At 63.1% G+C, this 57671-nt stretch carries 52 protein-coding genes and 2 pseudogenes (2 of these 54 running past the window's edge); 39 read left to right on the forward strand and 15 right to left on the reverse strand.

Annotated elements, in window-relative coordinates:
- The 7 genes in view from JET14_RS22090 to JET14_RS22120 are tightly spaced (at most 57 nt apart) and all read left to right on the forward strand, a layout consistent with a single transcriptional unit that may run on beyond the window.
- On the forward strand, nt 1-1099 hold the 3' portion of the coding sequence (locus JET14_RS22090) for an ABC transporter permease (protein ID WP_246750688.1). Its footprint begins 275 nt before the window's first position; only the last 1099 of its 1374 coding nucleotides appear in the window; its start codon lies off the left edge, out of view; it ends in the stop codon at nt 1097-1099.
- A gap of 49 nt (nt 1100-1148) precedes the next feature.
- Nucleotides 1149-1850: a bacteriorhodopsin gene (locus tag JET14_RS22095; RefSeq protein ID WP_200338505.1), complete on the forward strand. Its 702-nt coding sequence runs from the start codon at nt 1149-1151 to the stop codon at nt 1848-1850.
- A gap of 57 nt (nt 1851-1907) precedes the next feature.
- Nucleotides 1908-3647 carry a flotillin family protein gene (locus tag JET14_RS22100; protein WP_200338507.1) on the forward strand — a complete coding sequence of 580 codons (1740 nt, stop codon included), beginning with the start codon at nt 1908-1910 and terminating at the stop codon, nt 3645-3647.
- Between the two features lie 27 nt (nt 3648-3674).
- Nucleotides 3675-4100 (forward strand): hypothetical protein, encoded by a 426-nt coding sequence (locus JET14_RS22105; protein ID WP_200338509.1) that lies wholly within the window; start codon nt 3675-3677, stop codon nt 4098-4100.
- Nucleotides 4097-6046, forward strand: a complete 1950-nt coding sequence (locus JET14_RS22110; protein ID WP_200338511.1) for a hypothetical protein — start codon at nt 4097-4099, stop codon at nt 6044-6046. The genes JET14_RS22105 and JET14_RS22110 overlap by 4 nt, the downstream gene beginning before the upstream one ends.
- A 21-nt stretch (nt 6047-6067) precedes the next feature.
- A complete protein-coding gene (locus JET14_RS22115; protein ID WP_200338513.1) occupies nt 6068-7225 on the forward strand; it encodes an iron-containing alcohol dehydrogenase in 1158 nt (385 codons plus the stop codon).
- Nucleotides 7226-7249: 24 nt separating this feature from the next.
- Nucleotides 7250-8704 carry an NAD-dependent succinate-semialdehyde dehydrogenase gene (locus JET14_RS22120; RefSeq protein WP_200338515.1) on the forward strand — a complete coding sequence of 485 codons (1455 nt, stop codon included), beginning with the start codon at nt 7250-7252 and terminating at the stop codon, nt 8702-8704.
- Nucleotides 8705-9126: 422 nt separating this feature from the next.
- On the opposite strand, the gene JET14_RS22125 is transcribed toward JET14_RS22120, so the two are convergent.
- The 5 genes from JET14_RS22125 to JET14_RS22145 all read right to left on the reverse strand — a co-directional run bounded on the left by JET14_RS22125 (nt 9127) and on the right by JET14_RS22145 (nt 15407).
- Complete coding sequence (locus tag JET14_RS22125) at nt 9127-9552, reverse strand: RidA family protein (RefSeq protein WP_200338307.1); 426 nt, start codon at nt 9550-9552, stop codon at nt 9127-9129.
- 105 nt (nt 9553-9657) lie between these two features.
- Nucleotides 9658-11274, reverse strand: a complete 1617-nt coding sequence (locus JET14_RS22130; RefSeq protein WP_200338308.1) for a hydantoinase B/oxoprolinase family protein — start codon at nt 11272-11274, stop codon at nt 9658-9660.
- Nucleotides 11275-11277: 3 nt separating this feature from the next.
- Nucleotides 11278-13326, reverse strand: a complete 2049-nt coding sequence (locus JET14_RS22135) for a hydantoinase/oxoprolinase family protein (protein WP_200338309.1) — start codon at nt 13324-13326, stop codon at nt 11278-11280.
- A gap of 37 nt (nt 13327-13363) precedes the next feature.
- Nucleotides 13364-14680: an NAD(P)/FAD-dependent oxidoreductase gene (locus tag JET14_RS22140; RefSeq protein WP_200338310.1), complete on the reverse strand. Its 1317-nt coding sequence runs from the start codon at nt 14678-14680 to the stop codon at nt 13364-13366.
- 10 nt (nt 14681-14690) lie between these two features.
- The gene (locus JET14_RS22145) at nt 14691-15407 is read right to left on the reverse strand and encodes an SDR family NAD(P)-dependent oxidoreductase (RefSeq protein ID WP_200338311.1); all 717 of its coding nucleotides are present in this window, start codon (nt 15405-15407) and stop codon (nt 14691-14693) included.
- Between the two features lie 303 nt (nt 15408-15710).
- On the opposite strand from JET14_RS22145, the gene JET14_RS22150 reads away from it, so the two are divergent.
- From JET14_RS22150 to JET14_RS22175, 6 genes are all read left to right on the forward strand, one after another.
- Nucleotides 15711-16727 (forward strand): TRAP transporter substrate-binding protein, encoded by a 1017-nt coding sequence (locus JET14_RS22150; protein ID WP_200338312.1) that lies wholly within the window; start codon nt 15711-15713, stop codon nt 16725-16727.
- A gap of 111 nt (nt 16728-16838) precedes the next feature.
- The gene (locus tag JET14_RS22155) at nt 16839-17405 is read left to right on the forward strand and encodes a TRAP transporter small permease (RefSeq protein ID WP_200338313.1); all 567 of its coding nucleotides are present in this window, start codon (nt 16839-16841) and stop codon (nt 17403-17405) included.
- Nucleotides 17406-17421: 16 nt separating this feature from the next.
- The gene (locus JET14_RS22160; protein WP_200338314.1) at nt 17422-18726 is read left to right on the forward strand and encodes a TRAP transporter large permease; all 1305 of its coding nucleotides are present in this window, start codon (nt 17422-17424) and stop codon (nt 18724-18726) included.
- A gap of 47 nt (nt 18727-18773) precedes the next feature.
- Nucleotides 18774-19577, forward strand: coding sequence for a DeoR/GlpR family DNA-binding transcription regulator (locus JET14_RS22165; RefSeq protein WP_200338315.1), 804 nt, complete (start codon nt 18774-18776; stop codon nt 19575-19577).
- 207 nt (nt 19578-19784) lie between these two features.
- Nucleotides 19785-20891 (forward strand): mannitol dehydrogenase family protein, encoded by a 1107-nt coding sequence (locus JET14_RS22170; protein ID WP_200338316.1) that lies wholly within the window; start codon nt 19785-19787, stop codon nt 20889-20891.
- On the forward strand, nt 20888-21850 hold the full coding sequence (locus JET14_RS22175; RefSeq protein WP_200338317.1) for an aldo/keto reductase: 963 nt from the start codon (nt 20888-20890) through the stop codon (nt 21848-21850). The genes JET14_RS22170 and JET14_RS22175 overlap by 4 nt, the downstream gene beginning before the upstream one ends.
- Here JET14_RS22175 and JET14_RS22180 read toward each other — a convergent pair.
- Nucleotides 21842-22744, reverse strand: a complete 903-nt coding sequence (locus JET14_RS22180) for a GntR family transcriptional regulator (RefSeq protein ID WP_200338318.1) — start codon at nt 22742-22744, stop codon at nt 21842-21844. The genes JET14_RS22175 and JET14_RS22180 overlap by 9 nt on opposite strands.
- Before the next feature lie 153 nt (nt 22745-22897).
- Between JET14_RS22180 and JET14_RS22185 the strand changes: the two genes are divergently transcribed.
- The 4 genes from JET14_RS22185 to JET14_RS22200 all read left to right on the forward strand — a co-directional run bounded on the left by JET14_RS22185 (nt 22898) and on the right by JET14_RS22200 (nt 26737).
- Nucleotides 22898-23908 carry an ABC transporter permease gene (locus tag JET14_RS22185; protein ID WP_200338534.1) on the forward strand — a complete coding sequence of 337 codons (1011 nt, stop codon included), beginning with the start codon at nt 22898-22900 and terminating at the stop codon, nt 23906-23908.
- A 41-nt stretch (nt 23909-23949) separates the two neighbouring features.
- Nucleotides 23950-24888 carry an ABC transporter substrate-binding protein gene (locus tag JET14_RS22190; protein WP_200338319.1) on the forward strand — a complete coding sequence of 313 codons (939 nt, stop codon included), beginning with the start codon at nt 23950-23952 and terminating at the stop codon, nt 24886-24888.
- A gap of 65 nt (nt 24889-24953) precedes the next feature.
- Nucleotides 24954-25730 (forward strand): ATP-binding cassette domain-containing protein, encoded by a 777-nt coding sequence (locus JET14_RS22195; protein ID WP_246750675.1) that lies wholly within the window; start codon nt 24954-24956, stop codon nt 25728-25730.
- 20 nt (nt 25731-25750) lie between these two features.
- Entirely contained in the window at nt 25751-26737 is a 987-nt protein-coding gene (locus tag JET14_RS22200) for a zinc-binding alcohol dehydrogenase family protein (protein WP_200338538.1), read from the forward strand.
- A gap of 97 nt (nt 26738-26834) precedes the next feature.
- Here the strand turns inward: JET14_RS22200 and JET14_RS22205 are convergent, their stop codons facing one another.
- The 5 genes from JET14_RS22205 to JET14_RS22225 form a co-directional block, all read right to left on the reverse strand.
- The gene (locus JET14_RS22205) at nt 26835-28163 is read right to left on the reverse strand and encodes a cytochrome c (protein ID WP_200338320.1); all 1329 of its coding nucleotides are present in this window, start codon (nt 28161-28163) and stop codon (nt 26835-26837) included.
- Between the two features lie 12 nt (nt 28164-28175).
- Nucleotides 28176-29948 (reverse strand): GMC family oxidoreductase, encoded by a 1773-nt coding sequence (locus tag JET14_RS22210; protein WP_200338321.1) that lies wholly within the window; start codon nt 29946-29948, stop codon nt 28176-28178.
- Between the two features lie 3 nt (nt 29949-29951).
- Complete coding sequence (locus JET14_RS22215; protein ID WP_200338322.1) at nt 29952-30659, reverse strand: gluconate 2-dehydrogenase subunit 3 family protein; 708 nt, start codon at nt 30657-30659, stop codon at nt 29952-29954.
- A 278-nt stretch (nt 30660-30937) separates the two neighbouring features.
- Complete coding sequence (locus JET14_RS22220; protein WP_200338323.1) at nt 30938-33319, reverse strand: YbcC family protein; 2382 nt, start codon at nt 33317-33319, stop codon at nt 30938-30940.
- Nucleotides 33320-33330: 11 nt separating this feature from the next.
- Nucleotides 33331-34896 (reverse strand): proton-conducting transporter membrane subunit, encoded by a 1566-nt coding sequence (locus JET14_RS22225; protein WP_200338324.1) that lies wholly within the window; start codon nt 34894-34896, stop codon nt 33331-33333.
- A gap of 107 nt (nt 34897-35003) precedes the next feature.
- On the opposite strand from JET14_RS22225, the gene JET14_RS22230 reads away from it, so the two are divergent.
- The 4 genes from JET14_RS22230 to JET14_RS22245 all read left to right on the forward strand — a co-directional run bounded on the left by JET14_RS22230 (nt 35004) and on the right by JET14_RS22245 (nt 37953).
- Entirely contained in the window at nt 35004-35876 is an 873-nt protein-coding gene (locus tag JET14_RS22230) for a LysR family transcriptional regulator (protein ID WP_200338325.1), read from the forward strand.
- A 159-nt stretch (nt 35877-36035) separates the two neighbouring features.
- Entirely contained in the window at nt 36036-36842 is an 807-nt protein-coding gene (locus JET14_RS22235; protein ID WP_200338326.1) for an AraC family transcriptional regulator, read from the forward strand.
- 66 nt (nt 36843-36908) lie between these two features.
- Nucleotides 36909-37310, forward strand: coding sequence for a DUF2000 domain-containing protein (locus JET14_RS22240; RefSeq protein ID WP_200338327.1), 402 nt, complete (start codon nt 36909-36911; stop codon nt 37308-37310).
- 139 nt (nt 37311-37449) lie between these two features.
- On the forward strand, nt 37450-37953 hold the full coding sequence (locus JET14_RS22245) for a DUF1566 domain-containing protein (protein ID WP_200338328.1): 504 nt from the start codon (nt 37450-37452) through the stop codon (nt 37951-37953).
- A gap of 75 nt (nt 37954-38028) precedes the next feature.
- Here JET14_RS22245 and JET14_RS22250 read toward each other — a convergent pair whose 3' ends face one another.
- Nucleotides 38029-39201 (reverse strand): alpha/beta hydrolase family protein, encoded by a 1173-nt coding sequence (locus JET14_RS22250; RefSeq protein WP_200338329.1) that lies wholly within the window; start codon nt 39199-39201, stop codon nt 38029-38031.
- Nucleotides 39202-39341: 140 nt separating this feature from the next.
- On the opposite strand from JET14_RS22250, the gene JET14_RS22255 reads away from it, so the two are divergent.
- Nucleotides 39342-40394 carry a helix-turn-helix transcriptional regulator gene (locus JET14_RS22255; protein WP_200338330.1) on the forward strand — a complete coding sequence of 351 codons (1053 nt, stop codon included), beginning with the start codon at nt 39342-39344 and terminating at the stop codon, nt 40392-40394.
- 81 nt (nt 40395-40475) lie between these two features.
- On the opposite strand, the gene JET14_RS22260 is transcribed toward JET14_RS22255, so the two are convergent.
- Nucleotides 40476-41483: an NAD(P)-dependent oxidoreductase gene (locus JET14_RS22260; RefSeq protein WP_200338331.1), complete on the reverse strand. Its 1008-nt coding sequence runs from the start codon at nt 41481-41483 to the stop codon at nt 40476-40478.
- Between the two features lie 185 nt (nt 41484-41668).
- Between JET14_RS22260 and JET14_RS22265 the strand changes: the two genes are divergently transcribed.
- The 4 genes and pseudogenes from JET14_RS22265 to JET14_RS22275 all read left to right on the forward strand — a co-directional run.
- Entirely contained in the window at nt 41669-42244 is a 576-nt protein-coding gene (locus JET14_RS22265) for a TetR/AcrR family transcriptional regulator (protein ID WP_200338332.1), read from the forward strand.
- Between the two features lie 340 nt (nt 42245-42584).
- Nucleotides 42585-42866: pseudogene (locus tag JET14_RS23005) on the forward strand (hypothetical protein); the annotation flags it as partial.
- Nucleotides 42867-42999: 133 nt separating this feature from the next.
- Entirely contained in the window at nt 43000-44445 is a 1446-nt protein-coding gene (locus JET14_RS22270; protein WP_200338333.1) for an aldehyde dehydrogenase, read from the forward strand.
- A 122-nt stretch (nt 44446-44567) separates the two neighbouring features.
- Nucleotides 44568-44883: pseudogene (locus JET14_RS22275) on the forward strand (ATP-binding protein); the annotation flags it as partial.
- Nucleotides 44884-44954: 71 nt separating this feature from the next.
- On the opposite strand, the gene JET14_RS22280 reads toward JET14_RS22275, so the two are convergent.
- Together JET14_RS22280 and JET14_RS22285 are read right to left on the reverse strand one after the other, a co-directional pair.
- Complete coding sequence (locus JET14_RS22280) at nt 44955-45632, reverse strand: DUF1295 domain-containing protein (protein ID WP_200338334.1); 678 nt, start codon at nt 45630-45632, stop codon at nt 44955-44957.
- Between the two features lie 11 nt (nt 45633-45643).
- Nucleotides 45644-45985, reverse strand: a complete 342-nt coding sequence (locus JET14_RS22285; protein WP_200338335.1) for a DUF2269 family protein — start codon at nt 45983-45985, stop codon at nt 45644-45646.
- A 141-nt stretch (nt 45986-46126) separates the two neighbouring features.
- On the opposite strand from JET14_RS22285, the gene JET14_RS22290 reads away from it, so the two are divergent.
- The 13 genes from JET14_RS22290 to JET14_RS22350 form a co-directional block, all read left to right on the forward strand.
- Complete coding sequence (locus tag JET14_RS22290) at nt 46127-46639, forward strand: TetR/AcrR family transcriptional regulator (protein WP_200338336.1); 513 nt, start codon at nt 46127-46129, stop codon at nt 46637-46639.
- On the forward strand, nt 46632-47660 hold the full coding sequence (locus JET14_RS22295) for an alpha/beta hydrolase family protein (RefSeq protein ID WP_246750676.1): 1029 nt from the start codon (nt 46632-46634) through the stop codon (nt 47658-47660). The genes JET14_RS22290 and JET14_RS22295 overlap by 8 nt, the downstream gene beginning before the upstream one ends.
- A gap of 472 nt (nt 47661-48132) precedes the next feature.
- Nucleotides 48133-48951 carry an SDR family NAD(P)-dependent oxidoreductase gene (locus JET14_RS22300; protein ID WP_200338337.1) on the forward strand — a complete coding sequence of 273 codons (819 nt, stop codon included), beginning with the start codon at nt 48133-48135 and terminating at the stop codon, nt 48949-48951.
- Nucleotides 48952-49022: 71 nt separating this feature from the next.
- Entirely contained in the window at nt 49023-50312 is a 1290-nt protein-coding gene (locus JET14_RS22305) for an ABC transporter substrate-binding protein (protein ID WP_200338338.1), read from the forward strand.
- 1 nt (nt 50313) lies between these two features.
- Entirely contained in the window at nt 50314-51063 is a 750-nt protein-coding gene (locus JET14_RS22310) for an ABC transporter ATP-binding protein (RefSeq protein WP_200338339.1), read from the forward strand.
- A complete protein-coding gene (locus tag JET14_RS22315) occupies nt 51060-51788 on the forward strand; it encodes an ABC transporter ATP-binding protein (RefSeq protein WP_200338340.1) in 729 nt (242 codons plus the stop codon). Before JET14_RS22310 ends, JET14_RS22315 begins: the two co-directional genes overlap by 4 nt.
- A complete protein-coding gene (locus tag JET14_RS22320; RefSeq protein WP_024707903.1) occupies nt 51775-52632 on the forward strand; it encodes a branched-chain amino acid ABC transporter permease in 858 nt (285 codons plus the stop codon). The genes JET14_RS22315 and JET14_RS22320 overlap by 14 nt, the downstream gene beginning before the upstream one ends.
- A gap of 3 nt (nt 52633-52635) precedes the next feature.
- Complete coding sequence (locus JET14_RS22325; protein ID WP_200338341.1) at nt 52636-53679, forward strand: branched-chain amino acid ABC transporter permease; 1044 nt, start codon at nt 52636-52638, stop codon at nt 53677-53679.
- A complete protein-coding gene (locus JET14_RS22330) occupies nt 53676-54695 on the forward strand; it encodes a zinc-dependent alcohol dehydrogenase (protein ID WP_200338342.1) in 1020 nt (339 codons plus the stop codon). The genes JET14_RS22325 and JET14_RS22330 overlap by 4 nt, the downstream gene beginning before the upstream one ends.
- A gap of 10 nt (nt 54696-54705) precedes the next feature.
- On the forward strand, nt 54706-55503 hold the full coding sequence (locus tag JET14_RS22335) for an alpha/beta fold hydrolase (protein WP_200338343.1): 798 nt from the start codon (nt 54706-54708) through the stop codon (nt 55501-55503).
- 11 nt (nt 55504-55514) lie between these two features.
- Nucleotides 55515-56732 carry an acyl-CoA dehydrogenase family protein gene (locus JET14_RS22340; protein WP_200338344.1) on the forward strand — a complete coding sequence of 406 codons (1218 nt, stop codon included), beginning with the start codon at nt 55515-55517 and terminating at the stop codon, nt 56730-56732.
- Nucleotides 56733-56793: 61 nt separating this feature from the next.
- On the forward strand, nt 56794-57354 hold the full coding sequence (locus JET14_RS22345; protein WP_018064642.1) for a flavin reductase family protein: 561 nt from the start codon (nt 56794-56796) through the stop codon (nt 57352-57354).
- Between the two features lie 205 nt (nt 57355-57559).
- On the forward strand, nt 57560-57671 hold the beginning of the coding sequence (locus JET14_RS22350; protein ID WP_200338345.1) for an ABC transporter ATP-binding protein. The gene runs 608 nt beyond the window's last position; 112 of the gene's 720 nt are visible here — the first part of the coding sequence; its start codon is at nt 57560-57562; the stop codon falls past the right edge of the window.

A 57671-nucleotide genomic window follows, 5' to 3' on the forward strand; every position in this document is an offset into this window, starting at 1 on the left:
CGGCTTTCTGGTCATCTGCGGGATTTTCCTGGCGCTGTCGCTGACCATCGAGACGTTTTTCAATATCTGGAACGTCATATCGCTGCTCATTCTTCTGACGATCGTGGTGCTGACGCGCACGCTGGGCCGCTTCTTTCAGGAAAACCGATCGGCATTCATCGGCATCATGGTGCTCTCCGGCCTGTTCTCGATCGGCGCAATGAACATCGAGGGGTTTGCCTCGGGCAGCAATATCAGGTCGATGCTGCTGTTTGCTTCGTTCCTCGGCATCGCCTCGGTGGGCCAGACGCTGGTGGCATTGCTCGGCGGGCTCGATCTGTCCATTCCGTTCATCATCGGCGCTGCCAATGTCGGATTGATGTATCTGATCGCGCTCGGCCTGCCGCCATGGCTTGCGATGCTGATCGTGCTCGCCGCTGGCATTCTGCTCGGCTTGATCAATGGTTTCCTCAGCTTCCGTCTTCAGGGCCAGGCGCTGATCGTCACGCTTGGCACGGGATTTGCCATCTCCGGCGGCGTGCAGATACTGACCTCGATCGGCACGGCCTATGGCGGCAATGTGTTCGGCACGGTGCCTGACTGGCTCTCCAATCTGGCGGCGATGAACGGCACGACCTTCGGCCTGCCTTTCCCGCCGGTCATCGCCATCTGGGCCGTGGTCGCCGTGATTCTGATCGCGGGCATGCGCTACACCGTCTATGGCCGTTTTCTCTATGCGCTGGGCGTCAACCGCACATCGGCCAAACGCGTGATGATCTCCGAACCGGTCTACTGGGTGATGATGTACGCGCTTTCCGGCTTCTTCGCAGCGCTGACCGGCTGTCTGCTGCTCGGCTGGTCGGGTGGCGGCTTCATCAGCGTGGGCGATCAATATCTGTTCCTGACCCTTGCCGCGGTCGTGGTCGGCGGAACCTCGCTGATCGGCGGGCAGGGTGGCTACGGCTTCACCGTGATCGGCGTATTGGTGCTGCAGGTGCTGTCCTCTTTCCTCGTGGGCATTGGCCTCGATTTCGAATGGCAACAATTCATTTTCGGTCTGCTGATCCTGCCGATGGTGGCGCTCTACGCGCGCTCGCCGCACATCAGGACGCAGATCTAGGGAGGCTTGATGATGAACAGAACCAGGTTTCGTGATGGGAGAGGGTAAGATGGCAGTTTTCGAAACGGCGGATCTGACGGCGGCGAGCTATTCGACCGCGCTGTTGGGTCTGGTCGCCACCGCGGCGCTGTTGCTGCTGGGCACGGGCTGGGTCAGGCCTGCCTGGAAACTGCCGGTTGCCTTGTGCGCGCTTGCCGCGCTGGTGGGCACACTCGCCGTCTTCCAGGCGCGCGAGGCCTGGTCCGTCGCCCAGTCCGTTCCGGTGGTCTACCACTATGTCGGCTGGGCGATCTCGATGCCGCTGCAAGTGCTGGCTCTCTATTTCTTCGCCGGCCGCACCGCCAAGCTGGGCATGGGCCTGTTCTGGCGACTTGTCGTCGTGTCCGTGCTGATGGTGTTCGTGCGCTATCTTGGGGAAGCCGGGCTGATGCATGCCACGCTCGCCTTTCTCATCGGGCTCGTGTTCTGGCTGTATATTCTGGGCGAGTTGTTTTTCGGCCGCATGGACGAGGCGGTTCGCGATTCTCGGAAGCCGGCCGTGCAGCGCGGCTATTTCTGGCTCAGGCTGATCGTGACGGTGGGTTGGGCAATCTATCCGCTCGGCAATTTCATCACGTCCTTTGGCGGCTACATCGACACCGGAGCGCTTTCGGTGGCCTACAACATTGCCGATTTCCTAAACCGGATGGCGTTTGGCGTCGCCGTCCTCGCTGTCGCGATGATGGATGCTGGAGAGACCGCTGATGACTGATTTCTTCGATGCCGACCGCAACCGCTCAATCCTGTTAACCTGTGAAGGGATGTTCCAATGAAGGGCGCAGACATTATTGCAATCATCATCCTGGCGGCGATCGTCATCGCGGTCTGCGCCTATCTTCTGCACTGGCTCTATCGCCGGTCGACCAAGGACATCTCGTTCGTGCGCACCGGCTTCGGCGGCGAGAAGGTGGTGATGGGCGGCGGCGCGCTGGTCCTGCCGATCCTTCACGATCTCACCGAGGTCAATATGAACACGCTGCGTCTGGAAATCATCCGGGCGCGTGAGAAGTCCTTGATTACGAAGGACCGGATGCGGGTCGAGCTGACAGTGGAATTCTATGTCCGCGTTCACCCCGATAACGACGCGGTGGCAACAGCCGCGCGCTCTCTCGGAAACCGCACCATGCACGCAGAAGAGCTGAAGGATCTCATTCAGGGTCGCTTCATCGATGCGATGGGCGGAGCGGCTGCGAAGATGACGCTGGAGCACATCCACGAAAACCGCATGGACTTCGTCAAGGAAGTTCGCCGGGAAGTGGCCGAAAGCCTTGCGCTTGACGGCCTGGAGCTGGAATCGGTTTCGCTGACCTCGCTCGACCAGACCGATATTTCGCTGTTCGACCCGTCGAACACCTTTGATGCGGAAGGCCTGACGATCCTGACCGAGCAGATCGAAAGCCGCAAGAAGAAGCGCAATGACATCGAGAAGGACACGATGATCGCGGTGCGACTGAAGAACCTTGAGGCGGAGAAGCGCTCTCTCGAGATCCAGCGCGACACCGAATATGCGCGTCTCAGTCATGAAATGGAGGTCGCCGTCCAGCGGGCCCAACGCAAGACCGAGATCGCCAGCGAGAACGCAGCGCGCGAGCGTGAGATCGAGGCCGTCAAGATCAAGGAACGCGAAGCTGTCGAGCGCGCGCGCATTGCCATGGAGCAGGAGCTCGAGCGCATCGAAATCAAGCGCAAGGAAACGCTCCAGCTAGAAGACCAGATGCGTGAAATCGCCGTTTCCGCGAAATCGAAAGAACGCTCGGAAGCGCAGGCCGAGGCAGAGGCCGCCCGCGCCAGGATGATCGAGGCGCAGGAACGCGTCCAGACCATCCGCGACACCGAAATCGCCAACCGCCAGAAGTCGATCGAGCTGATCGAAGCGCAAAAACGCGCGGAATCGGAGGGTACGCGTCTGCGCATTCTCGCCGAGGCGGAAAAGGAGGCGGCCAAGGATCGCGCCGAAGCGGAGCGCATCACGGTGGCTGCCATGGCGGAACGCTATGCGGTCGAGGCCGAGGGCAAGCAGAAGCTCAACGAAGCCGAGAATCTCAGAACCGATGCCAGCCGCCGCAGCAGCCTGCACAAGTCGCTGGTCGAGAACCTGCCCGCAATCATTCGCGAAAGCGTAAAGCCGATGGAGAAGATCGAGGGCATCAAGATCCTTCATGTCGACGGATTGCCCGGCTTTTCCGGCGGCGACGCGGGCGGCGGCCGCTCCGCTGCGGCCGGCGGCGAAGGCGGCGGCAGGGATGGCGACGGGGCAGGGCAGCCGCGCGACGGCAATCTCGCTGATCAGGTCGTCTCCTCGGCGTTGCGCTATCGCTCGCAGGCGCCGTTTGTCGACCAGCTTCTGAACGAGATCGGCCTCAGCGGTGATGCGGTCCATCGCACCCTCGCGCTGCAGGATCTTTCCAAGATGGTCTACACGACGCCGGAACAGCAGGAGGCCGATGCCAGCAGAAAATTGCCGGGCGGCGGCGCCAAAGCACCGTCCAATCCTGCCGACAGGCACTGACCAAGGCTGCAGAACCGGAGTTTTTAAATGTCGGGACATGCGAAGGTTGAGCGAAATCTTCTGGTCTTTGCCGCATGGGCGACGTCGGGCTTTTCCGCTCTTGCGTTTTTTCTGGAGGGTCTTGCACGCGATTCCTACCTCCTGTCGCTGGCGGGCGTCGCCCTGGTCGTCGTCACCTTCGCGATCCATATCGTCATCAACGCGGTGAGCGATTGTGGCTTTTCCGCCGGCGAGGCTACGCTCGGCATCGGCGCCTTCGGCGTGCTTGCGCTCGTCTTCATCGCGGCATGGCTTGATGGCGGTCTGACAGCTGTCGATTACTGGTCAGGGCTCACGCTTTTCGGCGTGCTCGTCTGCGGCTTTCTCCTCTATCTATCAACGCGGCACGGGCTGAGGGGGGCTTTCTCGCGCTTCCACTTCAAACCGGCGGAAAGCGGGAATGAGCCTCGATGAGCAGCATTTCCGAATCCGTCTGGTTTCCGCTTTGCAGCCTTCTCTATATCGCCGTGATGCTGCACTGGGTACGCGTCTCCGCGCGCATGAATGCCGGGGACGGGGGCTTCTTCTCCGCCGCCCACTCCCTGGCGCCCTGGCTCTCGGCGCTGGTGATTGCCGGCGCCAGCCTTGCCGCATGGTTCGTGCTCGGCGCGGGCGGCGCCATCAGTGACGACGGGTTCTCGATGCCGGTCTATCTCGTCGGCGGCGTGCTGGTCGCGCTCCCCGGCATCGTGTTCTTCAAACGGGTGTGGTTTGCCGCGGAACGATTGCGGGTATCGTCTCAGGCCGAGATCTTCCGGGCCTATTTTCAAAGTCCGTTTCTCGTTGCCGTCGTCGCTCTGGTGGCGGTTCTGTTCGCCATCGGATTTTCCGGCCTGCAGATCAGGGCTTTTGCCAGTATCGCGTCGGTTTTGAGCGGCGGCGCGCTGTCGCCGCTCGTGGCCAGCACCGTTTTCGGCTTCGTTCTGTTTGCAGGGGTCGGCATCGGCGGCATGCGCGCGCTCGGCTATTTCGGCTTCATTCAGGCGGCGCTGGTTTTTTGCGCCATTGTTGCGCTGGCGGGTTTTGCGCTTTCGTGGAGCGGCGGCTTTGCTGCGCTCAATGCCAATCTCTATCAACTTGCGATGTCGCCGGAGAATGCCCGGTTTTTCAGCGTCGACGGCATTATTCGTTTTACCGGCGGGCTTGGCCGCGGCGGTGACGCGGCAACGTCGCACACAGCCATCGCCAATCTCAGCCTCGCTTTCGCGCTGATGGGGTTTCAGGCCAGCCCGTTGGTGCTCAAGGTGGTGCTTTCGACGCGCTCGCCGAACGGTTTTGCCGCCGGGCAGACCTGGGTCACAGCCGGTTTCTTCGGTGCATTGATCATTTTCGCGATCGCGATCGCCGGCCTGGCCGGCCTGCTCGATCCCGCTCTCAGGCTGGTGCCGCTGCTGGACGCTATGCAGGTTTCTTCGCCCTGGTTTGCGGCCTGGATCTTCATCGGCATCGGCGCCGGCGTCCAGCTCTTGGCCGGCCTCTCCCTGTTTGTGGCCGGCGAGACACTGGTGCGCCATCTCTACAAGCCGTATTTCAATGCGGCGCTCGGTCAGCGGGCGACAATCACGCTCACCCGCGTGGTGATCGCCGTACTCACCGTGGCGGCCCTGGTGATGCAGAATCTGACCCCGGTTACCGTGTCGGCGCTCGCTGGCCTGGCCTTGCCCGCTGCGTTTCAGCTCTGGGTTCCGATGCTCGGCGTGACATGGCTTGGCTGGATCACGCGTCCCGCTGCCGTTATCGGCGTCGGGTTCGGTCTTGCCGGCGTCGTGCTGACGGAGCCGCTCGGCTATCAGCTACTCTCGTTCCTGGGGCTGGAGCTGCCCTGGGGGCGCTGGCCGTGGACGATCCATTCCGCCGTCTGGGGCATGGCCGCCAATGTTACCGCAGTCCTGATCATTTCGGCGATCACAAACCGCAATGCGCTTTGCGAGGAGGCCCGCGAGGTCCGCAAACTCTATGCAACGCTTCTGGCGTCGGGCGGCGAGGCCCGCCGGTTTCGTGCTTTTGCCTGGTCGGCTGTCCTTGCCTGGTTTTTCCTTGCCGTCGGGCCGGGGCTGATCTTCGGCAACACCGCCTTCACCGGCGGGGACTCTGCTGCCCCGGTCTGGCTTCTCGGCATGCCTTCGCTTTGGGCCTGGGCGCTCGCCGCCTGGATACTCGGCGTCGGGCTCGCCTGGTTCCTCAGCTATAAAATGGAGATGGCAAGCCCGGTTACCGTCGAAATACCGCCCTATGAACCGCCGCCGCGCCTTCGGCCGGATCAAAGCCGGGCCGAGCGGGAGCGGCTCGGTATCCTGGTCATAACCGGAGCCGTCAGCTTCGCTCTGGTTGTCCTTATTGCATTCAGTTTCGGCGGTTGAGGCCGGTTTTGGAGATAAACGATGGATAGATTTGTATTCAACACGGCCAAGTCGATCAGGTTCGGCACTGGCACTTTTGATGAACTGGCCGAACTGGTCGGCGCGCAGGTCGGCGACCGCATCATGCTCGTGACCGATCCCGGAATGATGGCAACGGGCATGGTGGAGAGAGCGCTGAAGCAGTTTCGCGACGGCGGCATCACGGTCGAACTGTTCAAGGACGTTGAAGCCGATCCGCCGGAACATGTGGTGCTCGGGGCGGTCGCGGCCGCCCGTTCGGCAGGCGTTGAGGGCATCGTCGGGCTTGGCGGAGGATCGTCGCTCGATGTTGCCAAGCTTGTCGCGCTGCTGGCGCCGGGAACCGAAACGCTCGCGGATGTATACGGCGTCGGCAAGGCGCGCGGTCCGCGCCTGCCGCTGATACTCGTGCCGACAACCGCCGGTACCGGTTCGGAGGTCACGCCGATTTCCATCGTCACGACCGGCGCCAGCGAGAAGATGGGCGTCGTCTCGCCGGTGCTCCTTCCCGATGTCGCGCTCCTTGATCCGGCGCTGACCTATGGCCTGCCGCCGCACATCACGGCTGCGACGGGGATCGATGCGATGGTTCATGCCATCGAGGCCTTCGCCTCGGCCAGCCCCAACAACAACCCGCTGTCGCGCATGCTGGCGACGCAGGCGCTGACGTTGATGGGGCGTTCGCTTCTGAAAGCGGTCCACGACGGCAAGGATGTCGAAGCAAGGTCCGATATGCTCTTGGGGTCGATGCTTGCCGGGCAGGCCTTTGCCAATTCGCCAGTCGCCGCCGTTCACGCGCTCGCCTATCCGCTTGGGGGGCACTTTCACATTCCCCACGGACTCTCCAATGCACTGGTTCTGCCGCATGTTCTGCGTTTCAACATCGTGACCACGCCCGGCCCCTATGCCACGCTTGCACCTTTCGTGTTTCCCGAACTGTCGGCATTTGAGGGACAAGAACGGGCGGCGGCCTTCTGCGAGAAGCTTGCGGACCTTTCGCGCGCCTGCGGCCTGCCGCAGAATTTGAGGGCAATGGAGATTCCGCGGGACATCCTGCCGAAGCTCGCCTCCGACGCGATGAACCAGACCCGACTTCTCGTCAACAATCCGCGACCCCTGTCGGAAGCCGATGCGCTTTCGATATACCGCGCGGCTTTCTGATAATTCACAAGGAAAGGAACGGCCGTGTCACTTCAACTCCAGGATCCGAGCCTGCTCGAACATCGCGCCTTTCTCGCCGGCACGTGGGTGGAGGCCGAGAAGTCCTTTCCCGTCACGAATCCGGCAACCGGGGAACGCATTGCCATGGTGGCCGATATTCCGGCTGCCGATGTCGGCAAGGCGATTGACCGCGCTTACGAGGCACAGAAGCGCTGGCGGCGACTGACCGCCAAGGATCGATCGCAGATCCTGCTTCGGTGGAACAGCCTGCTGCTGGAAAACCAGGAGGATCTGGCGAAAATCCTGACCGCCGAAATGGGCAAGCCGCTTGCCGAGGCCAGGGGTGAGATTGCCTACGGCGCCTCCTTCATCCAATGGTTCGCCGAAGAGGGACGGCGCATCTATGGCGATGTCATTCCCGGCCATCAGCCCGACAAGCGGATCATCACCATCAAGCAGCCGATAGGCGTTGTCGGATCAATCACGCCATGGAATTTTCCCAATGCGATGATCGCCCGCAAGGTCGGCCCGGCACTTGCCGCCGGCTGCAGCTTTGTCGGTCGCCCGGCCGAAAAGACCCCGCTTTCGGCGCTTGCCATGGCGGTGCTTGGAGAAAGAGCTGGGATTCCCGAGGGCGTGCTGTCCATTCTGCCGGGCACCGACTCCAAGGGCATGGGCATGGAATTGTGCACCAATCCCAAGGTGCGCAAGCTCACCTTCACCGGCTCCACTGAAGTGGGTCGCATCCTGATGCGTCAATGCGCCCACGATGTGAAGAAGCTTTCGCTGGAACTCGGCGGCAATGCGCCTTTCCTGGTCTTCAACGATGCCGATCTCGACAAGGCTGTCGAGGGCGCGATAATCGCCAAATTCCGCAATGCCGGGCAGACCTGTGTCTGCGCAAACCGAATCTACGCCCAAAGCGAAATCGCCGATGCCTTTACCGAAAAGCTGGCCCGGGCAATTACGGGACTGAAGGTCGGAGACGGCATGGCCGAAGGGGTCGCGATCGGCCCGCTCATCGATGACGCGGCGCTTGCGAAAGTCGAGGATCATGTGGCCGACGCCGTTTCGAAGGGTGCGACCGTGATCGAGGGCGGCAGCCGGTCCGATCTGGGCGGCACGTACTACCGGCCCACGGTTCTGGGCGGCGTCAAACCCGGCATGAAAATCCTGGCTGAGGAAACCTTCGGGCCGGTCGCGCCGGTGATCAGCTTCAAAACCGTGGATGAAGGTATCAGGCTCGCCAATGATACCGAGTTCGGCCTTGCCGCCTATTTTTACGCGCGCGACATTTCGACGGTCTGGAAGGTGGCCGAGGAGATCGAGAGCGGCATGCTCGGCATCAATACGGGTTTGATCTCGACCGCCGAAGCGCCCTTTGGCGGCGTCAAATCCTCCGGCCTCGGGCGGGAAGGTTCCAAGTACGGGATCGAGGAATTCCTGGAGATCAAATATCTCTGCATGGCTCTGGACTGATGCGTTTCATGGCTCGCAGCTCTCGTCGGCCCGAAGCTGCGAGTCTTGGCGGCAGGTTGGCCTCCGGGCGCGCTCCATTTCACGATCTGTCGCCGGGTCCGAAGAGAGACGGAACAGACGTCAAGGACGCGGTATGCCCGCCTAAGCGTCGACGAGAAGCTGTTCGAACCGGTGTCTGATATCCATGGCGCATCGCCGCCGCTTTGCCTGCAAAAGACCGCGTCAGCCGCCCGGCGGCCAGCGCCCGCCTGCCGCCGTCGCTGAAGACGGTCTCGCATCAGGCCGCCAGCTTCTCCGGCGCCTGCCTATTGGCGCTTGCCTTGAGTCATCGGCTTGTCCTGCGTTCGCCCCCCGAAGGGTGATGGCGTGACTGGCCGAACCGCAGTCAATGCAGCCTTGCCCGGCCAGGCGTATGCGGCAGTTCAGCCGAGCGAGATGGTGATTTCCTCGACTTCGGCTTTGGAGGCGCCGCGATAGGCGGTGACTTCGATCTCGACCTTGAAGTCCGGCGCGCCAAGCGGCGAGCAGGTGACGGTGCGCTGCGGATCGATGTCGCGGAAGCGCTCGCCGACATATTCCATCACCGCCTTGGCATCCTCGACGTAAGGAATGAAGATCTTCGACTGAACGACGTCGGCAAGGCAGGAATCGACGGACTTCAGCGCGCCCTCGATATTGTCGAAGCACTGGCGGGCCTGCTCCACCGGATCGGTCGACATTTCGCGGGTCTTGTAGTTGCGGCCGGCGGTGTTGGAAACGAAGATCCAGTCGTCGACGCAGACGATGCGCGAATAGCTTTCCTTGGTTTCGAAGATGGAGCCGGATTTGACTTTGGTGATCTTGACCATGGTTTTTCCTGTTCTGTTGGGGGTTGATAGAGACAAAGGAAGTCTGCCTGCAGGCGTTGCCGCCTGCGACGAGGATGGAAATCGGATGAGAGGTCGGACGGGCGGTTACTGCTTGTAAAAGCGCTCCGCCGTTTCCGCGCTGATGCGCCCTTCGGCGAGGTCACGCCGGACGGCGGCCGGGTCGCGGGCTGCCGGATCACCGTAACCACCGCCGCCGGGCGTGGTGATCGAGACGATCTGGCCGGGCTTCAGGTCGACCATGCCCGAGAAATCATTGCGGCCGTCGCCGAAGTCGAGCACGGTGCCTCGGGCGGAAGTGCCGCCATCAAGCCCCCAGGGCTCGGAGGCCACGCGGGACCCCTCGACGGTGAACCGGCAGGCCTTTTCCGCGCGGTAGACCCGGCGCACGCCCATGCCGCCGCGAAAGGTGCCGGCACCGGCGGAATCGTCCACCAGTTCGTAGCGCAGCAGCGTCAGCGGATATTCGAGTTCCAGCGATTCCACCGGCAGGTTCGAGGTGTTGGTGAGGCTGACATGGATGCCCGAGAGCCCATCCGAGGTTGGCCGCGCGCCGCCGCCGCCGCCGATGGTTTCGAGATAGACCCAGATCGAGCCGTCTTCATGGGTGCCGTTGAAGATCGCACCGGTGCAGCAGCCATTGCCGGCCGCCATGACCTTGCCGGGAAGCGCCTTTGCGAGCGCGCCATAGACGAGGTCGCAAACCCGTTGCGCGGCGGCGATGCGGCCATCGACGGCCGCCGGATGCTCGCAGTTGAGGATCGAACCCTTCGGCGCCGTCACCGTCAGCGGGCGGGCAAGACCGGCATTGGGCAGGATCGTCGGATCGACGACCGATTTCACCGCGAAATAGCTCGCCGCCAGCAGCGAGGTATAGATCAGGTTCAGCCCGGCGCGAAGCTGCGGCGGGCCGTCGAAGGCAAGCGTCATTTCCTCGCCGGCAATCGTGATCTCGACGGAAAGCTCGATCCGGTCGCCGCGCTGGTTTGAATCGAACTGGTCGGAGAAGCTGTAGGTGCCGTCCGGAATGGCGGCGATGCCGGCGCGCATCTTGCGCTCGGCATAATCCTGCAGCGCCTCGCCGGCGGCCAGAACCTTCTCGGTCGTGTATTTGACGCAGAGATCCTGCATGCGCTGGACGGCGAGCCGGTTGGCGGACATCTGGGCGCGCAGGTCGGAGAGCCGCTCGCGCGGGACCTGGCAGTTGAGCAGGAACATCTCCTGCAGGTCCTGGTTCAGCACGCCTTCGCGATAAAGCCGGACCGGCGGGATGCGAAGCCCCTCCTGATAGATGTGCTCGTGGCCGCGATCGGCGAAATCCGAATGGTGGGCGGTGTTGACCGCCCAGGCCACCAGCGTGCCCTCGACGAAGATCGGCTCGGCGAGCACGATATCCGGCAGGTGGGTCGCCCCGCCGGCATAGGCGTCATTGGCCATGAAAACATCGCCCGGCTTGATGTCGTCCAGCTCGAAGCGGCCATAGATCGCGCCGATGACGCCGAGGAAGGAGCCGAGATGCATCGGGATATGTTCGGCCTGGCAGAGCGTGTTGCCGTGGCGGTCGAACAGCGCGGTCGAGCAGTCGCGGCGTTCCTTGATGTTGGTGGAATAGGAGGCGCGCACCAGCGCCTCGCCCATCTCCTCGACGATGGACTGCAGCGCCGAGCCGATGACTTCTACCGTGATGGGATCAATCGTGGTCATCGTTCAAACCTCCAGGATGAGATTGAGGTACGGATCAACCGTGCCGGTCATTTCCGGCAGCAGCACGGTGGTTGTGTCCATCTGTTCGACAATCGCCGGGCCGGTGATGACATTGCCGGCCTTCAGCAGGCTGCGTTCATAGACCGGGCAGGTGACGAACCCACCGGCCTCCGACATCCAGACCTCACGTTCGCCGATCTTGGCGCCCGAGGCATCGGGGCCGTGATTGTCCTGTTTCTGGAATTCGGCCTTGTCGACGATCCCGGCGGCCTCGACGCGCAGGGTGACGAGCTGGATCGGTTCCCCTTCGGCGATGAAACCGAAGCGCTGGCGGTGCGCCGCCTCGAAGCCCTTTTCGAGCGCTGTGAAGGTTTCCGCCGTGATCGGTCCGGCCGGAACCGTGACCGAGAGCTCGTAATTCTGCCCGGCGTAACGCATGTCGACCGTACGGGTGATGACGCGGCGATCTTCAGCAATGTTTTCTGCCGCGAACCAGACATCGGCCTGTTCGGCAAGCGTGGCGAAACCTTCTTCCAGCGCGGGTCGGGCGGCGTCCGAAAGTTCCATCAGCCGCGACAGGGCGAAATCGGAGCGCAGGTCGGTGAGGAGAAGGCCAAGCGCGCAGAGCGTTCCGGGCGTCAGCGGCACGATCACCGTTTTCATGTCCAGTTCGCGCGCAAGGCGGGCGGCATGGAGCGGACCCGCCCCGCCGAAGGCCATCAGCGCATAATCGCGCGGATCATGGCCGCGCTGGACCGAGATCACCCGGATCGCCTTCGCCATATTGGCGGTGACGACCGAGATGATGCCCTGCGCGGTTTCCATCACGCCGACGCCGAGCCTGTCGGCCAACCGCTGGATCGAGGCGAGCGCCAGATCGTGCCGCACCTTCATGCGGCCGCCGAGAATTTCGACCGGGTTCAGGGTCTGCAGCACGATATTGGCGTCGGTGACCGTCGGCTCCTCATTGCCGAGCCCGTAGCAGACCGGTCCCGGATGGGCGCCGGCAGAACGCGGGCCGACCTTCAGGAGGCCGCCGGTATCGACATGGGCGATGGAGCCGCCGCCGGCGCCGACCGTGTGAATATCAAGCATCGGCGCCTTGATCGGATAGCCATGCACATCGGCCTCGCCGGTCAGCTGGCAGACGCCGTTCTGCAGCAGCGCCACATCGGAAGAGGTGCCGCCGACGTCAAAGGTGATGATGTTGTCGAAACCGGCCATCTTGCCGATCGCCTGCGCGCCGACAACGCCGGTCGAGGGACCGGACAGAACGGTGCGTACCGGCAGGTTGCTCGCCTGATCGAACCCGATCACGCCGCCATTCGACTGGGTCAGCTGCGGGGCGACCTTGAGGCCGATGTCGGACAGCCTATCCTTCAGCCGGCGGATATAGCGCTGCATCACCGGACCGAGATAGGCGTTGACCACCGTGGTCGACAGCCGCTCATATTCGCGGAATTCGGGCGCGACGGCGTGGGAGGCGGAAACGAAGACATCCGGCAGTTCTTCCACCGCGATCGCGAGCGCCCGCTCCTCATGCGCGGTATTGAGGAAGCCATAGAGGAAGCAGATCGCCAGCGCCTTAATATCCTCGGAGGCCAGGGCGCGGAGCGCCTCGCGCAGTGCGTCTTCATCCAGCGGAACGGCGACGCTGCCATCGGCTTTCAGCCGCTCCGGCACTTCCCGGCGCAGGTCGCGGGTGACGAGCTGTTCCGGCTTTTCGGCGAACATGTCATAGAGGTTCGGACGCTTCTGGCGACCGATCTCGAGCAGGTCGCGAAAACCGTCGGAGACGACGAGGCCGGTCTTGACGCCGCGCAGCTCGATCAGCGCATTGGTCGCCACGGTCGTACCGTGGCCGAGGAAGGCGAGATCGGCGGCAGACGCGCCGACCTTTTGAAGCCCCTCGACCACGCCTTGCGAGATCGCGCGCGACGGATCGTCCGGGGTGGAGGAAACCTTCCAGATCTCGATTGCTCCGGTCTCATCATTGAAGAGGCAGACGTCGGTGAATGTTCCGCCGGAATCGACGCCGATTCTCCAGGCCATGTCATGTTCCCTTTGGTTATTGCCGTCGCGCCGCTCTTCAGGCGGCCTTGGCAGTCTTCGAAAAGCGTTCATACCGGAAAGGCGCCGGATCAACGCAGGTTTTTTCATTGCGGACGATCTCGGCCATCAGCCGGCCGGCGCCCGGCCCGCTGCCGAAGCCATGGCCGGAAAAGCCCGAGGACAGATAGAGCCCCGGCACGGCCGCAATCGGGCCGATCACCGGGATCGCGTCCGGCGTCGCATCGATCATGCCGGCCCAGCTGTGGGTCAGGCGGGCATCGGCGAAGGCCGGAAAGGCGCGCGTGAGGTTGCGGACCGCATTGCGGTTGAACGGCGCATGCGGCACGGGATCGAGCGTCCGGATCGCCTCGAAGGGCGTGGCCTGATCGAGCGACCAGCGGCGCGGCATCTTCAACTCGCTGACCGTCTGGCCGTTGACGCGCAGCTTCAGTTCCCGCCAGCTTGTCACGAGCGTCGGCAGGAAATCGAAGAACAGGCGGAAGCTGTCCGGCGTGATCGGCGCGACATTGGCATTGCGCTGGGCAATGGTGTAGCCGCCGTCGAGACGCTTGCGGAAGGAGAAATCGCCCCCGCCGACCGGCATTTCCGGCACGGCGCCGTCGCTTTCGATCCGCGCCGCCGTGCCCAGAAGCTTCAGCTGCGGAAAATCGAGCCCGAGATTGCCAAGGAACAGCCGCGACCATGCGCCCGCCGCGACGACCACGCTTGCTGTCGCGATCGTGCCCTTCTCCGTCACCACCCCGCCGATGCGCCCGCCGGCCGTCTCGATCCCGCGCACGGCGCAGTTTTCGGTGATCGTCGCGCCGAGACGCACGGCGGCGGATGCCATTTGCGGCACGGCCCGTTCCGGTTCGGCGCGGCCGTCATTGGCGGTATGAAGCCCCAGCGTATATTGCGCGGCAATGCCCGGCAGGAGTTTCTGCAGCCCGGCGGATTCAAGAAGCGTCGAGGGCATGCCGGCCTCGCGGCCATATTTCTCCCAGGCGGTGAACTCGGCAATCTCCGCCCTGGTGCGGCAGACATAAGTGATGCCGGTCTCGCGGAAGCCGGTTTCGATGCCGAAGCGACGATCGATGTCGCGCCAGAGGTTGAGGCTTTCGATCGTCAGCGGCAATTCGGCGGGGTCTCGCCCCATCTGCCGCACCCAGCCCCAGTTGCGCGAACTCTGCTCGGCGGCAACCGCGCCTTTTTCGCAGAGGGCGACGTTGACGCCGGCCTCGGCCAGGAACAAGGCGGTCGTGACGCCGGCAATGCCGCCACCGATGACGACGACATCGGCGCGCTCGGGCAGGGGGGCCAGAAAGCCCGGACGTTGCAAATTCGGAACCGGCATGGCGCTCTCCTCAGAGCATGTCTTCGAGACGGCAGTTGACCAGCATTTCCGCCATCGCCGCGTTGTTGGGAAGTTCGATTGCGGTGCGCACCAGCTCGGCCATGGTCTCCGGCTGAATCATGTCCTCAGGCTTGACCTTGCTGGTGTAGGAGCTCATTTCGGTGCGCACGAAGCTCGGGCAGATCGCGGTGGCGCGCACGCCCTTTTCCCAGGCGACGTGACGCGTCGTGTGGGTGAGGCCCATCACCGCGAACTTGGTCATGTTATAGCCGACAAAGCCGTTGCGCACCCGCTTGCCGGACATCGAGACAATGTTGACGATCCGGCCGCGGCCGGTTTCCTCCAGATGCGGCAGGCACAGTCGCGTCAGCCGGAGCGGCGCCTTGACGTTGACGGCCCAAAGCCGGTCCAGCGCCTCCTCATTGTCGTCGGTGAGCAGCACCTGTTCGCCGCTGCCGGCATTGTTGACGAGGCCGTCGATCCGCCCGAAATGCGCCGCCGTTTCGTCGACCCACGCTTTCGCCGTCTCGGGCTCATAGGCATCGAAACGGTTATGGAGCAGCCTATCGCCGGGCGGGCCGAACTCGGCCTCGAGCCTGGCGGTATCGCGCGCACCGAGCGAAAGCCGGTAGTCGTGCTGAAGAAGATCCCTGACGATCGCCGCGCCGATGCCGCGATTGGCGCCGGACACCATGATGACCGGGGCGCTCTGTGGTGTAGTGTGCATTTATCAAATTCTCTTGCAACGTTATCTGAAAGTCGCACGCAGTTTTATGCGCTTATGTGCATCTTTATGAACGATATATTGCGGAATGGCAACTGACAATCGCCTTTCGGGACGAAAACGTGTTTAAAAACGCAAGAGATTGCGTGGTTTCTCCTGATTTTTGGCAAAAAACGTGATCCTTTTTGCGTTTTTTATTGACAGTTTTTGACGGGACTGCTTACTTTGACAAATCCGAAGAACGAAAACGTCTCGGTGCCCGACCGAACAGCGGGCGGGCGCACAGCCTTTCGAAAGGGGAACCGAATGACCATTACTAGACGTGCGCTGATGCGCAATGCTGCCCTGGCCGGCGCGATCGGCGCCCTTGGCAACCGTGCCTTTGCCGCCTCCACCGTTCGTTGGGACATGGCGGACGAGTACAATGCCGACGCGCTCTCGGGCAAGGCATCGAAATACTTCCTGACGGAGTTGCAGAAGAAGGTCGGCGACCAGATCGCCATTACCTATCAGGGCGGCGGCGCGCTCGGCTACAAGTCGGCGGACCAGTTCGACGCCGTTCAGGACGGCGCGGTGCAGACCGCGGTGACCTTGATGACCCAGCTCGGCGGCATCGATCCGCTGTTTAACCTGTCCTCCCTGCCTTTCATCGCCAAAACCCCGAGGGAAGCCTATCTTCTCTGGCAGGCGGCGCGTCCGGAATACGAAAAGATCTTCGCCGACAACAACATGGTTCTGCTCTGGGCCATGCCGAACCCGCCATCCGGCATCTTCGCCGACCGGGCGATCACCTCGATGGACGCGCTCAACGGCCTGCGCATCCGCACCTATGACGTCAACGGCACGCAGACACTGATGAAGGCCGGGGCGGCGCCGCTGCAGATCGCATGGTCCGATCTGATCCCCCAGCTTTCGACCGGCGCGATCGACGCGGTGCTCACCTCCGCCGATGGCGGCGTGCAGCTTTCGCTCTGGGATTATCTCAGCGACTTCACCGAGATGAACTACGCCATGGGCCTGTTCATGTGCCATGTGAACAAGGACGCATTCGACGCCCTGCCAAAGGACGTCCAGGACGCCATGCTCGGCCTGACCGAAAGCTCAGACGCCTACAACTGGCAGATCATGACCGACAGCATCGAGGCCTCCTACAAGATCCTGCGCGACCACGGCATGACCGTCACCACCGCGGCCGATGTGCCGGACGACGTTTTCGCAACGCTGAACGCCGCCGGCGCTGCCGTGCGCGAGGACTGGGTGGCGAAAACCGGAACGCGCGGCGCTGACGTGCTGGCGAAGTTTGATGCGCTGAAGGCCGGCTGATATCTCTCCTCCTGCGGCTCGTCATCCCGATGATGGCGGGCCGCATGAATCACTTCATTCAGCGGACATGCAGCGCGGAGCCTTCCGCTGCCTTCCGTACGGGAGATGACCATGGCGCTTGAAGAACCGCATTCACATCACCGCTCCGAGGCGACGGACGACCCGAAATGGCTGCGGCTGATCGCCCATGCCTCGACCATCCTCAATCGCACTGCGGCCTTCGTCGCGGCCTGCATCCTGGTCCTGATGACAGCCTTCACGCTTCTGGAAATCTGCCTGCGCGTTTTCTCGAAGTCCACCTTCATGGCGGATTCGCTGGTCGGCAACGGCGTTGCTGCCGTCGCCTTCCTGTCGGCTGCCTGGGCGCTGGAGGAAGGCTTCATGATCCGCGTCAAGGTTCTGACCGATCGGGCCGGGCCGAAACTGGCCTGGATGTGCGAGTTCGGCACGCTCGTCGCGGTCGAGGCGCTGATGGTTTTCCTGGCCTGGTACCAGTGGAAGTCCGTGTTCAAGAACTGGAGCCGGGGCACCGTTTCCGAGACCTATCTCCCCATCCCCATGTGGATCCCCGAGAGCTTTTTCCTGATCGGCCTTTCGCTGATGGCCTTTCAGGTTTGCGTGCGGATCCTCCGGCTTCTGGCCGTCGGACACTCCTACGAGCGCGCGTTGACACTTTAGCTGAGGAACGCAAGCCATGTCCGTTTCAATGTCCGCCCTGACGCTGCTGCTGCTGCTCGTGATCTTCCTCGGCGCCGGTACATGGATCTTTGCCGGCCTTATGCTGGTCGGCGCCGGCGCCATGTATTTCGCGCTTGATTTCAGCTGGGTCCGGATCGGCTCGATCGCCACCAAGGTCATATCGTCTTCCGCCGTGTCGTGGGAGCTTGCCGCCATTCCGATCTTCATCTGGATGGGCGACATCATCTTCCGCACGGATATCTCGAACCGTCTGTTCCGCGGCCTCTCGCCGCTGGTCTCGCGCGTTCCCGGCGGCCTGCTGCACACAAATGTCATCGGCTGCACCATCTTCGCCGCGATCTCGGGTTCCTCGACGGCGACCACCGCCACGGTCGGCAAGATCACCATTCCCGAACTTAAGGCCCGTGGCTATGACGTCTCGCTCGCCTCCGGCTCGCTGGCCGGCGCCGGCAGTTTCGGCCTGCTCATTCCGCCTTCCATTGCCATGATCGTCTACGGCGTTCTGGCGCAGGTCTCGATCGCCAAGCTTTTCGCCGCGGGGCTTCTGCCCGGCCTGATGATGGCGGCGCTCTATTCCGGTTATATCGGGATTGTCTCGCTTATCCGTCCCTCGGTTGCGCCGCCGCATGGCGAGCCTGTCTCGTGGCGCGTGATCTGGAGAGGCGTTCTCGATCTCGTGCCGATCCTGGTGCTGATGACGATCGTGCTCGGCGCCATCTATACCGGCATCGCCACGCCCTCCGAAGCGGCCGCGGTCGGGGTTTTCGGCGCGATCATCATCACGCTCGTCACCGGGCAGTTCGCATGGCAGCTGATGATTGACAGCCTGAAAAGCACGATCCGGGTCTCCTCGATGATCCTGATGCTGATCGCCGCCTCCGCCTTCCTGTCGTCGGCTATCGCCTATATGCATCTGCCCTCGATGATCACGGAAAGCATCGCCGCGATGAACCTGTCGCCCTATGGCGTCCTGCTGATCCTCGCGGTTCTCTACATCGTGCTCGGCATGTTCCTCGACGGCACCTCGATGACCGTCATGACCGTCCCGATCGCCGTTCCGTTGATCGTGCATGCCGGGTTCGATCCGCTCTGGTTCGGCGTCTACCTCGTCATCATGATCGAGATGAGCGCGCTCACGCCGCCGGTCGGCCTGAACCTTTTCATCCTGCAGGCCCTCACCGGCGAGACCATCGGCAAGACCGTGCGCGCCGCCTTGCCGTTCTTCCTGCTGTTGTGTATCGGTACCGCTCTGCTTGCGATATTCCCGCAGATTGTGCTTTGGTTGCCCAACGCCCTGTGACGCCGCCTGTGCGGAACCTCGAAGATCCCTGACCTGAAGGCTGGAACTTGGACGACGACAACAACACGGAAGAGCTTCTGCCGGCCGAGCGCCGCCAGCAACTGGTGGACTGGTTCAAGAGCAACCAGGCCGGCACCAGCCAGGATCTGGCACGCATGTTCGGCATCTCGGTTTCAACGATCCGGCGCGACCTCGACCTGCTGGCGTCCGAGGGCCTCGTCAAGCGCACCCATGGCGGCGCCGTCAGCATCCGCTCGCGCGCGACCTACGAGCCGTCGACGGATCTGGCGCGCCGCACGGCGCTTGAGGAGAAACAGGGAATCGTGCGCGAGGCCATGCGCTTCATCGAACCCGACCAAGCGCTGCTGATCGACACCGGCGCGGTCATCTGTCACCTGCTGGCGGAAGAGATCGCCGGCCTCGATATTCCGCTGACCATCATCACCAACGACCTCCATGTCGCCAAGGTTCTGACCTACAAGCAGAACATCAAGCTGATTGTACCCGGCGGGGCGTGCCGGTTCGGTTCGTTCAGCCTTCTCGGCGAGCCGGGCCTGAGCTTTCTCGCCGACATCCGCTGCGACCTGTTCTTCATGTCGGCTGCCGCGATCGACGAGCAATGCCTCTCGGAAACGCTCCTGGAACTCGTCCAGATGAAGCGGGCGATGATTGCCGCAGCAAACAAGGTCATCCTCATGGCTGAATCCAGCCGCTTCATGGAACGCGCCCTTCACAAGACCGCCCCGATCGACGCGATCGACACCATCATCACCGATGAAGGCCTCAGCCGCGAGCAGATCGACAAGTTCCCCTCTCCGGGACCGCAGTTCATAACGGCGCTGATGTCGTAACAGACACTGCTGAACCGGTGTCTGCCCGGGACCGTCGCATCCGGGAGGCCGGCTAGCGCATTGGCATCCATCCATCCGGATTTCCGCAGCATTGGCCCCATCCTGTCGCGCGCCTCCTGAAAAACCTCCGCGGTTCGGCAAAAAGCGTTCGCCCTTGCCTATCGTTTTGTTCTAAATAATAATAAACCAATTCATCGGGAGGAAGGCATGTCAAAAACACCGATCCTGCAATTCGGCACGAGCCGTTTCCTGCAGGCGCATCTGGACTTGTTCGTGTCCGAGGCAGCGGCGCGCGACGCGGCGCTGGGCGGCATCACGGTGGTCCAGACGAGCGGCCACGGCGGACGGACGAAGCGACTCTCTGCGCTCGCCCGCGGATACGATGTCCGCCTGCGCGGCTTGCGCAAAGGTGAAAGGATCGACGAGACCGTTCACGTGACAAGCATCGGACGCGGGCTGGAACTGTCCGATGATCTTGCGCAGGTGCGGCGCATCATCGCCGAAGAAGCCGAGATCATTGTCTCGAACACAGCCGATGCGGGGTTTCTGCCGCAGCCGGCCGACCGGTCGGCGCGCTTCGATCCGGCCATGTCCTACCCGGCCAAGCTGGCGTACCTTCTGCGATCCCGCTTCGAGGCCGGCGGCGCCGCGCCGCAGGTCATGCCGACCGAACTCGTCCAGAACAACGGCGATGTGCTGCGCGGGCTGGTGCTCGACGCCGCCGCGCGCATGGATGCGCCCTATCGGGCCTGGCTGGCCGAAGAGGTGCTCTGGGTCAACTCGCTGGTCGACCGCATCGTGTCCGAACCGCTTGAACCCGCCGGCGCCGTCGCCGAACCCTATGCGCTCTGGGCGATCGAGCACCGACCCGGCCTGCGCCTGCCCTGCCGGCATCCCGATATTGACGTTGTGACCGATCTCGGCCCGATCGAGCGGCGCAAGCTCTTCGTCCTCAACCTCGGCCATACATGGATGGTGTCCGACTGGCTGGCGCGTGGACGTGCCGGCGCGACCTTCGTTCGCGATATCCTCGCGGACCGGGACCGGTCGGACCGCCTGCGCGGGCTCTATGCCGAAGAGGTGCTGCCGGGTTTTGTCGCCGCCGGCGAAGACGACGGGATCGAGGACTATATTGCAGTGACGCTCGAGCGCTTCGCCAATCCGTTTCTCGACCATCGACTGGAGGATATCGCTGCAAACCACAGCGAAAAGCTCCGGCGCCGGATCGGCGCTTTTCTCGAATGGGCCCGGCGGCATGGCGACGGGGGTGAAAAGCCATTGCTGGAGGAGGCCTTGAAGGAGGAGGACGCATGAAGACGAACCGGATCGGCCGAACTGCGGTGGCGGTGACCGACGTTTCCTTCGGCTGTTCCAGCATCGGCAATCTCTACCGGGAGATTACCGACGGCGATGCCGAGGCGGTGCTCGAGACCGCCTGGAAGGGCGGTATCCGCTATTTCGATACCGCGCCGCATTACGGGCGAGGGCTTTCGGAAATACGGCTCGGGCGTTTTCTCGAAGGGCGGGCCGGATATGTGGTGTCGACCAAGGTGGGGCGCGTTCTCTCCCCGGCGGCGGAACCGATCGCGGAAGCGGACGGTTTCGTCAAACCGGCGCAAAACGATGTGCGTTACGACTATTCCGGCGACGGCATCGAGGAGAGCCTTGAGCAGAGCTTCGAGCGGCTTGGCCTCACCCATATCGATATCGTTTATGTGCATGATATCGGCGAGTATACGCACGGTTTCGGCAATGCGGCGCATATGGAGGATTTTCTTGGCTCCGGCTACGACCGTCTTGTCCGGCTGAAGGAGGCCGGCAGGATCGGGGCCTTCGGACTGGGCGTGAACGAATGCCGGGCGTGTCTCGACGTGATGGACCATGGGCCGGTCGATGTCATCCTCCTGGCGGGCCGGTTGACGCTGCTCGACCGTTCGGCCGAGGCGGAACTCGTTCCCCGCTGCCGCAAGGCGGAAACCAGCCTCGTGCTCGGCGGCGTCTTCAACTCGGGCATTCTTGCGACCGGTGCGGTCGACGGCGCAACCTACGACTACGAACCCGCGCCGAAGGCGGTGCTGGACAGGGTGGCGGCGCTGCAGGCGGAGGCGGAACGGGCCGGGCTGTCGCTGCCGACCGCCGCGCTGCAGTTCGCCAAGCGACACCCCGCATCGGCCTCGGTTCTGATCGGCACGGCCAGGCCCGCCACGCTTGCGAAAAACCTCGAGGCGTTGCAGGCGGGGATATCCGCACGGGCCGAGCGTTTTCTAGGCTAGTTCGTGGTAGCGGAGCGACGAGAGAAGCGTCGTCTTGGAGGTGCGCAGATGGCGTGAGGCCGCGTCGCGCGCGGCGGCGGCATCGCGTCTTTCCAGGGCGTCGATGATCGCCAGGTGCTCCTCTATCGCGGCGGCGTTGCGCATCTTCTCGTCGGTCTTGTCCCACATGTAGTGATAGTGGAAGATCAGCGAGATGACCTTCTGGAATTCCTCGACGAAACGGTTCTTCACGACCGAATTGAGCGCGGCGTGGAAGGCTTCGTCGAGCTTGGAGAACTCGTGATAATCCGTCTCGATGCTTTGCCGAAGCGCGATGTGGAGCCTCCGCAGTTCGGAAAGCCTGGCCCAGACGGGATGATCGACGGGCGCTTCGGCGGCCTGGTTCACCGCGTTTAGCTCCAGGACGAACCGGAAATCCGACAGCTCCACCGCGAAGTCCATCGTGAAGCCGCGCAGCATCCAGCCGCCTTTCTGGCGGCGGGCGACAAGGCCGAACCGGCTGAGGCCGGCGAGGAATTCCTTGATCTCATGCTGGGGGACGCCGAACGTCCGGGAAAGATCGGCCACGGACAAGGGCGTGTCTGCCGGGACATCGAAGCGCAGGATCCAGTCGAGAAAACGCTGTTCGAGATCGTCGCTCGGCGTGTCCGGCTGTTCGATCCTGATGCGATCGGCGTCGACCGGTTTGCGCAGCATCCGCTTTTCCCGTCCCTCCCACGAGATCAGTCCGCGCTCCTGCATCCGGCCCAGGCATCGTCGCACCACCGTGCGACTGACGTCGGCGACGTCGCTCAGCATGGTTTCGGCCGGGATAGCCGTGCCGACCGGCCATGTCTCGCAATAATCGAGCAGCCGGTTATATGCATTTCTGTAGCGGGTGTCGCTTCTTGCCATTGCCTCATCCTCGCGAATCGCGCCGACGGTTCAGAATACCATCGTACTAAATTATAAAAAACAATTGACGCGCATCAAACGCACGGTTATTCGGTACTAAATAATTACGTACAGAACGAGGGAGGAGACCTCATGTTCGATGCGAGCAGGCCGATGCAGCGGCGCGGCTGGGGCGGCGTGTCCTTCGGGCAGGCCCAGTTTCACCGGCTTTCTGCGCTTATGACGCTCGTATTGCTGATCATCGGGTTCGGCCTCGCCAACCAGGCCTTCTTTTCGGTCAATAACGGCCTGACCGTATTGCTGCAGACATCGGTTATCGGTCTTCTCGGAATCGGTATGACGATGGTTATCATCACCGGCGGCATCGATCTCTCCGTTGGCTCCGTTCTTGCCCTTTCCGGGGTCATCACCGCCATGTCCGTCAAGGCGGGATTGCCGGTCGCCCCGGCCATGCTGGTGGGCGTGACGGCCGGCGCACTCTGCGGCGCCTTCAACGGGTTCGTCATCACCAGACTGCGCATCCCGCCCTTCGTCGCAACGCTTGGGATGATGCTGATCGCGCGGGGGCTGGCGCTCCAGCTGACGGGCGCGCGCCCCATCTCCCAGCTCGGCGAGGCTTTCGGAGTGCTCGGCAACGGCGCGCTGTTCCGCATCGTCGAGATGCAGCCGAACGGCTTTCCCAAAGTGATCTTTCCCGGCATTCCCTATCCGGCGATCCTCATGTTTGCGATGGCGATCGCAGCCGCATACCTGCTGAACCGCCGACAGATCGGCCGCCACATCTATGCAACCGGGTCTAACGAGGAGGCCGCGCGGCTTTCGGGCGTGAGGACGAACCACACCAAGCTTTTCGCCTATACCATGTCCGGCGCTTTGGCCGGGGTCGCCGGCAATGTGTTGATGTCGCGGCTCGTCACCGCCCAGCCCAGCGAAGGCGTGATGTACGAGCTCGACGCGATCGCCGCCGCCGTCATTGGCGGCGCATCGCTGTCCGGCGGCGTCGGCACGATCTCCGGCACCATGATCGGCGCCTTCATCATCGGCATCCTGCGCAACGGGCTCAACATGGCGGGCGTCTCCGCCTTCATCCAGCAGATCGTGATCGGCTTCGTCGTCATAAGCGCGGTCTGGATCGACCACGTGCGCAGCCGCAGGAGCGGCTAAGCCAAAAAAGTTTTTCTGCATCTCAAAAGAGGAGGAATGAGATGAAAAGCCTGAAATATCTTATCGCGGCATCCGCGTTCGCACTGACCGCGGGAATGGCGCATGCCGGCGAAATCGCCGTCATCGTGAAAACCACGAATTCCAACTTCTGGCAGAACGTCAACAAGGGCGCCCAGGCGGCAATGGAGAACCAGTCGGGGCACACGATGAGCTTCGACGGGCCGGCGGCCGAAAGCGACATCGCCGCCGAGGTGAACCTGGTTGAAAATGCCATCAATCGCGGCGTCGCCGGCATCGTGCTGGCGCCGTCCGACCCGGAAGCGCTGGGCCCTGTGGTCACGCGTGCCTATCAGAGCGGCATTCCGGTCGTCATCATCGATAGCGCTTTGGCCGACCAGTACAAGGACAGCTACCAGGCCTTTCTTTCGACCGACAATTGCGCGGCCGGCGAGCAGGTCGCAAAGCGGATGATCGAGGAGGCCGGGACGACGGGCAAGGTTGCCGTCATGTCCTATGTCGCGGGCGTCGGCTCGGAAATCGGCCGCGTCGGCTGCTTTCAGGACTATATCGGCGAAAATTCCGAGATCGAGATTGTCGGTCCCTATTATTCTGAAAGCCAGATGGCCAAGGCGCTGAACCAGACCACCGACATTCTGGCCGCCAATCCCGATCTCGTCGGCATTTTCGGCGCCAACGAGCCGACGGCTGTCGGCATGGGTCGGGCCATCGTCCAGGCCGGCAAGGCCGGCGATCTCGTGGCGCTCGGCTTCGATGGCAATGCCGACCTGCAGGAGTTCGTGCGTGACGGCGTGCTGGAGGCCATTGCGGTGCAGGGTTCCTTCGCCATGGGCGAAAAGGGCGTGAACACGGTCATCGACCTGCTCAACGGCCAAAAGGTCGAAGACTTCATCAATACCGGCGTCGTCATGGTCGACAAGGACAATATCGACTCCGACGAAGCCCAGAACGTGCTCTACTGAGCCTTTTGCCGGAGGCTGGCATAAGGCCTCCGGCATCTTTTCCCGTCTCAGTGAAAGGTCAAGCCATGTCCCGAACACCGCTTGTCGACATGATCGGCATCGAAAAACACTTTGGCGGCGTGCGCGCGGTGGACCATGTGTCGATCGATCTCTATCCCGGCGAGGTGGTCGGTCTGCTCGGCCACAACGGCGCCGGCAAGTCCTGCCTGATGAAAATTCTCGCCGGCGCGATGGTCCCGAACGAGGGGGAAATCCGGGTGGATGGCGAGACGGTGCATTTTACCGAGCCGAACGACGCCCGCGCCGCCGGCATCGAGACCATCTATCAGACGCTTGCGCTGTCGGACCATCTCGACGCCCCTGCGAACCTGTTTCTCGGCCGCGAACTGAAGACCCGGTTCGGCAATCTGGATGACGCCCGCATGCTGCGCGAGGCGCGGGAGGTGCTCGCCCGGCTGAACCCGAATTTCAAAAATCTGCGCGATCCGGTCTCGAGCCTCTCCGGCGGGCAGCGGCAGGTGATCGCGATCGCGCGTGCCATCTATTTCGATACCAAGATACTGATCATGGACGAGCCGACGGCAGCGCTCGGGCCTTCCGAAACCGCAATGGTGGCCGACCTTATCCTGAAGTTGCGCGATGAGGGCATCGGCATCTTTCTCGTCAGCCACGATATGCATGACGTGTTCGACCTGTGCGACCGCGTGGTGGTGATGAACAAGGGCCGGGTTGTCGGCGCGCATCCCATCAACGAAGTGACCAAGGATGACGTGCTCAGCCTGATCATCAAGGGCGAACTGCCGGCCGACTGGTCCGCCAAAAACCTGGAGCCGACAGACTAATGGATGCGAAAACGGGTATGATGGAGAGCATCGTCTGCGTCGAACCCGGCCGGATGGCGCTCGAGCGCAGGCCGCGCCCCCTGGAAGCGCCGGAGGACTGGGTTCTCGTCGACATCGCGACGATCGGAATCTGCGGGACGGATTACCACATTTTCGAGGGCAAGCACCCGTTTCTGGAGTATCCGCGCGTCATCGGTCATGAACTGTCCGGCCATATCGCCAGCGGCCCGGATGCCGGCAAGCTGGTCGTCATCAACCCCTATGTTTCCTGCGGCGCGTGCCGGGCCTGCCGGCGCGGCAAACCGAACTGCTGCAGCGCGGTTTCGGTGCTCGGCGTCCACCGCGACGGCGGCATGTGCGCACGCATCGCCGTGCCGGACGAAAATGTCTATCCGGCCGATGGCCTGACGCCGCAACAGGCTGCCATGGTGGAGTTTCTGGCCATCGGCGCGCATGCGGTAGCCCGCTCCGGTACGGGGGAGGGGGACGTCGTGCTCGTGACCGGGGCCGGCCCGATCGGCATCGGCACGGCGCTGTTTGCCCGGCTGGCCGGCGCCGATGTTCACCTGATGGACCTGAGCCGGACCCGGCTTGATCTCGCGCACGACCTATTCGGCTTCGAAAAACGACACCAGCCCAACGATGACATTCTGTCGGGCGCGCTTTCCGAAGGGTTCGACGTGGTTTTCGACGCGACCGGAAATGCCAGGGCGATCGAGGCAGGCTTTCCGCTGCTTGCCCATGGCGGCAGCACCGTGCTGGTCAGCGTGGTGAAGGACGACATCACCTTCTCGGATTCAGAATTCCACAAGCGCGAAGCCCGCATCATCGGCTCGCGCAACGCGCTGAAATCCGATTTCGAGCGCGTGATGGCCGCGATACGCGCAGGCGACATTCCGACCGATGCGATTGCATCGGAAGTGATCGCGATGACCGATCTGCCCCGGCGTTTTTCGAAGCTGGTGGACGCGCGGGATCATCTCGTGAAAGTGCTCGTCCAGCCATAATCGCTATCTCCCCCACAGCAGCAACTATCCGTGCGCAGACGCATCGGCAGACGGGCAAGGGAAGCCGCCGCTTCATCAAAGCGGCGGGCACTTGGTCTTACTGGCGCACGGCCTTGACGTCGTCCTCGGTCACGGCCGGAGCGGAGTTGCCCCAGGCGCTGCGCAGGAAGGTTGCCAGCGTCGCGATATCGGCATCCGACAGCCGGTCACCGAAGGCCGGCATTTCCAGCCGTTCCGGTCGCCCGGCAGTCGAGGGCAGCGCGGCGCCGTGGAGAATGACCTCGGTCAGACCCTTGGTCGTCGACGCCGTCACCAGCGAATTGCCCTTCAGCGCCGGGAACACGCCGGGCGCGCCGCGGCCGTCCGGCATGTGACAGGCATTGCAGTTGTTGAGATAGAGCAGCTCGCCGTCCGAAAGGTTTTCGGCCGATTTCAGCTTCGCCGTCGTCGGATCGTCGGCGGCATCGAGCCGGTCCGTCGTCCGCTCATCTGGCACGGGCTGCGGGTCGGGCGTGACATCCGAGATCGCGCGGAGATAGCCGACCATCGCATCGGCATCCTCATCCTTCATGTATTGAAGGGATTCGCCGACCACGAGCTGCATCTCGCCGACCACGGCCGAATGGGCATTGCGGCCGGTGGTGAGATAGCCCTTCAGGTCCGCGTCGGTCCAGGTCTGCAGCGCGGATTCCGCTGTGCGCAGGTCGGGCGCGGTCCAGCCGTCGATCTCGCCGCCCGTCAGGAAGGCGGGGTTGTCGGCATTGGTGCCGTCCTGCGCCATGATCATGTTGCGCGGGCTGTGGCAGGCCGCGCAGTGACCAAGCGCCTGCACCAGATAGGCCCCGCGCTCAAGCTGGTCGCTTTCGCGAGCCGCGTCATCCGACCGGAAGCCGGGCTTGCCGAGCGCCGCCCAGTTCCACAGACGAATGCCCCAGCGCTGGTTGAACGGGAAGTCGAGCGCGGTCTCCTTAACCGGATTGTCGACCGCCGCGACATCGTTGTGGATGTAGCTCCAGATCGCCCGGATATCCTCCTCCTTCATATGCCGGTAGTTCTCGTAGGGCATGGCCGGATAGAGGTGCACGCCGCCGGGCGCGATGCCGTCGACGAGCGCGGCATGGAACTGGTCGTAGGTCCAGCCGCCGATGCCGGTTTCCTCATCGGGGGTGATGTTGCTCGACCAGATCGTGCCCATCGGGCTTTCGATCGGTCGACCGCCGGCAAAGGGTTCGCCGCCCTCTGCCGTGTGACAGGCCTGACAGTCGGCCATCTGGGTGACGTACTGGCCCTCGCCGGGCGCCGGCTCCGAGTCGGCCGCCAGTTTGGCATCCGGCTTGGTGAGGGACGGCGGCACAAAGATGATCGCGGCGAGCGCCACGACGCCGATAACGATCAGCGCAAGGATGATGCGAAAAAAGGTTTTCATGAACCGCACTCCTCACATCAATGGCCGGGGGTTGGGCAGGTAGTCCTTGCGCAATGCCTCCAGCGCCCAGTAGGCGAGGCCGCCGACCGCGCCGGTAGGGTTATACTGGATGTTCTGCGGGAAGGCAGAAGCGCCCATGACCCAGACATTGTGACAGTCCCAGCTCTGGAGATAGCGGTTGATCGCCGAGGTCTTCGGGTCGGTGCCCATGATCGCGCCGCCAACATTGTGGGTCGACTGGTAGGGGCGCACGTCATATTGCGCGCCATCGCCCTTGTAGCCCGAGGCCATGGCATCCGGGTTCAAAGTCTCGGCGATCTCCTCGATCCTGGCCTTCATGAACTGGGTCATCCTGATGTCGTTGTCCTTCCAGTCGAAGGTCATGCGCATCAGAGGACGGCCGTGGCGGTCCTTGTAGGTCGGGTCGAGGTCGAGACAGGTGTCGCGATAGGCCATGTTCGAGCCATGCGAGCCGATCGAGAGACTATGGCCGTACCATTCACCGACGGCCTCCTTCCAGCCCGCGCCCCAGGCCGGCGTGCCCGGCGGCAGCGCCATCTGCTGGATCGGACGACCGCCGGTATGACCGGCGGTGATGTAGCTGCCGCCGATGAAGCCTTCCTTGCCGAAATCGATCTGCGACATCGAGAAATCGTCGATCGACATGCCGCCGGCCCCGGTGCCCACGAACGGATTGAAAACCTTGTCCCTGAACCAGAGGCTTGTGCCGCCGGTCATCTGATAGGAATAGTTCCGTCCGACCACGCCCTCGCCGGTATCGGGATTGTAGGGCTCGCCGATCTCGGAGAGCAGCAGAAGATGGACATTGTGCAGCGAATAGGCGCAGACCAGCACGAGATCGGCCGGCTGGAACACTTCCTCGCCGGTCTTCTCGTCGAAATAGGTGACGCCCGTGGCGGTCTTGCCATCGGCGGCCTTTTCGATCTTCAGCACCTCCGAGCGGGTCATGTAGCTGAAATTCGGCTTGCGTTTCAGCGCATCGAGAATGCAGACCTGCGGCGATGACTTGGAATAATTGTTGCAGCCGAAACGCTCGCAGTAGCCGCAGTAATTGCACGGCCCAAGCTGCATGCCGTAATCATTGGTATACTGGATCGAGGCATTGGCCGCGGGACGCGGGAACGGATGGTAGCCCATCTTGCGGGCGGCCTCCGCGAACAGCTCCGAATCCCAGGTGTTCTTCAAGGGCGGCATCGGATACTCGGCCGAGCGCGGCGCCTCGAACGGGTTGCCGCCCTCCTGGATCTCGCCATTGATATTGCCCGCCTTGCCGGCAATGCCGGCGACGCTTTCGAACTTGGTCATGTGCGGCTCCAGCTCCTCCGCCGTCACGCCCCAGTCCTGAAGCTGCATGTTTTCCGGAATGATATCGGCGCCGAAGGTCTCCTCGACATAGGAGCGCAGCCGGTATTCGACCGCCTGCGGCCGCCAGTTCTGGCCGTTCCAGTGAACGCCGGCCCCGCCGACGCCGTCGCCCGGCAGGAACGAGCCGAGATGACGGTAGGGAAGCGCCGTCTCAGCCGTGTTGTGGCGCACGGTCAGCGTGGAGTTCACCGGCTTTTGCATCAGGTCGTAGCGGACGGCGTATTTCAGTTCGTCGAAAATGTTGGGATACTGGAAATCGGGCACCGTGCTGCGGTCGTCGCCGCGTTCGAGCGCGAGGATTTCGAGCCCCTCATTCGCGAGCTCCATGCCCATGATCGCCCCGGTCCAGCCGAGCCCGATGATGACGACGTCTTTTTTGGGATCTGTTCTCGTTGCCATGATCTACGCCCTGTCTCCGTTGATCGCCACGGGGCCGAGCGGATATCGCGCGTTCTCGCGGCCCGGCCAGGAGGTGAAGGCGCCGCGCGCGCCGGGAAAGCCGACATAGACCCAGGCCTGCATATCGTGATTGCCGCCATAGGACGGATCGGCGAAATAGCCCTCCTTGGTGTTGGCGAGCAGGAACTGGAAGAAATCGCGCAGCTCGGGGGCGAGCCCCACCTCCCCCTTCTGCAGCGATGTCAGCGCGGCATCCTGCTTTGCCGCTTCGAGATTTTCGAAACGGTCGCCATGCGTCTGGCTGCACCAGTCCTGAAAGACGGGAATCGCCTGGCGGTAGATTTCCGCCGGCGTCAGCGGGCTCTGGAAACCGAGCGTGGGATTGGCGGCGGGATCAAACGGCCCCTGCATGTACCAGGTGGCGGCCTTGCCGAAATTGCCTGCGAGCTGCCGGTCGATGAAGACCGGCACCCGACAGTCGATCGCTCCCGGGCCATTGCCGCCGGAGGGAATGAGGCGATCGCAGGCAGCCATCACGAACGCCCATTCGGCTTCGTTGAAATAGACCCGCTCATACTGATCGAGCGGCGGCGGGGCTTCCTTTTCGGGCGCTTGTGCCTTCACCGCACCGGCAAGCGAAGCAATCGCCACCCCCGCGGCGCTCCCCTTGAGGAACCCGCGCCGGGATGGACGTCCTGGCATATCTCTCATGATGTCTCCCTCTCGCCGGCTGGCACCGGCCTTTTCACCTCGCCGGCGCACGCTATCATTGATCTTGCAGGAAGCAGCGGCTTAATGACGTCCGGACCGGGTCGAGCCGGACCGGACACGCGCGTCTGTCTTGGACGACAGACGAACAACGCCAGACTCTTTCATTTTGTTCCGTGTCCGCCGCCAAAAAATCTTTCGGCAGTCGAAGGCGCGAAGAACAGCCGCAACAGGATCGAACCCCTGTTGCGGGCCTGCCGGGCATGATCCGGGCGGCGGGGTTACGCCGCCCGTTCAGTGGTCCGTTCTTCCTCCCACGCGCCACCCGGGTAATATCGCGTTGTGATCCGCCCGTCCTTCAAGGCTAACAGATGCAGCCAGCGATTGTCGAACAGCGCCTTGACTTCAGGGTGCGCCTCGAGGATGCGGCTGATCTCCCGCTCTGGAGCCTCGATCAGCACCGACAGCCTCAGCGGCGTGTGTTCCAGGCTTTCGCCATTGTGGAGGGTCTGCCACGGAAGACCGGGCCGCAGGCGGCCGCCATTGCCCTCAACAACGCCGATGCCGCCGACCACGTTATGGATGAGCTTGTTGCCGCCGCCGAAAACCTCCGGCGCAACGCTCGAGCCATAATATTGCAGGCTGATCCAGCTCGCGACGACGACAGGCGCGGTCAGGATCAGCTCCAGCGTCCTGAAGTCCTCGTCCGCCCGCCAGTCATAGCTGTGCAGAAAGGCCCGTCCGTCAAGGTTGGCCCCGGCCGTCACATGGCGCGGCGCGGCGATGAAGGCGGCACATCCGGCAAGGCCCCATTCGGGCCTGATCTCCGACCAGTCGGCGGCCCTTGCCGAAATCGACTTGGCGCTGGCGCCCGGCAGGCGGATGGCCCTTTCGGCGCGCGCCTGCGCGCACGCGCGCTGCAGCCATGTCCGAACAGATCCCATCTCGTCCTTTGCCGACGGACAATCTCCGTCGAACACCGTGATCTCGTCCGTCGTCGTATCATGCAAGGCGGCAACAAAATGGGTATCCTCCGGCAGGTCGATGCCATGTCCTGGCAGGCCGGCGCGGGTCTCGTCATCGTTCAGCAGGCCGGCCAGCAGCCTTGCCGAGACTTCGCCCGAATAGCCGCCGCAGGCGCCGCAGTGATAGGCGCTCCTGTGCGGATTGTTCGTGACGTTGGCGCCATGGCCGACCAGCAGAACCGTTTGGGCGTGCCCGCGCGTCAGGCTCATCGCCTTCAAGACTGCGGCGGCCGTGGCGGCCTTCGCCTCCGCAGTGAGTTCAGGGTCCAGTTTCGGCGCGGAGTGGCAGCAAGCAGGCCCCCTGCCGCCAAGACCAAGCGTATCCTTCATCAGCTTGCCGGCATAGAACAGTCCGGCCGCCTCCACATAGGCAAAGGAGGAGACCGCCGCCTGCCGGAACCGACCGAGGGCCCGGATCGTCCGCGCCTTGATGCGGGTCTTGTTTTCGCTCTCGGCTGTGCCACGGCCGGTCGACTGCAGGGCGGGTTTCAGCAACACCGGCAGATGGTTTTCCACGATGTCCGAACCATGGTCCCGGTGGGCTACCGACAGACCGAAAAAGCCCGCGAAGCCCAGCGTTTCGATATCCGGGCTCTGGTTTTCCAGCGCTCGCCGGAAGATTTCCGAGCGCACGTCGATGCAGAACGCGGCCTGCAGGACCGGGCGGTTCCGGGCCTGCGGCTTTGCAGCGGCAAGATTGTTGGCAAGGGACCGAAGATAAGCCCTCTCCGAAGCGTCCTGCAGGATCTCGTCAACCGCCTGTTCACGCGTGGGCGCAAGCGGCGCGGCATAAAGCGCAAGCGTCGCCCGCCACCGCTCCGTCAGCTCCGGATACCGGCCCAGCAGCGCGTCTTCCCAGATCAGCCGGATGGCCAGCAGGTCCCCCAGCGTCTCGTCGGATGTACCCTCCTGTTCGGCGCGCCACAGCAGCCAGCGCGCATGCTGCGCCCAGCCGCCGAGGTCCGTGATCAGCCGGTGGAAGAGAAACTCCGCCGCCTGCGGGCTGATCGCCAGCCGGCCGCACGCCTTGAGGATCGACTGTTCCGGCGTATCGGGCGCTGCGGACACATGCGCGCAGAAGCCTGACAGTCCGGCAATTTCCGGCGTCAGATCCCGGCTCGCCCAGGTCCGCCAGGCAGCGAATGCCCGCTGGTTAGGCGCAGGCGACCAGAGCGCCTGCCCGCGATCGAAATAGCCGGCGGCCCACAGTCCGATCGTCTTTTCGATGATCGCCGGCCAGTCGATGCCGGAAAGCTCGGCGGCCAGATCGGCAATCGTCGGCACGGGCCTCGGCAATGGCCGCTCCCGCATCGCCATTTCCTTCAGATGCGCGAGGTTGGCGGGTTTGTCTGCGGCCGGGTTCGCCTGAAGCGCCGCGACGAGGTCTTCATCGCGGATGCGGCCCGAGACGATGGAGGCCTGGTACACGCGCCTCGTCTGGGTGAGGCTCACGCCTGCGCAGCGCGAAAGACGTGTGGATGCCAATGCGAATTCCTGGCCGGCCTGGCCGAGGAGCGGGTTGACCGCAACGGTCGCTTCCAGCGGGAACGCCGGCGGCACGGCCCGGATCGCCCGCATGCCGGCATCGAGAATGTCCGTCGCCTCCAGCGGGGCGAGATAGCCTTGATCGATAAACATTGGAATTCCTCTCACTGTCTGGATTTTGCAAGCCGATAGCCGCCGATAAAGCGGTCAAGCAGCGCGTTCAGATAAAGGCCGTTCGCGATATGGACCCTGAGCCCTGCCATGGACGGGTGGTGCGCCCAGAGCGGGAACACCGCCTGGGCAAAGGCGACAAGGCCAAAGGACACGACCGCCAGCGTGATCAACGCCCATTCAAGCGGGCCCGCGACCGGCGCATGAGGCAGGCTTGCCCCCCACATCAGCTTCGCAACCTGCTGGAAGGTGAAATAGGCCAGCGCGACGAAGAGCGCCGAAAGCGATGTCCGCCATGTGAGGTCGGCGGGCGCGGCGTCGGCCAGCCCCTGGGCCACCAGATAGGCAACGCCGAAGATCAGCATCGCGCCGATGGCGAGCGCCTGCGGCGTTTTCGGACCCGCCGCCAGCGAGAAGGCGACGGACACGAGGCCGTAGAGGACCAGCGCGATGGCGAAGGAGCGCAGGACGTTTGCAACGCTCGGAATGGCGATCGGACCCGGCCGACGGAGGTTCGCGACCGCAGCGACGGCCCCGCCCGACGACAGGAAGGCATGCGCCTTGTAGAGCGAGTGGGCGACAATATGCAGAAGCGCCAGCGGCCACAGGCCGAGACTGCATTGCAGCAGCATGAAGCCCATCTGCGAGATCGTCGACCAGGCGAGCGCCGTCTTGACCGCGCTCTGCGTCAGCATCACCACTGCGCCGAAAAGCGCGGTCAGTCCACCGAGGGCAACAATCATGCCCATGGCGCCGGGGCTCGCCTGCACGAGATCGGCCGTGCGGATCAGCAAGAAGCCGCCGGCATTGATGATGCCGGCATGAAGCAGGGCGGAAACCGGCGTCGGCGCCTCCATGACCTCGGTCAGCCAGCCGTGCAGCGGGAAGGTTGCCGCCTTCAGCGCCGCCGCCAGCACGAGGCAGCCGACGGCCAGATGCTCGGCGAATGACAAGTGCGGTCCGATGGCCTGAAACAGTGCGCCGAGTTCGACCGTCCCCGTGCTGGAAAAAAACAGGGCGGCGGCGCAGAAAAGCGCCACATCGCCGGCGTGCCAGACGAGCGTGAATTTTGCGGCAGCCCGCCTGGCGGCGGGACGCTCCGGATAAAACAGCAGCAGCTTTTTCAGGCAGATGCCGATAGCGACGAAACCGAGGAAAAGCAGCGTCAGGCTTGCGGACTGGACGAGGAGCTGGACCGCCGCCAGGGCGGCCAGCATCAGCCCGTGAAACCGGCCCTCCCGCGCTTCGCCATCGAGGTAGCGGCGGGAATAGCGCATTACAACCCAGCCGATGAACGCCACCAGGAGCGTCATCGTCACGCTGACGGGATCGAGCCGGACGGCAAGCATGAACGGACCTTCGAAAAGGCGCGCCGTGGAGGGACCGAAGACAAAAAGCTGCGCCAGACCGGCCAGGGCGAAACCAAAAGCGGCGAGCGCGCTTGCCTCGGCAATCATGGGATACCGTCCCGGGCGGCGGCCGGGACGGGCGATCGAGACGGCGGCGACAGCCAGCAACACGATTGGCGCCAGCAGGGGCAAGGGAACAAGAAGCGACATCGAAACCTCAGGGGCGATTGAACATGTCGCCGATATAGCGCCTCGCTTTCATTGAAAAAATTACATATATTCTTCAAAACCGTTCTGTTTTATGAAAGTGAAAGGCGTTGAACCTCCACCACCTGAAACTGTTCCGGGCTGTCGCCCGGGATGGCACGTTGACCGGGGCGGCAAGGGCCCTGAACCTTTCGCAATCGGCCCTGTCGTCCCAGATCAGAACGTTGGAAGCGGCTCTCGGCCATGATCTTTTCGAACGGCGCGGCCGGGGGCTGGTGCTGACCGAGGCAGGCCGGATCGCGCTGGACCATGCCGAAGCGATCTTCCGGGCGGCCGAAGACCTGACCGCCACGCTGAGGAATACGGGTAGGGCGCGCCGGGCCTTGCGCGTCGGTGCGCTGGCAACGCTTTCCCGAAACTTCCAGATCGGCTTCATCGAGCCTCTGATCGGCCGTTCCGATGTCGAGGTGGTGCTGCGCTCGGGCGCCCAGCCGGAGCTGTTGCGCGCGCTCGAGGCGCTGTCGATCGATGTCGTGCTCACCAACCTCGTGCCGGCGCGTGATGCATCCAGCCCCTATCTGGCGCACGCCCTGTCGGCGCAGACGGTCAGCGTGATTGCGCCGCCGGGCGCAAGCGCGCTTCTGGGCCGACCCCTTCCCGAAATCCTGTCCTCGCAACCCCTGATTCTGCCGGCGCCGGAATCGGCGCTTCGGGCCTCCTTCGATGCGATGGTGGAACAACGCGGCATTGCCACAAGGATTGCCGCCGAGGCCGACGACATGGCCATGATCCGCCTGCTGGCGCGCGCCAATGCCGGGCTTGCCGTCATTCCGCCAATTGTCGTGAGGGACGAGCTGGCCTCCGGTCGTCTCATCGAACTGGGCAGGCTGGAGGACCTGCGCGAGGAATTCTTTGCGATCACCCTTCATCGCCGTTTCCCGAACCCGCTGGTTGGCGAATTGATCAACGCCTTCAAGAGCTGAAAAGCGCCGGCAATCGACCCCATGGCGCCGTCAGTGACCCGGCCCGCAAACCCGGAAAATGCGCGTTCCGGCCGCTTGCCCGTCGTCGCGCACGGAATTCCCTCCTCTTTTTCAAACGGTCCCCTCCCGCGCCGGCCGTTCCGACGCTATAGATTGCCCATGCAACGCAACCGTTATCATCACCTTGAATGGCTTCACGGCATCGATTTTTTCGAGGCCGCCTTCAGCACGCAGACCTTTACCCGGCATGCGCATGAGGGCTTTGCGATCGGCGCGATTGCCGAGGGTGCCGGCGGCTATCTCTGTCGCGGCGAAAGCATGGTGCTGCCCGCCGGTTCGCTCTCGCTGATGAACCCGGAAGAGCCGCATACGGGCCACGCCGCCGCAGAATGCGTGCGCTACAACATGCTCTACGCGTCCGAGACGGCGGTGCGCGCGGTTCTGGGCGTGCGCAGCCTTCGCGGCTTTGCCGAGGTCGCGCCGCGCGATCGCGGGTTCCGGCTGTCGCAGGCTTTGGCCCGGCTCGCCGCATGCCTCAACAGTGCCCCAACGGCCGATCCTCGCCTGGCGGCGGAGGAGGCGGTCCATGCGGTTCTGGCCGAAGCCTTCGCGCATTACGGTCGTGCGGACCTGCGCCGGGCGGGAAACGAGCCCGCCGCAATCCGCACGCTGCTTGGCTTGATTGCGGAGGGCGTCGCCGCCGGTAAGCCGCTGAACCTCACCGACATGGCGGCCGCCATCGGCCTGAACCCGTCCTATCTGATCCGCAGCACCGTCCACGCCACCGGTCTGACGCCACACGGCCATGTGTTGCGGGCCCGCCTTAGCCATGCCCGCCGCCTGCTGCTCGACGGCGCGCCCGCGGTTGACGCGGCGATTGCTGCGGGGTTTTGCGACCAGGCGCACCTGATCCGCCAATTCCGCCGCCATTACGGCGTGACGCCCGGCGCGCTCATCCGACACTGAAAGTCAATTTTATCCAAGACCGGACAGCATTCGGGATGACATGGCGTGGCGCGAAAGGAGACCGCCATGTCACTCAAACCCGTGATCATTCTGGATGAAGCGCTGCCGACCGGCCTCAAGGCAAATTTCTCGGCCGTTATGGCCATGAGCCTCGGGAAACTGCGTCCCGACCTCGTCGGCGCGGACACGCCCACAGGGGACGAGGTTTTTCTTGCCGGAATCACAACCGTCGCCTTGCCGGTTCTCGGCGCTCCGGCGGAGGACCTGCCGGTTCTCTTCGACAGGGCGGCCGATCTGCCGATACGGCTGGCCTATATGCGGGCTGCGTTCGAGGCGCGCGATTATGACGACTATACGGCCCGGATCGCCGCCGGACCGCTGGCCGGACACGCCCCGCAGGCTCTCCTGATCGCCGGATCGCGCAAGGCCGTGGACCGGATCTGCGGCCGCCTGCCGCTGCTGCGCTGAGGCGGCGCATCTGCGCTCTGCGGAAACGGACGATCTTTGAGAAAATCGCGGCCTCCGAGCCGCGTTTTGCCACAAACCGGGCCTACCGGAGCTGGACCGCATTCATCGCGCCGTCCAAAATCAAATCATGGAAAACCGCATGCGATCCAGTATCCTGTCGACCCTCTTTTTGTCCTTCCTTCTTCCCGTCAGCGCGCACGCAGCCTGCATCACGCCGGATGGCGCCGGCTTCGTCCTGCAGGGCGACGAGGCGACGAGCCGGGAACATGGGCTGACCTGGAAAAGATGCGCGATCGGCATGGAATGGGACGCCGGCGCACAGACCTGTTCCGGCGCGGCGCGCGATCTCGGGCTGAACGAGGCGATTGATTACGCAGGGACAAAAGGCGGCGGCTGGCGCGTTCCCACCGGGCAGGAACTGGAAACCCTTATCCTCGACACCTGCGAGGGTCCGAAGATCGACTCTGTCGCCTTTCCCAATATCGCCGCCACCGACTTCGGCGACGGCGCGTTGTTCTGGACATCCTCGGAAGCGATGCCGGACATGTTCTACTTCTTCGACTTCACCAACGGCTTTTTCGACATGCACAGCCAGGGCTTCCACCTGTCCGTCCTGCTCGTGAAAGACAGTGCGCGGCGATGACGACATGAGACAAGCCCGGGACAGCGAAGCGTCCGGGCTTGTCACGATACGTATCGTCTCTCCTGGCCTCGACCCTTACCCGAAGCGCCGCGAGATCCAGTCGAAAGCGGCGGCCTGCCAGAGCGCGGCGGCACCCACCTGGCAATGCTCTCCGCCGCCCGATTCCTCGCTGAAGACGACGCTTTCGACTGACCGGGCGTTGACGAGGCTCTTTTCGAAATCGTCAACCTGCGAGACGGGAACGAAGTGGTCGATGGCACCGGCGAGGATCAGGACATCGCCCTTGATCTGCTGCGCGACACCTTCAAGCGTGAAGGGATGGGTGGCGTCGATGAAAGCCTCCGGGCTTTCCTTGCCGAACACCCATTGCCCGTTTTCCAGTGCCCAGGCCACACCCGGCAGTTTCGAATAGACCGGATGGTGGATCATCGGCCGGAATTTCTCGACGACGGCGCCGAAATCATACATCACGTCGAAGGCAATCACGCCGTCGATCCGGTCGTCGAATGCCGCCGCCCGTGGCGCGAGATAGCCGCCAAGGCTGATGCCCGTCAGGATGACCCGGTCGAACTCCGGATGCTTCGCCAGAATGTCGTCGAGGATCGCGCCGGTCGGCTTTTCCCATTCGTGGGTGAAATACATCTGCTGCTCGCGCACCGGACCGGCCTGTCCGGGACCTTCATAAAGAAGCGTGCTGTAACCCCGTTCATTGGCGGCCTTGCCCATCATGAAATAAAGCTCTTCCAGCGTGCCGTCGAAACCGCCGACGATCACGATCAAGGGGCGATGTTCGCCGCCTTCGACCGGGAAAAAAATGCTTTTGAGCGCACCATTTTCATAATGCGTCTCATAGCGCTGATAGGCGATGGAATGGTCGGCAAGCCCGTGATCGAAACTTTCGATCTGGGCTTTCCAGGCAATGGCGCGCCGCGCATCGTCGCCGGGGAGAAAAAACTCCGAGGTTCTCCAGTAGGTGTGCGCGCGGAAACGGGCAAGGCCGCGGCTCGCGCAGTCGCTGCAATCGTTTGCCAGCGTCTCGTTGACGCGCGCAATCCGCGAAAACGCGTCATACCATGCATCGGCGTCGCCTGCGGGAACGGTCGATATGGCCTGCAGCACTTCGGCGATATCGGCGGCGCCCGCGCCGGCGTCGCTCAGCACGCGCAAGGCCTGGAAGTGATAGGTCTGGTCTTCGAAAAGATGACGAATGCCGACGGGCCCTGAAGACGTTTTGTTGAGATCTGACATGGTCATGCCTCCTTATCGGTTTGAACGAGCTCCGCTATCGCGCAGGTCGGACGGCATTTTTTGATATTTTCCGCCAATTCTTTGATATTTTCCGCCACTGTGCATAATCTGGCACCCTCGTCCCGCTGAAGGCTGCCGCCATGCGCACATTCGAGGCCAAGACATCCATCGATCTGTTCGATCTGCTGATCGACCTTGCCCGCCAGCATGACCTTATATCGAAGCTTGAGGCCGCTGGATTTCGAAAGGCGTCGGCTGTGTTGAAGAAGGGGCATTCCGCCGGTTCTCACATGGGGGAAGAGGCTGTTCTTGAACTCGGCACGCTTCTGACCGATCGCTGGGGCGGGCCCGAGGTTGGCGCGGTCCTTGCTGTCAGGACGGACCTCACCCGGCTCGGCATTCTCGGCGAACTGATCCTGCAAAGCGAGACGCCGCAGGCCGTTTTCTACCAGATGGCCCGGTTCAACCGCCTCTTGAACCAGCGCTCCGCCTTTGAACTCACGACCACGCCCTATCGCCTGACGATGACGCACAGCCATGCCAGGGTCGGGCCGAGGTTCAGACGCGCCGCGCAATTCGGAACGATCTGGGCCCTCGCCAATGTGGCGCTCATTCCCGAACATGTTTTCGGGGCGGCCGTACGACCGGTCTCGGCGCATTTCGATTTTGCCGCGCCTGCCCATCTTGAGCCGCTTCATCGGGTGTTCGGTTCTCGCCTGCTCTTCGAACAGCCCGCCGCCGCCGTGTCCTTCGATCGCGCGCGCCTCAGGGATGTCCGTAAAGACACCTCGCTTCCCGTCTGGAAGGCGCTGGAAGACGCCGCTGAAAGGGGGCTGGATGATGTTCCGGCTCTGGACAGTGTCGCTGGCCGTGTGCGTCACCATCTCGGTGAGCATATGGCCGGCTCGATTGCATCGGAGAGCAGTGTGGCCGCTCGTCTGGGCATGTCCGTGCGCACCCTGCAGAGACGGCTTTCAGACGAGGGAACGTCCTTCAGGCGGGAAGTCGATGCGGTGCGCGCCGAAACCGCGCGCCGGCTTCTCGGCGATCGCAGGATTTCCCTTTCGGAAATCGCCTTTCGGCTCGGTTACGGCGAACTTTCGGCCTTCAACCACGCGGCGCTGCGCTGGTTCGGTCAATCCCCGGGCTCCTTGCGGAGTAAGAAGAAAACGGTTCCGGAAAGCGAGACGTGAGCCTTCCAGGTTTTTCAGGGCGAGGGCGCCATCCGGCATCCCCGCCCCGAACGGTTCCGACAACAGGACGCGGTCTATAGATCAGCGATTGCCGTCGCGATTGCGCACCTCGCCGCCCGTTGCCTTCAGACGCGTCATATAGTCTTGCGCGTTCAGAAGCTGCGAGGGAAAATAAAGCCCGGCGGAAACCGGTTCGCCGGTCAGTCCGGTCAGCCGTTCGAGGAGCATGGCGACGCCCATGCCGGTGAGCGGCATCTGGCCTCCTGGATGCACCACGGCCTGACTGGTCTTCAGCGGTGCGCCGTCGCGGGATTTTCCGGTCAGTTCGACGATGATTTCCGTGGACAGCGGTTCGCCGCGCCGCCGTGAGGACGACTCCCCGATGCCCAGACGGAACGTGACATTCGGGGCCCGTGTCGCCTCGGCGAGGATGAGAACGTCATTGGGCGAAAGCAGCTCGCCGGGCATTGCCGTGCCGTCAACCGCGGTCACCTCGGTCTGCACATCTTCCCCGCTGCGCCAGACCTGAGCGCCGTTTTCAATCGACAGGGCGGCGGGCATCATCTTGGTCAGGCGTTCCATATCGGCATATGTTGCCGGGCCGCCGATGTCGTTCTCGTCGATAATGGCGCTGATGCGCACATCGTCGATCGTGGCGAAGGCTTTTGCCGCTTCCAGAGCCGGGATCGTCGTGGCGCCCACGAGCCATTCGGCGCCGAGCACCACCGGCGCGGCGGATGCATTCAGCATATAGGCCGCGACTTCCGGCGCAACCTCGTGAATGCCGGACGAAATGCTGAGATAGGGGATCCGCCGCGATTGCGCGAAGCGCAGGCTGCCGAGGTTATCCTCCTTGAAGAACAGCGCCAGCGCGGAAACCGGCTGGTCGCCCAGTCCGAGATCCGGTTTCGCCAGGTCGACGGCGACGCCGCGGGCATTGCCGATTTCGGCCGCCGCTTCCTCGGCCCGGGCAAGGTTGCGTCCGCCGATCAGCAGCGGGACGTCCGGGAAGTGCTTGCGCAGATGCTGCGCGGTCTGGCGGCCGACAAAGCCGGCGCCGCCAACGAGAAGAATGGGGTCGGGTAGCATGGGATCTCCTATGTGTCGTGCAAGGGTATTTCGATGTGCCCCGGCATCTGCGCCGCTGACGTTTGGCCGTGCCGGACGGGATGGCCATCGTCGCGGCCATGTGTTACATTAAGTAATATACCAAAGGTAAGTTACTAATGGTAATATAATCGAAAACCTGAACCTTTCAACCTCACGGGCGTGATATGCCGAAAAAAATGCCGAAAGCGCAGCGGCGCGCGCAACTGCTGGAGACGGCGCGGGAAATGGTGCGCGAAAGCGGCACGGACGCGCTTTCGCTTGGGAGCCTTGCCGAGCGGGCGGGCGTCAGCAAGCCGATCACCTACAACCACTTCGGCACGCGCGCGGGGCTATTGATTGCGCTTTACCGGGAGATCAACGAACAGCAGGTGCGCGCAACGCAGGAGGCGCTGGACAACGCGCCGCCGGCGCTTGCCGAGGTCGCTCGGCTGCTGGCTGAGGCCTATATGGACTGCCATGAGGAGGTCGGCCCCGAATTTCACGTGATTGGTGGGGCGCTGAAGGGCGATCCTGAAATGGAGACCTATGAGCGGGACATGCTGGATGAGCATATCGCCCATTATGCAAATGTCCTGAAACCATTCTCCAACCTGTCCGGACCTGCACTTCAGCGCAGCGCAATCGCCATTCTCGGCGCGGCCGACGCCCTGGCGGACGCGATGGCCCGCAGGCGGATCAGCAAAGAGGATGCCGTGGGCGATCTCGCTGCATTGATCATGTCAACGGTTGGCCGGAGCTGATCCCGTCCCGACGGAACACGGCGATCGTCGCCTGGTGCACATCAGACCGAGATCGAGCGCGGTTTTCCGGCTCCTCCGGTGATCGTATCCCGCGGCGTTCTGTCGCCGGTGGCGTCGGGTTATCAAGCGGGGGCCGGAACAAGAGCAGTTCAATATCCTGCGCCAAGACAGAACGAATAATAAACTCCTCTGTGCCTCGTCTTTGGCGCGACGTCTTCGGCCATTTGGTGTTGTGGATGTGTTTCCTTCAGTTGTCCCCAATGTAAGGATTGCGTGCAGGAATATAGACCATTGGCTCTTTCTTAGGCGTTTCATGCGGTCAAACGCATTTTTCTGAAGCCTATCGTCTTTTCGGGAACGCCGGGCATTATTGCCGGCGGCGAACATGATTGAGCGCATCGGACTGGCAACGCGCGCAATCGCACGCCGACGCGCCGAGACTGCCTTGAGTACTGGCCTTTCTCCCGAAAAGCTTGAAGATCTGGATGGTTTGCTGTCCGTCGACCCTGCAATCCATCGAACGCGGATTCACCGGTTGCGTTGCGCTCCATAAGGTCGACGAGCCGACAACCTCGTTGGATTGACAGAACGGATTACATTCCTGCGTAATCTGGAAATAGAGGCAGGGCATCAATGTGCCGATGAACCGGTTGCTGGCTGCCTTGGTCCGGATGCGCGAGACGCAGCACTGAACAAAATGGTGCGTCGGAAAAGCGACGCCCCGGACAGCCAGGCCAATCAAGGAGGAGACCAAGATGACAGTTGCATTCGTTGTGAACAACTCAGACGCAGAAGCCTCGGACAAGGGCACTTTTGACCGTATAGACCCGGTAACCGGTGCGGTCGCGACCACTGCGGCGGCAGCCAAGGCGGCCGATGCCGCGATCGTGGCAAAGGCGGCAGGCGCGGCCTTTCCCGCATGGGCCGCCACCGGCCCGGGCGAGCGTCGCGCTCTGCTCAACAAGGCGGCTGACATCATGGAGGCCAAGTCCGATGCGTTCATCGCCGCCATGATCGCGGAAACCGGCGCGACCGGCCCCTGGGCGGGCTTCAACGTCATGCTTGCGGCCGGCGGGATCCGCGAGGCGGCCGCCATGACCACACAGATCGGCGGCGAGGTCATCCCCTCGAACAAACCCGGCACGCTGGCCATGGGGATCGCCACGCCAAAGGGCGCTTGCCTTGGTATAGCGCCCTGGAACGCGCCCGTGATCCTTGGCGCCCGCGCGCTGGCCATGCCGCTGGCGTGCGGCAACACGGTGATCCTGAAAGGCTCTGAAGCCTGCCCCAAGACGCATCGCATGATCGTCGATTGCTTTGTCGAGGCGGGCTTCCCGGAGGGGGTCGTCAACTACATTTCGAACGCGCCCAAGGACGCCGCCGACGTGGTCAAGGCGCTGATCGAAGCGCCTGAGGTCAAGCACGTGAACTTCACCGGCTCCTCCGCCGTGGGCCGAATTATCGGGCGGCTTGCCGGTGAAAACCTGAAACCGTCGCTGCTTGAACTGGGCGGCAAGGCCCCGTTGGTGGTTCTGTCCGACGCCGATATCGACGGCGCGGTGAATGCCGCGATCTTTGGCGCCTTCATGAACCAGGGCCAGATCTGCATGTCGACCGAACGGATCATCATCGATGAAGAGATCGCCGATGCCTTCGTGCAGAAGCTGGCCGACCGGGCGTCGAAACTGCCCTACGGTGATCCGCGCGGGCAGGTCGTGCTGGGTTCGCTTGTGAATCCCGAGGTCGGCGAAAAGATGGACGCCCTGATCGCGGATGCAACGTCGAAGGGCGCGACGGTCGTGGCGGGCGGTCAGCGCGATGGTGCGATCCATGCAGCAACCTTGCTGGACAGTGTGACCGCCGACATGCGCATCTACGGCGAGGAAAGCTTTGGCCCGGTCAAGTCGATCATCCGCGTCAAGGGCGACGCCGAGGCGATCCGCATAGCCAACGACACCGAATACGGCCTATCCGCAGCGGTCTTCAGCCAGAACATCCAGCGCGCGCTGTCTGCGGCGAAGCAGATCAAGAGCGGTATCTGCCACATCAATGGCCCGACCGTTAGTGACGAGCCGCAGATGCCCTTCGGCGGGGTGAACGATTCCGGATACGGCCGTTTCGGCGGCAAGGCGGCGATTGCCGAGTTCACCGATCTGCGGTGGATCACGATCGAGGACCCGAACCAGCACTACCCTTTCTGATTCGATGTGAGACCAGACCCAGCGCGCTCGCCCGGCGCGCTGGGGCTTTAGGCTTGATGCAAACCCTTTCATGTGGGCAGACGGCCACGGTGCTCGGCGGTCAGTTCACGATACGGCGCTGATTGACCCGCCAGCTCGCCACGGGCGATTTCCTCTCCCAGGAGCATAACCTGGTTCTGGTCGGCGGAACGGGAACAGGAAAGTCGCATTTGACGATCGCACTTGCCCGGGCCCTGATCCGCAACGGGGCGTTCAGCGCGAGACAGAAGCGCGCAATGGCAAACAAGGGCGGCTCGCCGACTTCATCGCCAGACGCGACTTCGTTAATCTGGATGAACTGGGTATCTCCCGTTTGCCCAGGCTGGTGGCCAGCGTCTCTTCCATCTGGTCAGCAGGCATTATGAGCGCAGCTCACTCACCGTGACCGCCAATCTTGCCGCCGCGAACGGCAGTTCAGAGCCCGAAGCGACAAATGCTTTGGGCAGTCTGCGTGACTGTTGCGGCGGCATTCAATAGAGGAACGGGACGAATTTCGCGGTTTTTGCGGCGTATGTTTCGAAGTCTTTGCCGTAGCGCTTTGCCAGATAGGCATCCAGCGCAGGAATGTGAAACCAGACAAAACTTGCGATGATAAAGATCGGAACCGGCCATGCGAAGAGGGATGCCGCGAGGATCGCCCATCCGCAAAACAGCACGCTGTCGCCGAAGTAGTTGATGTGCATGGAATACGCGAACAGACCTTCGGTGTAGCACTTGCCTTTGGACGTGGGTTTCTTTTTCCAGTGCCAGCGCTGAATTTCGGATCCGCTGTTCAGGAACGAGCCGATGATGACCATGGCTATGCCGACCCAGTCCAGCCAGCGAAACGGCGTTGCGGCGCCAGAAAGCGCGCCCGCTCCAAGCAGGAGAAAGCCGATTTCAAACACAGCCATAAAGAGGCTCAGCCCTAAAACCTCGGACATTTCCACACGGCGTTTGAGCAGGACAAACAGCGTCAGAACGTGCCGCAGAAAATAGAGGAGGGCACACCCTGCAAGCACTTTGGCCCTGAGGGGATCAGCCCAGTCAAAGCCGCCAAAGGCCAACCATATGCAAACGCCCACCGACCCGGCATGAAGCGCGAAAAATGCAAGCTTCGGTCCGAGACTCTGGTCGTGATTGCGGTCGACGCCACCGGATGTTGCCATGGGAAAGCTCCTTAATAGGGTTTGAAGACCATAAGACTTAGCGTGGCCAGGGACATGAGCAGAGCGGCGACGCCGACGGGGGCTGCTTTTTTAAGAACACGATCGTACCGGAGGGGAAGGGCTGGTTCACCTGCGCGTTCCGTTGACATGGCGATCTCATAAAGTCGGTGTTCGAGACGCGCGCCGAAAACATAGGCTGCAATCAGAAGGATGCTCAACGCCACGGAAAGCCAAACCCACAATGCCTTGAAATCATATCCAGCCGCCCAGATCAGCGCGCCTCCCGTCAGCGGCAGAGCCAGCAGAGCCGGTCCCATGACGTAGCTGTTGACGGCGATGACGATGCTCAACATCGCACCGGCCTTGGCGGAGGGCGCCTGTCGCGCAGGGAGAGGAAGAGATCAGGCATTTTTTAGACCACTTGGACTTTTTAAAGCCAATAGACAGGCCTCAGGTTTCATGTCAATGTTTTTTCGACCACATGGACCATAAAAATGCCGAAGATCGTCAACCACGACGCCCACAAGGATGAAATCGCACAGCGTGCGGCCGCCTATTTTTCAGAGCACGGCTACTCCGGAGTGGGCATGCGCGGCGTCGCGCAATATTTGGGCATGTCAAAAAGCGCCCTCTATCACTATTTTCCGAGCAAAGAGGCACTGTTTCTGGCCTGCACCAAACAGGTGATCCGCCAGTTTCCTGAACCGAGCGGCAATAGCGCACTGGGAGAAGCGGCTCAGCTTCAAGAGCTGATGGATTGCATGAAGCAGGACTTTGGCTCTGAGATGGCGCTTGTTCTTGACTACCTGCGCGGCAAAAAGCCCGACGAGATCGCGGATGATCCGGCGATGCGGGAAACGGTGGCGTATTTTCTGGGTACGGTCACGCGTATCGTTGGAGAGGAGCGGGCACCTGAAACGCTGGCGCAGATCATCGGGACTCTGCTGCTGCACTACTTTTCTGGTGGAAACTGGAAAGCAGATTTTCACGGTTTGCGCATTGACTGAACGATTTGGATTGACGACGATGTTCCGCGCCTTTTGCGTTGCCGCCTTCGCCATGCTCTGCACCGGCTTTTTCCCTTCTGAAACGAGGGCCGCGCCATATCATGCCGGTCTCGTGCGAATCGAGGTTGAGGACGATCTCGAAATCGCCCCTGTCGTCATCTGGTATCCGACCGACATTTCTGAAGAAGTCTCCTGGCAGGCAGGGCCGTTTGAAATCACCGCCGGCCGGGACGTGGCGGTGGCGAAGGGGCGCTTTCCCGTCCTGCTCCTCTCGCATGGTCATCTGGGCGGTCCTATGAGCCATCGCGATTTCGCGGCCTCTCTTGCCCGGCAGGGCTATATCGTGGTCGCGCCGACGCATCTGGGCGATGCAGCAGGACACCCGATTGCCAGCCAGGACCAAATACTGGCGCGCCGGCCGCAACAGGCCATCGCGGCGCTGGATGCAACTTTGCGGGATGATCGCTTCGCCTCTCATGCCGACCGTGCCCGGATCGGCATGATTGGCTATTCCGCCGGCGGCTACACCGCCCTCATGCTGGCAGGGGCTAAAGCCGATTTTGCGCTTGCGGCTTCCTACTGCCAGGCGCATGGCGACGCTGACCCCGGCTCCTGCGGGCCGGAGCAAGACGTCTGGCCCCGGATATCAACGACGCTCGCCAGCTGGAAGCCGCCGATCAATCCCTACCCCATAAAGGCGGCCGTCCTGCTCGACCCGCTTGCGACGATGTTCGACGCCACAGGTCTCGCCGCCGTCAAAATCCCCGTTCTTCTCGTTCGCCCGGAGGATGAGGCCTACATGAAGGCCGGCGCCAACGCGCTGGCGCTTGCCGGCAACCTGCCTGATCCGCCGCATGAGCTCGTGGTTCCCGGACGTCATTTCGTTTTCATCGATCCATGTCCTGAAGAAATCGCGGCCGACGCCAGCCTGATCTGCAACGATGAACCCGGCGTCGATCGGGCGTCCATCCATCGTGAACTGGAGACCGAGATCACGGATTTTCTGAAGCGGAATTTGTGAAGGGCTGACAACAAAACAGGCCAGAAAGTTTTTTTTGCCAAGTTCCATGCACCGAAAACGCGCATCGGTGCGGAAGCCCATCCTCTTGCGCAGTGAATTTCTTCACCGGCGGGCCGCGCCAGCGCTACATCGGGCCCGTGCAACGCAGCCGTTATCATCATCCTGAATGGCTTAGCGACGACGTCGATTTTTCGAGACCGCCATGGGCCTTGAGGACGAAGCGGTCTGGCATCAAACGCCGGGTCGAAAACATTTACATAGCAATAAGATATATTTTCCGCTGCTTTCAGCATTTGACTTGCTTCAGGGATAACGGCGTTATGGGCGGGAGGAAAGCGGCCTTGCCCTCCGGGAGAAGGGCGGGTCGTTTGATAGGGAGGAGATCGTCCCGGTCTTGCGGGACCGACGGCGGCTGCCCGCGATCCGCGGACGGGCCCCTCCTTGCGGCGTGCAACATTCAAGGGGGGAGGTCTTGTCTATGCTTGAACGAATGTTCGATGTGCGCGGTCAGTCCGTGATCGTGACGGGCGGGGCCAGCGGCATCGGCCGCGCCTATGCCGAGATCATGGCCGCCCAGGGCGCGCGGGTCTGCATCCTCGATCTGGATCAGGCGGGCACCGAGAAGACCGTCAGCGAAATCAAGGCCACGGGCGGCGATGTCTGGGGCCTGAAGGTCGATGTCGCCGACCGTCCCGGTCTGGCGGCGGCGTTCGACGCGGTGGCCGACAAACACGGCCGCATCGACACGGTCTACGCCAATGCCGGCATCGATCCGGGGCCCGGCTTCATGACGCCGACAGGCGAGCGCAATCCCGACGGCGCGATCGAGAACATCCCGGACGAGCAGTGGGACCGGGGCATCGAGATCAACCTCACCTCGGTCTACAGCACGGTCAAGAATGCCGTGCGCCACATGAAGCCGAACGGCGGCGGGCAGATCATCGTGACCTCCTCGATCGCCTCGGACATCAACGAAAGCATCGTCGGCACGTCCTACATGCCGGCCAAGGCCGCGGTGAACCATTTCGTCCGCCACATGGCGATGGAACTCGGGGCCTACGGCATCCGCGTCAACGCGATCCTGCCGGGCCCGTTCATCACCAATATCGCCGGCGGTCGCCTGCGCAACAAAGAGGATCGCGCGGCCTTCGAGGCGCAGTCCCTGATCGGACGGATCGGCGATGTCGAGGACATCAAGGGCCTGGCACTGCTGCTGGCCTCGCCGGCCGGATCCTACATGACGGGATCGCTGGTGGTCATCGATGGCGGATCGCTGATCCGCATGACCTGACAGGCAAATGGGCGTGCGGCCTGCCAGGGAGCGGCGGGCGATGCGCCAAAATATGGGAGAGGAGAACAGAAATGGCTTACATCAACAAACTGATCCGGCCCACCCGCCGCGGCGTGCTGCGCGGCATGGGCGCCGGCCTTGCGGCGAGCGTTCTGGGGTCGCCGGCGGTGCTGCGCGCCCAGACGGCGGGCAAGATCCGCATGGGTTATATCACGCCCGAAACCGGGCCGCTCGGCCTGTTCGGGGAAACCGACGGCTATACCGTCCAGAAAATCCGCGAGGCGCTCGGCGGCAGACTGCAATCGGCCAATGGCGACGTCTACGAGCTCGAAATTCTCGAGCGTGACAGCCAGTCGAACCCGAACAAGGCCGCCGAGATCGCCGGCGACCTGATCCTGAACGACGAAGTGCATCTTCTCGTGCCGGCATCGACGACCGATACCATCCTGCCGGCCATGGAGCAGGCCGAACTTTACGAGACGCCGTCGATCTCGGCGGGCGCGCCATGGCAGGCCGTGATCATGCCGCGCGGCGGCGGCGAATTCGACTGGACCTACCATTTCTTCTGGGGTCTGGACGAGGCGCTGAACACGTTTGTCGGCCTGTGGAACGGGCTGGAGACCAACCGCAAGGTCGGCATGCTGTTTCCGCAGAACATTGACGGCGAGACCTGGGGCAACGAGGAATACGGCCTGCCCGTGCCGACCCGCGCCGCGGGCTACGAGGTCACCATCCCCGGCTATTTCCAGCCGCGCACCAATGATTTCTCGGCCCAGATCTCCACGTTCAAGCAGGCCGGCTGTGATATCATCGGCGGCATCACCTATCCGGACGATCTGAAGACCTTCGTGACCCAGTGCAACCAGCAGGGCTTCAAGCCGAAGGCGGTGACCGTAGCGGCGGCGCTGCTGTTCCCGGGCAGCGTCGAGGCAATGGGGCCGCTTGGCAACGGCATGACGACCGAGGTGTGGTGGACGCCGGCCTTCCCCTTCAAGTCTTCGATTACCGGGCAGACCAGCCGGGAGATCGCCGATCAGTGGGAAAGCGAGCAGAACCGCCAGTGGACGCAGCCGCTCGGCTATTCGCACAGCGTTCTGGAAGTGGCGATCGACGTGCTCAAGCGTTCGGCCGATCCCCTGGATCGCGAGGCCAACCGCGAGGCGCTGGCGGCGACCGATCTCGACACCGTGGTCGGCCATATCAACTTTTCGGGCCAGCCGCACAAGAATGTCTGCACCACGCCGATCTTCGGCGGCCAGTGGGTCAAGGGCGAGAAATGGCCTTACGACCTCAAGATCGTGGACAACAGCGTCAACCAACTGTTCGAGCCGCAGCAGAAGATCGTGGCGCTGAACTGGTAGGATGCAGATGCAACAGCCAACAGGCGAACGCCAACGGCTTCTTCAGGCCCGGAACGTATCGAAAAGCTTCGGCGCGTTCCGGGTGCTGCACGATGTCGACTTTGATGTTTATCGCGGCGAAGTGCTGGGAATCCTCGGCCCCAACGGCGCCGGCAAGACCACGCTGTTCAACATGATCAGCGGCGACCTGAAGCCCACCGCCGGCGAGATCCGGCTGGGAGAGGTCATGCTGAAGGGCGAGCCTCCGCACCGCCGCTGCCAGATGGGGATTGGCCGGACCTACCAGATTCCGCAGCCCTATTCGGGAATGACGACCTTTGAAAACCTGCTCGTCGCCTCGGCCTTCGGCGGCGGCAGGTCCGAGGCAGAGAGTTATGAATTCTGTGCGCAGGTGCTCAGCGATTGCGAATTGCTGAACAGGGCCAATGTTCTGGCCGGATCATTGTCGCTGCTGGACCGAAAGCGGCTGGAGCTTGCCCGGGCGCTCGCCTCGGGACCGCAGCTTCTGTTGCTGGACGAAATCGCCGGCGGGCTGACCGACGAGGAATCGAAGGAGCTCGTCGCCCTGATTGCGCAGATCCGCGATCGCGGCGTCACCATCATCTGGATCGAGCATGTTCTACATGCGCTGATGGCGGTGGCGGACCGGCTTCTGGTGCTGAACTTCGGCGAAAAAATCGCGGAAGGCGACCCTAGGACCGTCATCGCCAACCCCGATGTCATGCGGGTTTACATGGGGGTCGAGGCATGACGGAATTATTGTCAACACATGGTCTGGTCGCCCGCTACGGCGATTTCCAGGCGCTCTACGACGTCGATGTTGAAGTCGACGAAGGCGAGGTCATCGCGCTGATCGGCGCGAACGGCGCCGGAAAATCCACCTTCCTGCGGGCCGTTTTGGGGTTGCTGCCGGTAAAGCCGGAGATGGTTCATTTTGAAGGTCAACCCATCGGCGGCACGCCCACCGACCAGATGGTGCAGAAAGGGGTTGCCATCGTTCCGGAGGGACGGCGGCTGTTCACCGGCATGTCCGTCACGGACAATCTGCGCGTGGCGATCGATCAGACGAGCCGTCATGGCAGCAAGGGCGACTGGACGCTGGACAGGGTGCATCAGCTCTTTCCCATCCTCAAGGAGAAGGCACGCGTGCCGGTTCAAAACCTCTCCGGCGGCCAGCAGCAGATGGTCGCGATCGGACGCGCATTGCTGTGCCAGCCGCGTTTGCTGCTGTGCGACGAGATCAGTCTCGGTCTCGCGCCCAAGGTCATCCGCGAGATCTATGCCGTCCTGCCCGAAATCAGGGCGCAGGGGACGTCGATCGTCGTGGTCGAGCAGGATGTCGGGCTGGCGAAGAGCGCGTCCGACCGGCTCTATTGCATGCTCGAAGGGCGCGTGACGCTGAGCGGACGCTCCGACGACGTCACGCGCGAACAGATCAGTGAAGCCTATTTCGGGGGTGGCCATGCAGTGGTTTGACGCACTTGTACAGGGCATCCTGCTGGGCGGGATGTATGCGCAATACGCGCTTGGAATGGCCCTGATGTTCGGGGTCATGCGGATCGTGAATGTCAGCCATGGCGATCTGGTCATCCTGCTGTCGCTGATTGGCATCTCGCTGGCCTCGGCCTTCGGGCTTGGTCCGTTCACGGTGATGGCTGCGCTGGTGCCGCTGGCGGTGGCGATGGGCTGGCTTCTCCAGCGCGCGGTGCTGAACCGGGTGGTGGGCGAGGACCCGCTGCCGTCGCTGATCGCGACCTTCGGCCTGTCGCTGGCGCTGCAGAACCTGATGCTGCAGATCTGGTCGGCCAACAGCCGCTCGCTGCCGGGCGGCGGGATTGAAAGCCAGTCGATCCAGATCGGCGGCATCTATATCGGCCTCCTGCCGATGCTCGTCCTGCTGGTCGCGACCGGCCTGACGCTGGGGCTCGACCTGATGCTGAAACGCATGCGCTTCGGCAGGGCGCTGCGCGCCGCCTCGGCCGATGTCGAGGCTGCGGCCATGACCGGCATCAATCCACGCACCGTCTATGCCGCGGCGACGGCGATTGCGGTCGGCATTCTCGGCTTTGCCGCCGTGTTTCAGTCACTGCGCTCGACCGTGGCGCCTGCCGATGGCGGGGCGCAGCTGATCTATGCCTTCGAGGCCGTGATCATCGGTGGCATGGGCTCGGTCTGGGGTGCGTTCGCCGGTTCGATGGTGCTGGGCATCGCCCAGGCTGTCGGTTTTCGCATCGACCCCGGCTTCGGCGTTCTGGCCGGCCATCTCGTCTTCCTGCTGATTCTAGCCGTGCGCCCTCAGGGCCTGTTCGGGAGAGCGTGAATCATGACTTCTCATTCTATCGCACCCAGCGCGGATGCAGCGCAGATCGGCATCAAGGTCCGGCGTCAGACCCTCTCCGGGATCATTGCGCTGAGCCTGTTCGTGTTCGCTTTGGTTGCGCTCGCGGCCATGCCGTGGTGGGCCAAGACCGGCACGATCCGCATGGTGCTCGAACTGTGCTGCTACATTCTGGCGGCGCAGATGTGGAACCTGCTCGCCGGTTATGCCGGGCTGGTTTCGGTCGGCCAGCAGGCGTTCATGGGCGCGGCCGGCTATGCGCTGTTCGTCATGGCGCAGACCTTCGGCATCAACCCGTTCCTCGCCATCTTCCTGTCGCTGCTGGCGCCCGCCGTGCTCGCCGTTCCCTGCTATATGCTGCTGCACCGGCTGGACGGGCCCTACTTCGCCATCGGCACATGGGTGGTGGCCGAGGTGTTCCGTCTCGTGGCGTCCAATCTTGGCTGGGTCAATGCCGGGGCCGGCATGTCCCTGGGCGTGATGCGGGATTATTCCACCTTCGAGCGCAACATCGCCATGTCGCTTCTCTGCGCGCTGATGATCCTCGTCGCCATCGGCGGCGGCTACTGGTTCCTGCGCTCGCGCTTCGGCCTTGCGCTGATCGCCATGCGGGACAACCCGGTGGCGGCGGCAAGCCAGGGCGTCAATGTCCGCCGTCTGCGGTTCATGGTCTATGTCGCCGCAGCCGTGGGATGCGGTCTGGCGGGGTCGGTCTATTTCATGGCGCAATTGCGCATCAACCCCGCCTCGGCCTTTGATCCGATGTGGTCCAATGTCGCGATCTTCATCGTGATGATCGGCGGCATCGGCACCATCGAAGGCGTGCTGATCGGCGCACTCATCTACTTCATCGCGGATCGTTATTTCGGCGAATATGGCGCGAGCTACTTCATCGTGCTCGGCGTAATGACCGTGCTGGTCGCGCTCTATGCCCGCACCGGCATCTGGGGGATGATCTCCAAACGTTGGGACGCCCCGTGGTTCCCCATCCGGCGCCATCTGATTGTCGCGAAGGAGGATAGGCCATGAAGGCGGTCATCTTCGACACCGTCGGTCAACCGTTGCGCGTCGGCGACAGGCCCGATCCGACGCCGGCGCCCGACGAGGTCGTGCTGAGGGTCGCCGCCTGCGGCATCTGCGGCAGCGACCTGCACATCACCGAGGATCCCGAGCCCTTCGGCATTGCCGGCGATTTCGTGCTCGGCCATGAAATCGCCGGCGAGGTGGTGGCGACCGGCGGCGGCGTCGACACGCTGAAGCCGGGCGACCTGGTTGCCGTCGTGCCGATGCGCGGCTGCGGGCACTGCGCGCGTTGTCTTGCCGGCGATCCGGCGCGCTGCCCGGAGATGACGCTGATCGGCGGCGGCTATGCGGACTATGTCTGCGTTGCAGCCCGCCAGTGCCGCGTGCTGCCCGAGGGGGTTGCGGCAAGCGACGCTGCGCTCGCCGAACCGCTTTCGGTAGCGCTGCACTGCATCGTCCGCTCCGGCATGAAGCCGGGCGATCGCGTCGCCATTCTCGGCGCCGGGCCGATCGGTCTGCTGGTCGCCTTCTGGGCGCGGCGGCTGGGGGCTGCAAGCGTGGTGATGGCCGATCTCTACGATCATCAGGCTGAACGCGCCCGCGCTCTGGGGGCGACGGGCTTTGCGCTTTCAGGCGCGGGTCTTGCCGAAAACCTCAGCGATCAGTGCGGCGGCCCGCCCGATATCGTTTTCGAATGCGTCGGTAAGCCCGGCCTTCTGCAAGCGGCAGCCGAGGCTGTCCGGCTGCAGGGCAAGGTGATCGGCGTCGGTCTTTGCATCGGCGGCGATGAATGGGACCCGTTCGTGGCGCTCTCCAAGGAGATCGACCTGATCTTTTCGGTCTTTTTCCATCAGAGGAATGAATTCGGCGTGGCGCTCGACGCGCTTGCCAAGGGAGCCGTGGTCGCGCCGCAGGCGATCATCACCGACCGCATCGGGCTTTCGCCCGTGCCCCAGGTCTTCGAAGGCCTGCGCCGGCGCACCACCCAATGCAAGGTGCTGATCCAGCCCGAACTTGCCTGAAGGAGAGGATATGACTGTTCAGTTTGAGACATCAGAATACGAGATCGGCGGCGTTCATACGGTGGTGAAGGCCATCGGAAAGGGCAAGCCGGTGCTGTTCCTGCATGGCGCGGCGACGCTGGAAGGCTTCGATTTCGCCGAAGGCCTGGCCGATCGTTTCCGGGTCTATTGCCCGAGCCATCCCGGCATGGGCTATTCGGGCGATGCGCCGCATATTTCAGGGTCGATGGATATCATCATCCATTATCTGAACCTGCTCGACGCGATGGCGCTTCCGGAAAAGCCGCACCTGATCGGCTTTTCGATGGGCGGCTGGCTTGCCACCGAACTGGCGGCCGTTGCCGGCGACCGGTTCGACCGCGTCGTGCTGCTCGCGCCGGCCGGCCTCAATGATCCCGACCATCCTGCGACCGATCTCGGATCGATCGCGCCGCAGGATCTTCCCGGCTTTCTGGCGCATGACGCTTCGGTCGCGCTTCGGTACTTCCCCGATGGCTCCGATCCCGCTTTCGCCGAGAAATTCGGCGCCGATCGCGCCCGCGAGGGTGAGACGGTCGGGCGGATCTGCGCGCCCTTCGGCATGGGTCACCCCAATCTGCGCCGCATGCTCGCCCGGATATCCAATCCGGCGCTGGTGGTCTGGGGCGACAAGGACAGGCTTCTGCCGGCGAGCCAGCTGCCCTTGTGGGTGGAGCAATTGCCGAACGGCCAGGCGCTGTTGATCGAAGGGGCCGGCCACCTGCTCCTGCAGGAGCAGCCCGATAGCGTGACAAAGATCGGCGACTTTCTCGCCGGACCAACATTGTAGGAGGAGATGACATGAACAAACATGTGAAGCCCGGATACTGGGGCGACAGCGTCGATTATCGCGACATCCTGAAAAAGATCGCGGATATCGGCCCGACGCTCGAAGCCAATGCGCCGGCGGACGAGGAAGCGGGCGAACTGACGAAGGAAAGCTTCGAGGCGCTGAAGCCGCTGCGTTTCTCGCATCTGATGGCCACGGAAGAGCTCGGCGGCGCGCAGATGCGCCCGACCGAGGTTCTGCAACTGATCGAGGCGGTGACCTGGTGGTCGGGCTCGGCCGGCTGGGTGTCGATGGTGCATTGCTGCATCGGCGCGATGTCGGCGGCGTTCCTGCCCGACAGCGCGGTCGAACGGCTGTTCGAACCCGGCAGCGACAATCGCTTCTCGGGCCAGGGCGCGCCGCTTGGCATGCTCAAGAAGGTCGATGGAGGCTACACGCTGACCGGCAAGTGGAGCTACGGATCGGGCTTCAGCCATGCAACCTGGTCGCATTCGGCCTGCTTCATCGATGACGGCAACGGAAAGCCGGCCAAGGATGCCGACGGCAATGTCATGGTCATGTGCGCCCATGCGCCGATCGGCGAGCATGAACAGCTTGGCAACTGGGATGTGCTCGGCCTCAAGGGTACCGGGTCGATCGATTACTCCGCCAAGGATGTGTTCATTCCGGAGGATCTGGTGTTTCCGATCCTGTCGGCGCCGCCGCAGCGTCTGAAGGAATTGTTCAGCCTCGGCATTGTCGGTCTTGCATCGATCGGTCACACCGGCTGGGCCATGGGCACGGGCCGGCGCATGCTGGACGAGATCGCCAAATTCGCCCGCAGCAAGTCCGGCCGGGCCGGCATGCTCGGGGAAAGCGAGAAGTTCTGGTACGATTATGGCCGCGCGGAAGCCAATTATCGCGCCGCGCGCGCCTTCGTCATGGAAGTCTGGGGCGATATCGAGGCCAGCGCCGAGGCGGGCAAGATGATGACAACCCGCCAGATCAGCCTCGTTCATCTGGCCAAGGCCCAGATCCACGAGGTCGGCGTCGATGTCTGCAATTTCGCCTATCGCGCATCCGGCGGGGCTGGGCTCAGGGCCGGCGTGATCCAGCGCACCCTTCGCGACATGATGGTGGCGGCGAACCACTTCACCATCGCGCCGTCGCTTGTGACGTCTGCCGGCCGCGACATCGGCGGGCTTTGGTCCGATCGGACCTGGCAGTTCTACGATCTGATCGAGAAGTAATAACCGAAGGGGGCGCAGAATATTGCGCCCCCTACCGAACAGACTGCCGGAGTAATGCCTGATGCCTGAACACCATACCGTCGCCGAAGCCTTTCGCGAGGCTTTCCGTTGCCATCCAGCGGGCGTTGCGGTGATCACCGCCGATCCCGGCGATCAGCCGGTGGCGATGACCGTATCCTCGCTGATTTCCGTCAGCGGGTCGCCGCCGACCATCGCCTTTTCGCTTTCGGCGCGCTCGCGCTCCACGGCAACGGTGCTGCAGGCGGAAACCGTGGTTATCCATATGCTGCGCTATCCAGATCTGGAACTGGCGCGGCTGGGGGCCACGCCCGGCGCCGACCGCTTCGGTCCGGGCATCGCCTGGACGCGGCTTCCGACCGGCGAGCCGCGCTACACCAATGTGTCGACATGGTTCAGGGCGCGCATCAGCGGCACGCTGGCGGTCGAAGGGGCAACGCTGGTGGCCGCCGAATTGCTCGAAGGGGCGACCGCCGATCTTGCCGCGCCCGAACGGGAATCGCTGGTCTATCTGGATCGCCGCTGGCACCGGCTGCGCGAGGACAGCAGCGGCGTGGCGAGCCTCGCTTTGCTGGACGAGGAATACCGCGACGTCTTCCGCTGAAGCACGCGGCGATGCCGCCGGAATATAGCGCGACAGTGGATCGGGCTGTCGGAGGCGCGGTTTATAACCCGAAGCGATATTTTTGCGCAACTATCCGATCATGCCGCCGGAAAGACAGGTCTAAGGTAGCGCAAGGAGGAAGCCAGCCCGGGCAACTGCAGCAGAAGCGCAAAGACGAGGCTGGTGAATGGAGGGGAAGAGGATCATGGCAATCCTTTCCGTAAAGGGTATGTCCAAAAGCTTCGGCGCGCTGAAGGTCGCCGACGACGTCAGTTTCGAGCTTGCCGAAGGCGAGGCGCTGGGCATCATCGGCCCGA

It is taken from the genome of Martelella lutilitoris (assembly GCF_016598595.1).
Taxonomy (GTDB): Bacteria; Pseudomonadota; Alphaproteobacteria; order Rhizobiales; family Rhizobiaceae; genus Martelella; species Martelella lutilitoris_A.

Bases quoted from the DNA above. Each gene is read 5' to 3' on its own strand.
- JET14_RS22095 (WP_200338505.1), top strand. From the start codon at position 1,149: ATGGCAGTTTTCGAAACGGCGGATCTGACGGCGGCGAGCTATTCGACC.
- JET14_RS22100 (WP_200338507.1), top strand. From the start codon at position 1,908: ATGAAGGGCGCAGACATTATTGCAATCATCATCCTGGCGGCGATCGTC.
- JET14_RS22105 (WP_200338509.1), top strand. From the start codon at position 3,675: ATGTCGGGACATGCGAAGGTTGAGCGAAATCTTCTGGTCTTTGCCGCA.
- JET14_RS22110 (WP_200338511.1), top strand. From the start codon at position 4,097: ATGAGCAGCATTTCCGAATCCGTCTGGTTTCCGCTTTGCAGCCTTCTC.
- JET14_RS22115 (WP_200338513.1), top strand. From the start codon at position 6,068: ATGGATAGATTTGTATTCAACACGGCCAAGTCGATCAGGTTCGGCACT.
- JET14_RS22125 (WP_200338307.1), bottom strand. From the start codon at position 9,552: ATGGTCAAGATCACCAAAGTCAAATCCGGCTCCATCTTCGAAACCAAG.
- JET14_RS22130 (WP_200338308.1), bottom strand. From the start codon at position 11,274: ATGACCACGATTGATCCCATCACGGTAGAAGTCATCGGCTCGGCGCTG.
- JET14_RS22135 (WP_200338309.1), bottom strand. From the start codon at position 13,326: ATGGCCTGGAGAATCGGCGTCGATTCCGGCGGAACATTCACCGACGTC.
- JET14_RS22140 (WP_200338310.1), bottom strand. From the start codon at position 14,680: ATGCCGGTTCCGAATTTGCAACGTCCGGGCTTTCTGGCCCCCCTGCCC.
- JET14_RS22145 (WP_200338311.1), bottom strand. From the start codon at position 15,407: ATGCACACTACACCACAGAGCGCCCCGGTCATCATGGTGTCCGGCGCC.
- JET14_RS22150 (WP_200338312.1), top strand. From the start codon at position 15,711: ATGACCATTACTAGACGTGCGCTGATGCGCAATGCTGCCCTGGCCGGC.
- JET14_RS22155 (WP_200338313.1), top strand. From the start codon at position 16,839: ATGGCGCTTGAAGAACCGCATTCACATCACCGCTCCGAGGCGACGGAC.
- JET14_RS22160 (WP_200338314.1), top strand. From the start codon at position 17,422: ATGTCCGTTTCAATGTCCGCCCTGACGCTGCTGCTGCTGCTCGTGATC.
- JET14_RS22170 (WP_200338316.1), top strand. From the start codon at position 19,785: ATGTCAAAAACACCGATCCTGCAATTCGGCACGAGCCGTTTCCTGCAG.
- JET14_RS22175 (WP_200338317.1), top strand. From the start codon at position 20,888: ATGAAGACGAACCGGATCGGCCGAACTGCGGTGGCGGTGACCGACGTT.
- JET14_RS22180 (WP_200338318.1), bottom strand. From the start codon at position 22,744: ATGGCAAGAAGCGACACCCGCTACAGAAATGCATATAACCGGCTGCTC.
- JET14_RS22185 (WP_200338534.1), top strand. From the start codon at position 22,898: ATGCAGCGGCGCGGCTGGGGCGGCGTGTCCTTCGGGCAGGCCCAGTTT.
- JET14_RS22190 (WP_200338319.1), top strand. From the start codon at position 23,950: ATGAAAAGCCTGAAATATCTTATCGCGGCATCCGCGTTCGCACTGACC.
- JET14_RS22195 (WP_246750675.1), top strand. From the start codon at position 24,954: ATGTCCCGAACACCGCTTGTCGACATGATCGGCATCGAAAAACACTTT.
- JET14_RS22200 (WP_200338538.1), top strand. From the start codon at position 25,751: ATGGAGAGCATCGTCTGCGTCGAACCCGGCCGGATGGCGCTCGAGCGC.
- JET14_RS22205 (WP_200338320.1), bottom strand. From the start codon at position 28,163: ATGAAAACCTTTTTTCGCATCATCCTTGCGCTGATCGTTATCGGCGTC.
- JET14_RS22210 (WP_200338321.1), bottom strand. From the start codon at position 29,948: ATGGCAACGAGAACAGATCCCAAAAAAGACGTCGTCATCATCGGGCTC.
- JET14_RS22215 (WP_200338322.1), bottom strand. From the start codon at position 30,659: ATGAGAGATATGCCAGGACGTCCATCCCGGCGCGGGTTCCTCAAGGGG.
- JET14_RS22220 (WP_200338323.1), bottom strand. From the start codon at position 33,319: ATGTTTATCGATCAAGGCTATCTCGCCCCGCTGGAGGCGACGGACATT.
- JET14_RS22225 (WP_200338324.1), bottom strand. From the start codon at position 34,896: ATGTCGCTTCTTGTTCCCTTGCCCCTGCTGGCGCCAATCGTGTTGCTG.
- JET14_RS22235 (WP_200338326.1), top strand. From the start codon at position 36,036: ATGCAACGCAACCGTTATCATCACCTTGAATGGCTTCACGGCATCGAT.
- JET14_RS22240 (WP_200338327.1), top strand. From the start codon at position 36,909: ATGTCACTCAAACCCGTGATCATTCTGGATGAAGCGCTGCCGACCGGC.
- JET14_RS22245 (WP_200338328.1), top strand. From the start codon at position 37,450: ATGCGATCCAGTATCCTGTCGACCCTCTTTTTGTCCTTCCTTCTTCCC.
- JET14_RS22250 (WP_200338329.1), bottom strand. From the start codon at position 39,201: ATGTCAGATCTCAACAAAACGTCTTCAGGGCCCGTCGGCATTCGTCAT.
- JET14_RS22255 (WP_200338330.1), top strand. From the start codon at position 39,342: ATGCGCACATTCGAGGCCAAGACATCCATCGATCTGTTCGATCTGCTG.
- JET14_RS22260 (WP_200338331.1), bottom strand. From the start codon at position 41,483: ATGCTACCCGACCCCATTCTTCTCGTTGGCGGCGCCGGCTTTGTCGGC.
- JET14_RS22265 (WP_200338332.1), top strand. From the start codon at position 41,669: ATGCCGAAAAAAATGCCGAAAGCGCAGCGGCGCGCGCAACTGCTGGAG.
- JET14_RS22270 (WP_200338333.1), top strand. From the start codon at position 43,000: ATGACAGTTGCATTCGTTGTGAACAACTCAGACGCAGAAGCCTCGGAC.
- JET14_RS22280 (WP_200338334.1), bottom strand. From the start codon at position 45,632: ATGGCAACATCCGGTGGCGTCGACCGCAATCACGACCAGAGTCTCGGA.
- JET14_RS22285 (WP_200338335.1), bottom strand. From the start codon at position 45,985: ATGTTGAGCATCGTCATCGCCGTCAACAGCTACGTCATGGGACCGGCT.
- JET14_RS22290 (WP_200338336.1), top strand. From the start codon at position 46,127: ATGCCGAAGATCGTCAACCACGACGCCCACAAGGATGAAATCGCACAG.
- JET14_RS22305 (WP_200338338.1), top strand. From the start codon at position 49,023: ATGGCTTACATCAACAAACTGATCCGGCCCACCCGCCGCGGCGTGCTG.
- JET14_RS22310 (WP_200338339.1), top strand. From the start codon at position 50,314: ATGCAGATGCAACAGCCAACAGGCGAACGCCAACGGCTTCTTCAGGCC.
- JET14_RS22315 (WP_200338340.1), top strand. From the start codon at position 51,060: ATGACGGAATTATTGTCAACACATGGTCTGGTCGCCCGCTACGGCGAT.
- JET14_RS22320 (WP_024707903.1), top strand. From the start codon at position 51,775: ATGCAGTGGTTTGACGCACTTGTACAGGGCATCCTGCTGGGCGGGATG.
- JET14_RS22325 (WP_200338341.1), top strand. From the start codon at position 52,636: ATGACTTCTCATTCTATCGCACCCAGCGCGGATGCAGCGCAGATCGGC.
- JET14_RS22330 (WP_200338342.1), top strand. From the start codon at position 53,676: ATGAAGGCGGTCATCTTCGACACCGTCGGTCAACCGTTGCGCGTCGGC.
- JET14_RS22335 (WP_200338343.1), top strand. From the start codon at position 54,706: ATGACTGTTCAGTTTGAGACATCAGAATACGAGATCGGCGGCGTTCAT.
- JET14_RS22340 (WP_200338344.1), top strand. From the start codon at position 55,515: ATGAACAAACATGTGAAGCCCGGATACTGGGGCGACAGCGTCGATTAT.
- JET14_RS22345 (WP_018064642.1), top strand. From the start codon at position 56,794: ATGCCTGAACACCATACCGTCGCCGAAGCCTTTCGCGAGGCTTTCCGT.